The sequence below is a fragment of the Streptomyces sp. NPDC005141 genome, assembly GCF_053599975.1.
This window is the reverse complement of record NZ_JBSFYW010000063.1, coordinates 1-53,023: the sequence shown is the minus strand read 5'-3', so window position 1 is coordinate 53,023 and position 53,023 is coordinate 1. Positions and strand designations below refer to the sequence as shown.

Genomic DNA, 53,023 nt, shown 5'->3' with positions numbered 1-53,023 from the left:
CCCTGACGGCGAATCCCAGCCCGCTGCCCTGCTCCGCAGGAGTCCGTTTCTCCCCCGCAAGCGGGAGGTACCCCCACCCCGGCCTGAAGGCCGGGGTATCCACGGAGGAGTTCCGATGAGAAGTTCGACTGCCCTTTCGGCGCTGACAGCGTCGCTGGCGGCCTTCGCAGGGACCGTGGCCGCCGCCCCGACTTCTGCTCAAGCAGCCTCCGCGACGGCGACCTTCACAGTCGATTCCACCCAAGACGCCGTGGATGCGGACGCGTCCGACGGTGTCTGCCGCACCGCCACAGGCACCTGCACGCTGCGCGCAGCGGTCATGGCCGCAAACGCCCGTCCCGGCAGCACCATCGAGCTACCCGCCGCCCACTACCGGCTGACCATTCCCCCCAACCCCGACCAACTCAACGGGCGCACCGCCGACCCGACCAAAGGCGACCTGAACATCCTCGAGCCGACCACCATCCGGGGGGCCGGCGCACGGGAGACCATCATCGACGCCGACCACATCGACCGGGTCTTCCGTATGGGCGCCGACACGCAACTGTCCGACCTCACCATCACCGGAGGAGACGCCAAGCAGCGAGAGGTGCCGATCACCGACCCGGGCGGAGGCGGCATCGCCAACAGCAAGAACATGACGCTGCGCCGGGTAACGGTAACGGGGAACCGCGCCGGCTACGGAGGCGGCATCTTCAACATCCCCAACTCCCACCTGTCGCTGATCGACAGCACCGTCAGCCGCAACACCTCGGGCGAGGCCGGAGGCATCCGGTTCGACGACACCGGCACCGTGGTCAACTCGACGATCACGGACAACCACGTGACCGACGACTGGGACCGGCCGGGCAGCCTGTCCGGATACGGCGGCGGCATCGACATACGCGGCACCGGCCTGGTTGACATCCGCAACTCCACGATCACCGGCAACACCGCCACCGACGGGGGTGGCGGGATCAACATCGCCCCCGCCTACTTGGACAGCCTCCCGTCCCCAGTCACCGACACCGTCAATCTGCCGCTGGGTCACCTCGCGCTGAAGAACACCATCATCGCCGCGAACACCGTCGGCCGGACCACCAGCGACTGCAAGCGCGCCTTCGCCACCATCGAGTCACGGGGCAACAACCTCGACAGCGGAAACAACTGCCACCTCACCGCCGAAGGCGATCTCCCCAGACGTGATCCCCACCTCGCACCCCTCGGCGAAAACGGCGGTCCGACAGACACCGTGGCCCTACTGCCCGGCAGCCCCGCCCTCGATGCCGCCCGTGACTGCCCCTCCGCCGACCAGCGCGGCGTCCCGCGGCCTCAAGGTCCGGCGTGCGACATCGGAGCCTTCGAACACCAGCCTTGACCTCCGCCCCACGCCTTGAGAACTCTCCGCTCCCGCAAAGCCCTTGGGGCGCGGATCTCTTGACAGAAGCAGCCAGGGTGTGACCGTGGGGCAGCCTCGACGGTGCCGTCGCCGGGACCGCCGACCTCTCCGCCGACGCGACATGAGCGGTCATCGTCACGCTCCTGGTTCTCCTGTTGCAGGGCCAGGACGAAACCAAGCCGGCACTCCAGGAGGACAAGAGCCCCCGCATGACCGCACCGACGTGCCAGCCGCACAAGGACTAATCAGAGGGCCGAAGGACTCGCTAGGGATCTCGTTTCTGTCGAGCAGCAGCACCTGCTGCTCGACAGAAACGCTGGAACACCGAAGGTGACGGTCAGCGTCAACAGTGGGATCGGATGATCGCGACAATGGCATCACGACAGCGTCCGCTCCCCGTCGCAGCGAGCCTGGCGACAACGTTGCAAGACGCGCCAGTTCACCTCCCGGACGAACACGCGACCCTCGCCGACAACGCCCCTGCAGAGACTGCTCCCGCGGCCGCCGACGCGCTGCGATCCGCCCCGAAGGGACGCCACCATCGAGCGCAGCCCGGCCGGGTCCTCGGGGGCGATGGCAGCAGAGCTCCCGTCACCACGGAACCGCAGATGCATCCCGCTCCAGGCCGGGACCACGGGGGATTTCCGACCAGCCCATACCGGTCAAGACCAGGATCCGACGACGACGGTAGGCAAGGCCCTGTCTGCAGGGTCCGGATCGCGCTGAGCGCGTATGACCGGCGCGCGAGAAACCACGTCCACCACAAGGAGGAACAACCCAGAAGGCCCGCCGGCCCATCGCGCCGGGAACGGCGGGCGTCCTCGAGGTCTTCGCCGAGATCAGCTGAGCACCCGCTCCACAGCTGGGACAGCGGACACCTGCGGTTGATCAGCATGTTCGTGTCTGCGCGAGCGCCATGGCGCTGCGTTCGTCCGGAGCGCTGCGGCTGAGCAGTAGACGCAGAACATCTGAGTTCACTGCACGGGTGAGTGCGGAGCCGATGTCAGTGCCGTACGACATCATGCCGGGCAAGCAGCCCAACAAGCCTTGATGGAGAACCATTCGTGACCGGCCAGGACCCCGCCGCTGTACTTCCCTGCGACTTCCTCCTCACAGCGATGACCGGCAGCGGCCCGGACGACCCCGTGGTGCAGCTGGCGGCGCAACAGGTTCGGACCGCTCAATCTCGCCATGAACGCTCGGCACTCGCCGAGGCCTTGTTGTCGGGGTCTCATGCACAGCAGGCGCCACAGTGGCTTCTGGAGGCGGCCGTGGCGGCGGAGCTGGAGGCCAAGAGGGAGTCGTACCACGTCGAGGGCGGCATGGCCCTTGTCGCGCTCGCGCTCGGGCATCCATCGTGTCCGGCTTCGCTGCAGGATGCGACGCTGAAGCGTTGCAGCGTCGAGCAGTTGGCTCTACTCGGAAGCCCGCGTGCCGGTGAGCGGATCGCCGGCGCGGTTGCCGAGGAGTTGCGGTTTCGCGGCGGTGCGACGCCGCCTATGACGCCCCAGTTGCTCGAGATGCCGACCCCCGCTCAGGTCGTACTGCGGCGAGGCCCGCTGCACGACCTGGTGTTCGAGGCCGCCCGCGACACGCTTCCTGCCGCACCCGGCATCGACGAGCTGGACGCGGACGGTGACACGAAGGACTGGCTGAGGCAGTACAAAGACGCATGCGCGGCGTGGGAGAGCATGTGGCGTCAGATACTCGCACGGCACCCGGAACGGCATCGAGAACTCGTCCAGTGGGCCGATGGCACCGACGCCAAGTGGACGGTCCGCAACGAGTTGCTCGGCAGCCTGCCCTGGACGGTCGAGCCGGGACTGCTGGCCGAGCTCGCCGCAGCAGATCTCGAGCGGTTCCCGCTCGAGATCCTGGTGGCCGAGGGCAGCCGTATGCGCCGCGCAGGATCGGACGAGCAGCAGGTCCTTGCTCACTTCGCCCAGGAGTTGTCCGCCCTGACGGATGAGGAGCAGATCAACTTCTCTACCTTCCTGGGCCTGCGGAGCACCACACTGCTCAACCGGCGGTGTCACGCCCCGGTGTCCTGGGTGCGACGCGCCGCGTCGGGAACCTGGCGTCACCTGCTCAACCCGACGCAGGCCAAGGACGGCTACCAACAGGCTCACTGGCGTGCTCCTGCCGCCGCTCTCGTCGGCCTCGCAACCATGTTCGCCGAGACCGCTGCACGCGCCCTTCCCTTCTGGGAGCCCGATGAGCACTACTCGGACATCAGCCCGAGCGAGGTGGCCTGGGTGCGCGAGATGGTGTTGCACCTCCCGACGGTCACCGAGGACGTGAAGGCCGGAATCCGCCCGATCGTCCATGACGCGCGCAAGCGGCTGAGCCCTCACCGTTCGGGCTTCCGACCGCGTCATGACCACCGGCGTGAACTCGAGGAGATCCTCGACACGATCGAGCGCATCCTCGCCGATCCTCCGCCGTCCGTCGGTGGGGATCGCCGCCGCACCGCGCTCGGCGCCCCGGACAAGGTGACCGTGCGCGAACTGGCAGGCGTCCCGGCACAAGCGCTGAGCGACTACCTGGACCGGCACACCGGCAACGACTCCCTCGTAGAAAAGGCTCTCCTCGCCTGCGCTGCGAGCGGACACAGGTCCGAGGACGACTTCGACGGGGTGCTGCGGCGTCACACTTGCCCGGACACCGTGCTGCTCCCTCTCACCGAGGGCCTGCGCGGGAACCTCGGCGGTGCACCGACGTGGCGCGAAGCCTGGACCCGTCTGATCCTGGCCAGGCCGGACACCCAGCCGGCCCTCGTACGCGCTCTGCCGGCCTGGCCGGCTCTGCGCGCCCGGGGGGATCGTCATGGGAGCGCGCATCCGTCGGTGGTCGCCGCGGTACGCGATGCCCTGGGCACCGACCAGGACGCGTGGAAGCGGTTCGCGACCTGCCCGGCAACCAACTCCGGGCCAACCGCCTGGCTACGCCTCGGTGACCTGCTGGACGCGGCCACCACGGGAGCGCCCTGGCCGAAGCCGCCAGGCAGCCGATAAGCCCTGGTCCTCTCGCAGCTCGTACCTCCGGCGAAACGCAGGGTCAGACCGCAGGCCACCTGGTCACGGCGGCGCAGCTGGAGGGCGAGGGCGACAACCGCGTCAAGCAGGGCGGCGCGGACCGCGGCGCCGTTCAGGGTGTGCCGGGAAAGGCGCGGTGGATGCTCGCGGTGGCGGGCAGGGTGCGCGGGACGACGGGGCGGGGGCGATGCCGCAAGCCCCGTCGTCACGCAGGATCTCGGCCTGGCGTGCCCGATGCCGTGCAGAGCACTGCCCGGCGGAGGGTGGGTGAGAGGTCAGCCGGCGATGTCGACGCCGAAGCCGCGGGCCAGGTCGGCCAGTTGGTGGTCGTATCCCTGGCCGACCGCGCGTACGCGCCATCCCGGGCCACGCCGGTAGACCTCGGCGAGCAGCAGCGTTCGTTCGGTGGTCGCGGCGTCCAGGGTGGCCTGGGCCACGGCTCGCGCGCCAGCTGCCTGGGCGACGGTGATCTCGATGGCTCCGGCGTGGGCGAACGTCGCGGATCCGTCGATGGCGGCGGCGATGACGATTTTGCGGACGGCGTCGGGAAGAGAGGCCAGGTCCGCTGTGACGGCTTGTTCGCTGGGGCCGTCGGTGGTCAGGCGCACGGTCGCGTCGGGTCGTTCGGGTGCCCCGTAGAAGACGAAGTCCTCGTCGCAGGAGACCTGTTCGTCTCCGTCGAGAACGTAGGCGACCACGTCGATCTCGCAGCTGATCTGATGGGACCAGCTTGCAGTGACCGTCCATGTTCCGGCGGCGCCGTGTGCGGTCGGCAGGTCGAGAACGCCACCGCGGGGAAGGATCTGGACACCGGCCGGGTCGGCCGTCTCCACCTCTTTGGTGTTGCCCGATGGCGACGTGAGCGTGGTGAGCCAGTCGGCGTCGTGGACCGGCAATCCGCGTGCGGTGATGTGGGGCATGCGGCGGTCCCCTGTCCCGTCGGCCAGGAGGATCACGTCCGTGACGCCGGCGGAGAGATTGACGGCGGCGGCTCCGCCCAGCTCCGCGATGCGGGTGCGCAGCGCCGACGCGTGGTCGTGGGGGCCGCCCAGCACCAGGATCCGGCGCCCGGACAGCGGTGCGGCAGTGGCTGGGCGGTCGGTGCGCCGCTGGACGGGTACGGCCGGTGCCGGCGGTGCCGGGTTCGCGTGAGCGGTACCGGGCTGCACGTCGGTGAGCAGGCCGAGAAAGGCCTCTTCGGTGATCACCGGCACGTCTGCACTGCGTGCGGCACGGTACTTGGCGCTGTCCGAGTCGGTCTCGTCGGTGACCAGCACGCTGGTGTGACGGCTGACCGAACCCATCACGTTCAGTCCTGCCGCGACGGAGCGCGCGACGAGCTCTTCGCGTGCGGTGCGGGTGTCACCGGTGAAGGCGACCTTCATGCCCTGCACGAGCGGGGCGCCGGGGGCGAGCCGGCCGGGGTTGCGGTGCGCGCAGGGCGTTTTCGGCACCCGGGGCGGGTACCCCGACCCCTGCTTGGGCGGGCACGCCACCAGGGGCAGGGAAAGGCCCAGCTCCCCCGCCGCGGCCAGGGAGCCTCTCAGGATCCCGGCGAGTACACGGGCGTCGTCCAGGGCGTCGTGCGCCCGCTGCTGCGGCACTTTGTAGTGGGCGGCCAGCGAGGCCAGCTTCAGGTCGTCGGTGGGCGGCGCGACCCGCCGGTTCAGCGCGAGCGTGCACATCCGCTGCGAGACCGGCAGCCAGGAACGGGCCCGGGCGAACTCGCGCGCGAGGAACTCGTAGTCGAACTGGGCGTTGTGCGCCACCATCACCCGGCCGGCCAGCAGTGTCCCGATGTGCTCGGCGACCTCCTCGAACGCCGGCGCGCCGCGCAGTCGCTCCGTCGTGAGGCCGTGGATGTGCACCGGGCCGGGATCACAGCCCGGATCCAGCAGTGTGGAGAACTCCTCCACCAGTTTCCCGGCCGTGTCCAGTGTCAGCACGGCCACCGAGAGCACCCGGTGCTCGTACGGCCTCAAGCCCGATGTTTCCACGTCCACGACTGCCCACCCGGTAGCTCCGGACACGGCGTTGAACACGTCATCGGAAACCGGCACCCCATTCATGCCGGTCAGCATCCCCTGTCCCGCCCCACCGCTCAAAATCCTGCGACCTCGGCCTCATCCGAGGAGCCTCAGTCGGTGGCGTTCGCGGGGCTCCCGACGCCCGGAGCACAGAACATGCCACGGAACACGGCGGCCGCGCGACGCGATCCGGGCTGAGCCCGAGGAGTGGATCGGGAGGATATTCACCGCTCGCGCTGTCTCCGGCGAGATCGGTTCTCCAGTTCGATGCCGATGCGGTTCAGGCGCTCACTGCAAGATCTGAGCGGTCCGAGCCGACGAGAGCCAGCTGGGGAACTCCTGCAGCAGCCGGTCGTAGAGGAGATCGTCGCGTACGGTGCGCGGATCACGGCCGGCGTGGAAGAAGCCTGCGTTGTCGACGATGCGATGTCTGGGTACGGTCAGGTCGTCGAGGCGGCGGAGGAAGGCGAACTCGTTGAAGCGCTTCTGTTGAAGATTCCTGGGCTGGCCCCGACGGCAGTGACGGTCGCAGCTGGAACATGGCAGGTCCCTTGGAGTAGCGAGCGTGCGCAGCGGCGTCCAGTTCAGTAGGCCACCACCTGCTTGCGCTACCGCTGCCTCCAGGCAACGAAGCTGTCCGAGCTGCGGCACGAACGGCTCCCAACGCTGTCTCGTGACCCTGCAACAGGCTTCGCCCTGTGGCTGCCGACCGAGCCGCCGAAGTTCGAGCGGTACAGGGCGCCGGCGGTGCCGACATGAGCAGCGGCCAGAATTCGGTCGATGCAGGCCGGGGCTCTCGCGCATTTGGGCCACGGCCCTTGGACAGCGGTCAGCTGAGCTGCTCGGCGAGTCCGACGATGATGCCTTCGGGACCGCGGATGTAACAGAGGCGGTGCAACGGTCCATGCTCTGTCAGGGGACATCGGATGTCCCCGGCATCTCGCGCCGTACCACCATGGCCCGGTGATGGGCAGCAATCCGGGCGGCGCTCAACTCGCGCTGATAGATCGCCACCTTGCCGATTGCGCCGAGGAAATAGGACCGCAGGCTCGCGCTACCGATACGCAAGGGCGATGCCGTCCGGACCGGGGTGATGGCGTAGTCGGACAGGCTGTCTTGGTCCCGGAGCACGCCGTTCTTGTAGATCTTCACGTAGCCGGTCGGGTAGGTGGCGCTAGGGCTGGTGGAGTTGATGACGAAGGCGTAGTGAATCCACTGGCCGGGTGTCACGGGGTCCTGGAAGTAGGAGCCCGCGCCTAGTCCCCCGGCGGGGTTGAACGCGTAGCCAGAGATCCGGTTCGAGCGGCCTTCGCTGTTGCCCTGCGAGTACATCCGGGCTACCCACTCACATCCGCCGATCGGGCCGTCAGTGAGCTTGCCAAGCCAGTGCACGTAGCCGGTGCCTTCAGACTTTGGGAAGATGGTGGAGTCAGCGCGCAACCACGCCTCGATGGTGAACTGCCCGGTGGTGGCAGCGCTCAGTGCCGCCGCGTCTGGCACTTCCGCGTAATGCGTACTGCCGTCGAACAGAGAGGCGGTGTCGCCGTTCGGCAGGGTCGAGGGGCCCGGTGTGTTGTGGTAGGTCACTGCGACGGGTCCGGCCAGGGCCGTCTCCGTGCCGGTACCGCCGAGGGGCAGGTAGACGGCTGGCGCGTCCATGAGGACGACGGTGTCGTACGCAGACAAGGCGGATCGGGCAATGGGCGGTGGGGTGGTCACGCTCTGCTCCCCTGGGCGCCGAGATCATGCTCAAGACACCGTCGTTTGTTAAATGATTCTGTCGCCACAGGCTATTTGGGCATACCAAGCGTCCTGTGCCGCAGTTGTACTCGACTGCACCGACGGAGTCCAACTTGGCCTCCCCGTCGTGCGACTGCCTCGCGCACCTATACGGGCACCGCTGAACTTCCCCGTTGCGCAGGAGGTGCTGATTGCCGTAGCTGGCTAGTCGGACTCCGTTCGGCCTGTCGGTCGTATTCAACGACAATGGTGAGTGTGTGGACGCATACGAAGTGAACCTTGTGCGGGCGAAGTCGGCGTTGTTCGTGGCCGATGTTGTCACCTCGGTGCAATCACAACGCCACACCGGCTCATGCGGTTCGGCCGATCCACATCCTCAGGATTTCCCGGACCAGCACACCCTGATCGACAGAGTCGGCATTGCACATGGGGTAGAGCTGCTGCGGGTTCTTAGCAACCAATCCGTGCTCGATCAATCCGGTCGGTCTTTGATGGTCAGCTACCCAAGGCAGTCCACCGGCTGAATGACTGCGGTCGATATGGCATCCGGTGGTATTGCCGATGGGTTGGATCTGGTCTCGTTGCCATTGCGTTGTACGTGGTCCGGCTGCCGGGATCCAGCTGGCATTGTTCGGCCCCACGTTGAGCAACACGTGTGCGAGATGCGGCTTCAGAAGTTCTCTGTGCAAGCCGTCCTGGTGATAGCGAAGAGCCACCTTGGCGCGAGCCGCGCTCTTTAGTTCGTCCGTACTCACTTCCTGGTTCAGGTCCTTCAATGCACGGCGCGCATCGGTGCATACGGTGACTGGACTGTCCTGGAAGGCTACGGTGTAGACGAGCATGAGTTCGCCGCTCTCCGGCTGACGTACAAAAGGGAGAACCTTTCCCTTGAACCAGCCAATCCGGCCACCATATTGACCAGTCGACCGGACCAGAATGGGATTTTCCGGTTTGACCCTGAAGTCACTCTCCCTGATTGGCTCCGGAGCCTTGTCGGCACCGGGCAGAGCGTCGACACTGCCGTCAGTGATCGCCTTGGACATCAGGGTCTTCATGTCCACGGTGTCACCGACTCCGAGTACAGTGCTGCGGACTTCCAATGGGGACCCTTTGGCCAGCGCCAGCCGAGCTTTCGCTTCGTAGTGAGGGTGGTAACTGAACAACCGGAACGGTGCGGTCTCAAACAATTCCAATGTTCGGGCATCGGCTGCAAGACCTTCCATCTCTGCAGCCCCAGGGAACTTTGAATCGTCCATGAATGGGAGCAATCGCGCTTCGACCTTCAACCAGGCGGTGGAATCGAAATCCAAGTTGAGCCCGGCAACTGGGGTCAGTTCAAATTCGGACCGGATCAGCTTCCCTCCACTGAAGACCAGGCGCGCTTGCGTGTTGCCCGCCAGGTTGACCGACGGTGCGATTACTAGATCCATTCGGGTTCGCAGGGCTGCATCAAGCGTTGCAAGCCAGCTGAACCCGAGGGCGGAGAAGGAGAGTTTGACGTACGGCTCATAGTGGAGGTGCAGTTCGCCGGTGACTGTGCCCTTGGTCAATGTGGCGTAAAGCACCACTTCACGATCGAAGCGATGGGCCAGGCTTTCCGCTGCCCTTCCAGCGCCAACACCGCCCAGGTCCGCGCCCCTCTTCGCGCCGTACACCACTCCTGCCAGCCCGGTGAGTGCGGCCGCGGGGCCGAGAATCGCCCCGGCACCGAACCCGACGGCGCCGCCGAGCAGTCCGCCCGCCAGCCCGCCGGCAACCCCGCCGAGGCCGGCGCCCACCATGCCGACGGTCCGATGCGAGGGCCGTTCCTTCTCGATCTGGGTACCGGAGATTTCTCCGGCGATTTCGGAGAGCGTGAGCGAGGCAGCGACCGTCGCCGCAGTGTCGGAACCCACTGTGGCCTGCACCGTCAGCCATTTGCCAGCCGGGATGCGTGGAGTACTCCACGCATCCTTGCCGATCTCTAGTTTGTCGATTTCCGCGGGGTCAAGCTCCCATCGCCGCGGCGTGCCGGAGAAGGTGATGGACAAAGGCCCCATAAGGGGCAGCTCGACCGATGCGGCCTCTTCAGGGGTGGGTGCGACTGCGGGCGCTGCCGCCTCGGCCGGCCCGGTCGCCTCTGGCGCCCCAGCCGGTGCGCCAGCATCCGCTGGTTCAACTCCGCCTCCCGGTGAAGCGCTCACGGCGGCAGTCCGCACTGCGAGTTGCCCCAGGGACGTGTTCCGGGTTGAAGAGTCGGGGGCGCTCTCAGCACCGGTCGCCGTGTGTGTCCGGGTGGCTGACGCCGGACGGATCGGCCGTGCCGGTGCGGCAGATTCGGTCCGGTGCTCTCTGGCGGCCGGTGCACCCATCCGGCTCAGCCTTCCCGCCGTGCGCAGTGGAGGATCAACATCGCCTGACGCTCCCCCGAGCCCACCGGGGCTTCCTCGGCGCGGCGGAGGGACAGTGGCTGGGGGTCGGCCTGGAGGGTGATTCCGGCCAGGAACTGATCCACCACTGATCTCAGCAGCTCCGCGGCCTCCGGATCCTGCGCCGCCCATTCCCCATCGAGCCACAGCACGGGGGTGGGCTCGAAGACATGGCCGGCCCGGACGGCCCGGTCGGTCCCGGCCTGCGCCTCGTCGAACGACTGCGGTTCGGCGTGGCCGCCTTCGACCCGGATCGTGCCCAGCACGGTGCCCATGGAGTCGACTCGATCAACATCCAGCGCACGGATGGCTTCGGTGAAGTCCCTGTTCGGTTGTCCGTGCTCGTCCGTCAGGCCAACCACCTGGAGGAGCGCCGTGCGCCGTTGCGCCGGGTAGGCAAGGAGGAACACGCCACCGTCGGAGTCCGGTTCGAGCAGCCCGGCCGGCACGGTGACGACCTGGGCGACGTCGGCCTCGGGATCCATGACCGCCGCGGGTGGCAGCGCGTCTGCGATCGCCACCGCTCGCTCCTTGCCGTTCTGCATGGGCCCGGCTGCGCCGAACCCGACGTGGTGGATCGCCATCGGAGCCCCCGTGTTCGCGTAGCTTCGGCGTAGCTCGTCCGGGCTGGTGTGGGCGCGCGCTGTGCCGGGGTCGAACAGCACGGTCCGCACCCGCTTCCAGGGGAGTTCGTCGGCCTCGCCCTGGTGCAGCCGCTCGGCCCATTCGCGGGCCATCTGGTCGTTGTCCGCGCCGGCCACCCAGGCGACTACGCCACTGGGGGCCGGCGGCGCCGCCATGGGTGGCGGCTCGACGCTGCGGCGGCGGAATGCCACCCAGTCCCGGGTCGCAGTCAGGACCGGCCCGGCGGTGGCGCTCCCAGCAGCGCCGAAAAGGTCGGCGCGGGCCCGTTCGTAGAACTCGGTGTGTGTGGTGTAGGCGCCGCGGAGCAGGCCCAATGACGCCTCACCCAACTGCCGCAGCGGGCTGCCCTGGTCGAAGACGCTCCAATCCTGGATGAACCGGGCCGTAAGGACGTCATCGGGTAGGGCCAGCACCAAGGATCCGTCGTCCTTGAGCTCCAGTTTGGTCGGCCGTCCACGGCCCAAATGGATCGTGAACAGCCGGCCGTCAGGCTGCTCGCTGAGCATCACAGTGGCGTTGAGCGATCGCAGCGGTCGCGCGGAGCCCTGTCCCTGCACCTGGTCAACGCCGAGCTGGCCCGTGAACCGGAGCCTCCGGACGGATCCGGTTTCGGCCGCGGTCCCGGACAACTCCATCCGCCCGAACAGCTCGAACAGGGCAGCCGCCGGGCCGTTTCCGTCTTCGTCGCGGTACGGCGCAAAGAGGTCGAACTGCGCGGTAACGAGCGCGGTCTCTCCAGACTTCAACCACCACAGGTCGCGGTCGCAGGAGAGGGCGGCCCGGACGGCAATCGGTCTGCCCTCCTCAGCGTCGAACTCGTCTTCGCTGAAGAACACCGTGGGCAATCCGGAACTCTCGGCGGCGAACTGACCGGCCTCGGCGGACAGACGCCGGAGGTGGTCCGGCCTGAGCACATTCTCGGCCGGATCGGGGACACTGACGTTCGCATGCCCGAGCACAGCCTTGGCCAGCGTGTCGACGAATTCGACGCCCCACTCGTTGGTGTCGACCGTGCAGAAGCCTGCCGTCGCCAGAGCGAACCCTTCAGCGTGCCGGGCGGGGAACCGTGCGATACCGCTGAACGTCGCCGACTGCTCGCCGCGGGTGAGTCGCATCTGCAACGGGCCTCCGCGGCCGGTCACCTGCGGTGAGGTAGTGATCCGCCCGTCCGGCACCAGGACGTCCACCCCCGGCTTCGCCGATGGGTCGTCGAGGCCTGCGAGCAACGAGATTCGGTCTCGGTGCTGGACCTCCTCCACCTCGTGCGGCACCTGGTCAGCCGGGACGGGTACAAAACGCAGATCGACCCCGGGGCCCAGCAGCGATGCGACCTGCCGGCAGAGATCGCCGGCCGGATCAACCGGCAGATACCCCGCGGGTGGCAATTCGACCACGCCCGCGTCGGCAAGGATCCGGACGGCGGGTGAGCTCGGCAGCCCGGCATACGTCAGGCTTGCGAGCTGGCACTGGAATTGAGCGATCTGAGCGGTGAAGACGCCGCGAGGGCGCATCGACAGCCGGCTGTCGCCGTAGTTGCGCGCGGGGGTGTCCAGCAATTCCCTCCGCGCGGTCCAGGCATCGGCGAACACCGTCGTCCGGCCGGACCGTGCCAGGACCGCGAGAGGCACCTCGTTGCCGACGGGACCGGTGCCGCCCCGGCACCAGGTTTCCGAGGCGAGCAGGGCTGCGGACATCGGCGAGCTGGCTGCGGCCCGCTCGTCGGCGAAGTACGCCGCGGCCACGCGTGACCGCAGGTGTTTGTGCTCCAGCAGCAGAGCGGCCGAGGATGGAAGCGGGCTGTTCAGCGTGAGTGGGCGGAGCCGCAGCACGACTCCGTCGATGCGGTACGGGCGGGCGGTGCTCGGCACGCATGCTTGCTCGCACGGCGCCCCGTACACCTCGGCGGTGCCGCACAGTCCTTCGGCCCAGGCGAGGGTCAGGAGGTGGAGCGTGGTGCCCTCGACCACGTCGGCCGTCGGTGCGGAAGCGATCGTCTCGCATGGGGCGAATTCGCCTGTCCCGTTTACGGCATTGCCCGGCGCGGAGCCTGGGGCCACACCTCGGGTGGCGTCGAGCAGCCCGTCGATCGTTGCGGTCACGGCGTCAGGGAGCAGCAGAATTCGGCCGCTGGGGTCGACCGCCAGTCCTGGGAAGACGGTCAGGTTCTCGCCGGAGTGTGTGACATCGAGCCCGTGGGCGACCCCGGGGCCGCCGGTGCGGCCGAGTGCGAACAGCAGTGCTCGCTGGGCGTCCTGCTCCAGGGTCAGCTCCGAGCCGCACAGCCGTCGGCCGTCGAAGAAGTTCAGCCGTGTCAGCGGGGTCGGTACGGGGATCACCGCATAGCCGTCCACCTGGTGGGTGAGCACGACCGGGCCCTGAGGGCCGGGCAACAGGTCCGTCATGGGGTCAGGCACCTCCGTGGGGGATCGCGCCGGCGGAAGCCAGCTCGAGCAGAGTCGCGGTGTCCACGTGGGACGTTCGGGTGGCCAGGTCGACCGTTCCGCTGGCGGTCGTGGTGCCATCCGGGGAGGTGACCAGAGTGAGGTCGATCAAGTCGCCCAGGACGACGTCGGCGTGCTCCGCACCGGGAAGGAGGGAAGACCCGTCATGGTCGGCGAGACCGCCCGGACGGCGGTCGACGGTGTCGAGTGCGGCGCAGCGCCTCACGGCGTTCGACCACGCGCGCGACCGGTCGGCGTCGGAGGCGGCTGCGACCTGGGTCCGCAGGGGGTCCACCTCCTGTCCGATGGCCGTGTCGGTCTCCGCGTCGTCGGTGCCGGGCAGGCCGAAGAGTCTGCGAAGGCGCAGGTAACGGCCGGTCCTTGCGGACGGTCCGGGGACGAGGAGGAGCTGTGGCGTCTCCCGCAGACGGGAGAACGCAGTCTCCGACCCAGCCCCGTCACATGGAGAGGCGAGCGCGGGTACGGGCCGTGCCAGGCAGGCTCGGAACCGGGCTACCACATGGGCGGTGATGGGGTGGTTGGGCTCCAGCTCCGCCTGGTGCTGGGCGAACCACGCGGCGAGGTCGAGACAGCTGAGGTCCGGCAGGTAGAGCTCGCGGCCGAGGTCGTCGATGGCCAGGCCGGGGGCGACCCTGACCTCGCGGCTGGGGCCGTCGACGCTGATGCCGAATCCCCAGACCACGCCCCCACCGTGCATCCAGGCGTTGTGCAGCCGCACCTTCGCCCAGGCGTGACCGACGACGGTTTCCAGGTCGGCGACGCCCAGCAGCATCCCGAAGTGGGCAGCCAGGGAGGTGAAGGGGTCGAGGGCTGGGAGCGTCGCGCTGTGTTCGTCGTTCATCGGCGTCACGCCTCCCCTCGTACGAGTGCGGCCCGGCGGGCTGTGGCGACCACACGTCCCGCGTCGGTGTCCCCCGTGCGGGATCGGACTTCGTCGACCAGCCGGTCCGATGCGGCGGCGGCGTTCGCAGCGGCCTTCAGTGCGGTGTCGAGTGCGGCGCGTGTCGTGGAAACGGCCGTGATCCGCGTGTCGACGAGGTTGTCCTCGCTCAGTTCGCCGAGCGTGGCGTCGGCGGAGAGGAAGGCGAGGACCTGTTCCTTCAGCACCTCCGGGATGGCCGCCTCCCAGGTGTCGAGTGCGTTTTGAGCCGCGTCCAGCGCATCCTGTTTGCCCTTCAGCTTCGTCAGGGCCATCGCGACTGCTGCCCGCTGCGTGTTCAGGTCTTCGGACATCTTCGGGTCGATGCCCGGTTCCTCCGAAACCTTGGCCAGCACCGCCTCGTCGAGCTCGGCCTTGGCCTTTCGCAGCACGGTGGCAGCGGTGAACACCTCCTGTTGCTTCGCCGCCGCTGCCTTGGCTTCCTCGCGCAGTTCGTTCATCCGGGCCTGCTCGGCCTCGGTCGGTCCCGTGCCGTCCTGGACCGTGGTGAGCAGGTTCAGCGCCTCCTCGACCCGGACGGGTGCCCCCTCCGCGACGGCCCGCAGCGCAGCGACGGCGGCGCTGTAGGCGCTGCGTGTGCTCAGGAGAGTGCCGGAGGGGGTTTGGCGGTCTCCTCGCTCGGCGAGCAACTCCCACCGGGCTGCGCGTGCCCGGGCCAGCCGTTCGCATAGCTCGGCTTTACGCTGGTCGGCCTCTGTCCAGCGGCTCTTGAACAGGTCGACGAGTTCCGTACCGAGCAGGGTGTCGAGTCGGTGCCGCGCAGCGGTGTACGGCGCCGAGGACAGAGTTTGGCTCGCCGTGCGGAGCGCGTCGGTCACCGGCTGCGCCCGAGCAGCCGTCGTCCAGGCATCGACGGAGTCCGCGTCCTCGTGTGCCTTCGTCGCCGTGTCGGTAGCGGTGCTCAACGCCACGCGGGCGGTGTCCAGCGCTGTGGCGAGGGCAGCGCGCTTGCGTTCCTGGGCACCGAGGTCGTCCTCGGCTCGCGCCGCCCCGGCGACCATCCGCTGACGTTTGATCAGCGTGGACTCCAGCTTCTCGACCAGGTCCAAGGCGTCAGCCGGCAGCAGCGCGAGGGCGAGCTGTCGGCGGATCCCGGCCTCTTCGGCCGCCACCTCGGCGAGGTTGCCCGTCGCATCCCTAGCGGCTTGCTTGCGCCGGGCGAGCTCCGCGTCGCAGGCGACCATCGCGGCCGTCACAGCCTTGACGGCTGCGATGGCCCGGTCCCGTTCCTCGTCGGCGAACTGGGTGAGGGGGGTCGTTACGGACACGGCGGCTCCTTGACTGCGTGGACGGGGCGTCGGACGGTGTCCGGGGCGGCGAAGCCTGATGGATCACCCGGGTACGCCTGGCCGGCCTTGGCGTACTCGCGACGGATGGCCAGGGCGAGGTGCTCCGGGGTGATGGCGGTGTCCTCTTCTGCGGCGAGATACGCGGCGGCCACGGCGGCATTGCGGATCAGGGCCCCGGACAGCGGATAGAGCGCGGCAAGCTGATCGAGGTCGACGTGGGCGCCGAGCGGTGCCCCGGGGGGTAGGTGACGGCGCCACAGCGCCTGGCGTTCGACCACCGTCGGCAGGTCGAACGGGACGATGAACTCCAGTCGGCGGGCGAACGCCTGGTCGATGTTCTGGCGCAGGTTGGTGGCGAGCACCGCCAGGCCGTCGAATGAGGCCAGCCGGGCGAGCAGATAGGCGGTCTCCAGGTTGGCATAGCGGTCGCGGGCGTCGCCGACCTCCGTACGGCGTCCGAACAAGGCGTCGGCCTCGTCGAAGAGGAGCACCGCATCGCCCCGCTCCGCCGCGTCGAACGCCTCGCCGAGGTTCTTCTCCGTCTCGCCGATCCACTTGGACACGATGCGCGACAGGTCGACGATGAGCAGATCGCGGCCCACTGCTCGGGCGAGCACTTCGGCCGCCAGGGTCTTTCCGGTGCCGGGCGGACCGCAGAAGAGCAGCCGCACGCCGCGCCGCCCCTGCCGTCCAGAAAGGAACCCCCAGCGGTCCAGCACCACGTGCTGGCGATGGACTCGGGCGACGGCCTCGCGTAGCTGGGTAAGACCGCCCGGAGGAAGCACGAGGTCGTCCCAGCCGGCAGCGGGCCTCAGACGCACCACCCCTTGCGGTGTACGGTCCGCCTCTCTGACTGCGAGCGCGGAGCACAGATCGGCGGGACGCATGGCTTCGCCGCGGATGAGTGCGCCAGCGGCCGCGTTCCGGGCCAGCTCCTGCGCGGCCGCCGAGCCGACAGCAGTCGGCACCATGTCGGCGGCATCAGGCAGGTCGGGGGCGAGGCGGCGCCACAGTTCACGGCGGGCGGCAGGTGCGGGCGGAGGCACGTCCAACGGCAGCAACGGCCGTTGGGTGGAGCCGAAGGCGGTTCCGGGCGGTGTCGCGAGCACGGCGGGAGCCGGGACGTCGTCGAGTACGCCCGCGCCCTCCGGCAGATCCTGGGCGATGAGCACGGGGGTGACCCCGTGGGCGAGCGCCGTCAGGCAGACGGCGCGAGCGGCGCGGCTGTCGAGTACGGGAACGTCGAGGACGGCCGGCACTCGGCCGGTGGCGGTGAGCAGTGCTGCGACGCGCAGTGCGGCGTCGGCCGGGTCGTCGGCGCGCAGGGCCACGGTGACCGGGACGCCGCCTCCGACCGCACAGAGCATGGCGGCTACAGGAGGCTCCCCGGCGCGCAACCCGGACGGGACGACGCCGATCAGGGCCGGGTCGGTCCGGCGGGTTCCGGCGGGCCATAGTGGAGCGGCGTGCAGGGCGTCGCCCAAGCCGTCGGCGAGGCTGAGCGTGCGCTCCCAGAACGGGCCGTCGTCGTGGACGCGCACAGCACCGGAGCGGACCAGCGCGCCGGACTGGAGCAGTCGCCGCAGCCACAGCCGGGCGGCGACCGGATCGTCCGGGGCACCTGGAAGTGCGCCAGTCTCGGCGAGCACGGCCGCGAGCCCTGTGGTCGCGGCCGGTACCCGGCCCGGGTGCAGTTCGCGCAGCACGCTGGACAGGCCCTCGTGCTCCTCGGGGAGCCCGGTGAGGACGAGTACGTCGATCTCGGCGCGGGTCAGTGCGAGTCCGTGTGCCAGTCTGGCGATCGGATGTTCCTCCGTCTTCTCCCCGGGCTCGGTGTCCTGCGTCGGCTGTTGCATGGGCTCCAGGACGAGGGCCTTCGCCCGGGCGACGAGGGCGGTGAGGAAGCCGTACGCGTTGTGCTCCGGCCCGAGCACCTCGGCGATCCGGCCGGCGAGCTCCAGAGCGCCCTGGTGAAGGCGGGCCGATACGGCGGCGCGGTGTCCGGGTGCTGCGGTGGACCGGGTGTCAGGCATAACGGAACCTCACGATGCAGCCGAGTGCAGGGAGCCAGCCGGGGTCAAGGTCGAGACCGGCCGCCCGAAGGTCGACGGAGACATCGTCGAGGTCCAGCCGAAGCTCGAGCCAGCCGGGGGAAGCGGTGATCTCGCCGTGCCGGTGCAGCAGGTGGGCGAGGAGCGGGGTCTGCGGGAGACGGGCCGGGGGCCGGCCGGCCAGCCGATGGCGCAGTGCGTGCACCGTCCGGTCAGCGAGGACGGCTGATGCGCGCCGGGCGGCGACCGCGTCGGCGTCGCTGAGAGGGCCAGGGGGCGGAGCCGAGGGAGGGAGGCCGCAGAAGGCGAGAAGTGCCGGGTCGGCCGGGTCGGGTTCGGGCAAGCGGGGGGCGGAACGACGCAGCAGCTCCGCACCGAGCAGGTGCAGGGCCCAGCGGCTCCCCGTACCTCTCCACTCGGGCAGGAGCGCACAGCCGGGCTCTGTCGGGCACATGAGCGGAGCAGCCAGGTGGAGACAGAAGAGCAGCCCGGCGTTGCCGGTCACCGCGGGAGCGGCCACGACGGAGCGGGGCGGCGCCGCGAGTCCGGGAGGGGAATCCGGTGGCGGGTCGACGACGGGCGGGGACTCGGCGGTATTGCTGACCGCTTGAGGCGCGGGCCGACGGCACTGGTGGTGCTCTGGCGTCTCTGGCCCTCGAAGGGCGAGGTCAAGCATGGCGGCGCCGTCGGCGCCCACCCGTCCGGGGTCGGTGTCGATGAGAGCCAGCGCGGTGAGTGCAACACGGACGCGGGTATCGGGGATGGCGAGGGCTGCGGCGCCGAGCGGCGAGGTGGACCGGATTGAGGCGGCGTACTCCGCGATCGTCGACGCCTCGCCGGTGCTCTCGGACCGCGCCGACGGTGCCAACGCCCTCTCCCCCCGGGCCGATCCAGCCCGGGCCACCGGGGTGTCCCACGCCTTTGCCGCCGTGAGCACGTCCTGCGGGTCTCCGCCGAGAGCCTGCCAGGCAGCCGCCGCGAGGCGCTCCAGGCGCGTGGGTCCGAGGAGCGCCACCAATCGCGGCAGTTCGCCGTGACGGTTCACTGCGGCGATGACGGGAGCAACTGCCGTGGCTTCCGCACTCAGCGCGGCTGCCACACTGTCCGCGGTCGCACCGGTGGTCGCGTCGGCGGCTCCAGCGGCAGTCGGCCACAGCCCCAGTTGGTGCCATGCCCAGCCCAGCGAGGAGTCTCCCGCACAGGCCCGCAGGGTGAGATCCAGTAGAGCCGCGGACCGGCTCGGATAGCGGGCCACCGAGGGGCCGCCCGAGGCCAGTTGCCCCGCGACGGCGGAGGCGACTGCCTGCGCCCACGCGCTGGCGGCTTCCCCTGTACGGCCCGCGCTGACGCGTACAGGTGGCACGCGCACCGAGGCGATCGCCACCTGCTCGTCCGCCGTCACCATCCCGGCCAGCGCCTCGTCGAGAGCGTCCCGGAGCAGTTCGTCGAGCAGCGCGGCTGCGTCTTCGCGCAGCTCGGGTGCGGCAAGTTGCCAGCGTACGGCGAAGCGGTCGATCAGCGGGCCGGTCATGGCTCGACCCTCGCGTCCGCGCCGAGCCGGCTGCTGCCGATCGCCAGCCCACCCGTGGGCTGGCCGAGCACGGTGGTGCGGTCGAGTACGCCACCGACGGCCATCTGCTGGAACCTGCTGCTCCTGCCGAGCACCGAGGTCAGCTCCAGATGCCAGCCGATGCCGACTCGCGCGCCGCTACCGGCTGAGCACACCTCCACCCGGGTGTGCGCGGGCCGGTGCACCTCCAGCAGATGTCGTACGGTTTCGCGCTGTTCGTCGGACAGTGTGCCCGGGACGACGACCGAGAACCGGTGCGCATAGTCGGCGAATGTTCCGCTCGCCGCGATGAATTGTGGCCCTGCCGCGTCGCCCAGGCCGCGGAACCGGAACCGCTCGACCAGCACGGGCTTGAGGCCGAGGTAGATCTCCAGCATCCGAGTCAGTCCAGCGACGGTCCCCCGGGCGCGGAACAGGTCGACTGCTTCGGCGATCATCATCCGGCGGGCCTGCTCTGGCCACCGCCCGTCCAGGGTGAGCCCGACCAGGGAGGCGACCCACGGCAGGAACTCAGGGGGCGCTCCAGCGGGGTCGAGCAGGAGATGGCGGTCGGCGGCAGCGGCGTCGAGGTCGGTGAGCGGGCCGCTGGCGAGAGCGAGGAACCGGTCGAGGAACGCTGCGGCGCGCGGCTCGGCGGAGTAGATGTCCGGGAGCAGTTCGAGTAGCCGGTGACCAGTGCGCTCGACGCGCAGAGCACGGATCCGTGGGGTGGCCCGGGGCGTGCCGGTGAGCAGGAGCCGAAGCCACAGATAGCGGCCGGGCGGGGCGTTCACTGGTGTCTCATAGGTGACGAACGGGTCGGCCGTGTCCTGCCGTGCCCACGGCACCTCCTGGTGGCCGCGTCGGTACAGCCCGGAGAAGTTCTCGCTGCGGGTTGCCGGATCGGTGTCCGGATCGAGCAGCCGCTCCGCTGCGTCGGCCGGTGCCAGCGGCGGGCCGGGCGGAAGGGGGCGGGTGGGCGGCTCCGCCTTTTGGGGCAGAGTGTGCGGGAGTGGTGGTGCGCCGTCCTCGCCGGGGAGTTCATCGGAGGTGAGGAAGCCGACCGACAGTGAGGTTCCGGGCGGCAGACACGCATCCACGAACAGTCGGCCCCAGCGCTGCTGGTACTTCCCGCTGTCCAGCGCGAAGGTGTCCACCCAGCCCTTTTCGCGGTAACGGACTTGAGCTGCGAACGCGGTGCGCATGCCCGCCTTTCCCCAGTAGCCGATCCGCCCGTCGGGGGTACGGGTCAGGCCTCGTGCGTCGTAGCCGGGTGCCCGTAGCGGTAGTTCCTCGGTGGTCCTGTCGTCGCAGAATGTGAGTCGGCGCAGATCTGCCCCCATGGGGCCAGCGATGACCAGGGCTGCCGTTCCGTCCAGCTCCACGTCGGTGGCAGCGGGGAATGGGCCGAGTGGACGCTCGGCGCGGGCGTCAGCGACTGGGAGGGGCCAGCCGTCCCCCTCCGGCCTGCGCCAGAGCAGCCACACCTCGTCTCCCGGCCCCACCGCGACCCTCGCCGGTACCGCATCGGCGGGCAGCGCGGCGCGCGGAGCGGCAGGCACCGCGAACGGTCTGGGCGGTCGTCGCGTACCGACCCGCCACAGCGGTGCGTCCGGTTCGGCGCAGGCGACGAGGACGCCGTCGCCGTACGCGGCCAGGTCGACCGGTGTGCCGGGAATCCGGAGCCTGTGCACCAGTCGCCGGTCGGCCAGATCCAGGAGAAGCAGTGAGCCGTCAAAGGCGTCGAGCACCGCGAGCAGGTCGTCCGACGTGAAGGCGAGGGCCGCCGCCCGCACCTGACGTGCGGGCGCGCCCGCCGCGCTGAACTCGCCATACGACAACGGGGATGCGAGCTCCAGCAGGTCCTCGGCGGCGCCTTCGCGCACACCGCACTGCTGGGAGGCGGCACGGCCGCCCGGCTGCCACGGCAGTCGGACGATACGGCCCTCCTCCGGCACCGCGTGGTAGACGGCGCGGTCCGGCCCGATGGTGAGTCCTGCCAGTTCTTCGCCGCCGCCGCCCGGGAGCCCCGAGGCCAGGGGGTTCTCCCAGTCCAGCAGCACTACGCCGTCCTCGCCCGACAGCGCGGTGCCGTGGTGCGCACACCGCATCCACTGGGCGACGACCGCGATCGCCGCTGAGCAGCCAGTGTCCATCAGCACACCTCGCCCAAAACCGGGACCGGCACCAGTACGCCGGGGGCGGGGGGCGGCGACGGCTGCTCGCCGACGGGGGGCGGTGGACCGTCGGCGACGACGGCGACCGTGACGAGTTCGACGACCTCCCACTGCCGCAGTTCGACCGTGCCCGGGGTCCATGCGCCGTGGGCGGACTGCTGCGCGACTTCCAGGCCGGTCAGATACTCCACCCCCTCGACCTGCAGCGCCGCCGCCTCGAGTTCCGGGCCGTGTACGCGGCGGCCGAGCGGCCAGCCCTGGCCTTCTGGCCCGTACGGCGGCAGGGGTGCCAGATACTGACGCAGCACCAGCTCGACCCAGTGGCGCACCGCGTCCGCGCTGTACCCGGGCTTGACCGAGACCCCGACCGATACGGAGACTTTCCGGTACTCCGGCGGCACCACGTAGAGCTCTGTGGTGATCAGACGACGGGCGTCGAGGTGGGCACAGACACGCCGCAGCAACCCGCGGTCGGGGGTGGGGGCGTCCGGATGAGCCGGGTCCTCCCGGGGCCAGATCACGACGGTGACCACGCCCGCGGCGTCCAGGGACTTCGACGGGGGATGGAAGAGCGGGAGACACTCGGCGCGTCCCACCTGTCCACCGGGGGTGAGTGCCGCCAGTTCCGTGAAGTCCGAGGAGGTCACGGCCCGGTCATGACGGCGGAACTCGCCGGGGATCCGGCTCATGGCCTCATCGAGGGTCTCGGCCCCGGTCCCGCCCTCGGTGGGCAGCCAGTTGGTGACGGTGACCGGCTCCCCGCCCAATGGCTGGTTGACGGCCTTGGCGGCGACATTGCCCTGCACGCCGCCTCCGTAGCGGTAGCGCAGCACTCGGATCCGCTCGCCGAGCTGGGGTGCGCGCCCGCGGACCGTGTCTCCGAAGCCGCACTCGCCGGCGGCGGCATCGAGCGTCCAGTGCCGGTCGTCGGGTCCGCTGGCGGCGAACGACTCAACTCGTGTCCATGGTCGCCAGACACCGTTCTCCTCGACATCGACGACCACCTGCGGTGTCTCTGGCTGCACAGGCCGGTGCGCGAAGGCATAGCGCTGGCCAGGCATGCCGGTCCCGGAACCGAGGTACTCCGGCTGGGCGGTGACCGCCTGGACCACCTCGGCCGCGTTTGCGCCCACCCAGCGCAGAGCGGGGATCTCGGGGGCGCCAGCGAGAGGGAAGGCGCGCAGCCAGAAGAGGACGGGTTCCTCGCCGTCGAGCGCCGGCGGGAATGTGCCGACTCCTTCGGCGTCCGGTGCCGGCGGAATCGGCACCCCGATGCCCGACAGGTCCCCGGGCAGGTGGAGCCGTACCACCCCGTCGCGCCGCAGACCGCCGGTGGAGTCTGCGAGCAGCTCCAGGGACGTGTAGCGCGGCTCGCCGCCCGGGGAGTACTCGGTGGTGGAGATCTGCCATTCCACCTGAGGCGGGGTGCCCCCGGGCCGGGAGCCGAGGCATGGTTCGACGGCGAACATGCCCGGCAGTTGTGGGGTGAGTGCCACTCCGAGGTTGAGGTCGGCGCCGACGAGCGGTGAACCGGCAGACTTCAGTGCCTCCGCGTCTTCGGCGTTCTCGACGCCCTCGGCGATCACGGCCAGCCACAGGGTGCCGTCGACCGCCTTCGGCATGTCCAGTGGCAGCGCTCCCGGTGTGGTCGGATCCTTCGCCAGCAGCGCCGTGCGGTAGAAGACGGGTTCCTCGTTCTCGCTGAGGCCGTGGGCGTCGAGCGCGGCCTCAGCGGCGTGGACCAGATCGGGATCGGTGGGCGCGGGCGCGGCGAGCTTCGCCGCCGCTCGCAGGTGTACGGGGAGGGCGGTGACGTCCTGCTCGGTTTCGAACCGCACGGCTCCGGCACCCAGCAGCGTCGGTGCGGGGAGCCGCACAGCGTCGGGGGTTCCGTCGGACCGTTTCCGCACCGGGGCGCAGGCGACCAGGCCGCGGGCGGGCAGCGCGGGAAGTAGCGGCACTTGGAGCAGTCTCAGCAGCCACGACCTCGTGGCGTCCGGGATCTGGTTGAACCGGTAGAGCAGTTTCTCGCCGAGAAACGCCACCAGTTCCAGCAGCGTGATGCCTGGGTCGCCGGCATTGCGATCGGTCCACTCGGGCGTGTAGACGGCGATTCGCTCCAGCAGCTCGGTGCGGAGATCGTCGTACGAACGGTCGTCGAGGGCGGGCGGCGGGAACGGCATGTCACGTCCCCCTCGTGGGAGCCGTGCCAACTGGCACGGCGATCCGCATGTCGGCCGGACTGCCGTCACGTACATGCGTGTACGAGACCGTGATGACGGCGAACTCCGGGGACTGTCCGGGAAGGACGTCGACCGAGCGCAGGGCGATACGCGGCTCCCACACCGACAGTGCTTCCTCCACCGCGCGGGCGATCGCGGCCCGGGTGCCCGGCGTGTTCGGGTGCGTCAGGAAGCGACGCAGGCCGCAGCCGAAGTCCGGGCGCATCAGCCGTTCACCGGGCTCGGTGGCGAGGATGATCCGGATCGATTGGTGGACCAACGCGGCACCGCTCGCCAGGTTCAGCGCGCCGCGCTGTGGCAGGGGCTCGACCGGGAACGCCCAGCCGCGGCCAAGCCTGTCCCCACGGGGGTCGCTCACGGCGTGAACACCTCCTCGCGCTCGACCCGGGGTTCATAGCGCAGGTCGTCGTCGGGTACGGAAAATGTGCGGGCACCGCCGAGCACGGACCGAGCGATACGGAACCGGTCGGCCACCGGCTGGTCCGCCAGTTGTTGGCGGAATGCGCTCGCCTTCGGCTTGCTGAGCCCGGCCTGGGCGGTCGAATCCGCGATGGCCTTCGCGAGCGCGTCGAATGCGGGATCCACCTTGGCCATGAGTGACGCGTCCACGGAGGCGTCCGCCTCGTAATCGGGTGGTTTCACCGCCAGCTCCGCCTGCAAGCCGTCGTCGACGTCCAGGCTCGGCGGGATGCAGATCTTCAGGGCGAGCAGGAACCACAGCCCCAGCGCGAAGACGACGACCGGCAGGAACAGTCGCAGTACGAAGGTCGCGATGATGGTGATCAGAGGGATGGAGAAGGAGCAGATCTGGTACCCACCGCTCGATGCGGGGTCGAACTGCATGTCCGGCGGGCTGGCCACCCGGATGCCGCCGACGCCGGCGCCGAGCTTGGCGGATGCCTGCAACTCCGTCTTGCTCGGCATCCGGATCGTCACGGGGCGGTGTGCGGTGCCGCGCGGGTCCAGCGGGCCGGCCAGCCGGAACGGTTCGCTCGGCTCGCTCCAGGTGAGCAGCCCGTGGCAGTCGCGCTCCCCCGGTCTGCGCGGACAGGCGGGGTCGTGACGGCGTACGTAACAACGGATTTCGTAGACCGACACGTCGTCGAACCGCGGCGCGCGGTTCTGCGGCGGTTCGAGGGCCCCAGCGGGCCGGGCCTCGGAGGTGAGCAGTTCGAGATCGGCCACACTGGTCGGAACGACGCCGAAGTACAGTGTCCGCCCGGCGGCGTCATGGCGCGTGTCCGCGGGGTCGGGGACCAGCGGATGGAGGGGGAACGCCACCTCGGTCACTTCCTCCGGCAGCTCTCCCACCCGCTCCCACCGGCCCAGGCCGGGCAGCGGCCGCATCTTGGCGCACGGCCGCTCCGGCAACGGCATGACGTGTCCGTCGGGGTCGACGCAGAGTGGACGCCATCCCTCCAGCTCGCGCTTTACGCCAACCGCCTCAGCCCACTCGTGCAGTGCGGCTCGGCGGGCGGCGACCTTCTGCTCGGCAGCCGCGGATTGCTCGGCCAGGGCCTCGCTGTGTGCCTCATAGCCAGCTCCAGCAGAGCGAGTGGCCTGTGCCCGTCGTCTGTCTACCGTGTTGAGCCGGACCCGCGCGAGCGTGAGATCGCGAAGCCTCTTCCGTGCCTCGGCCACCGCCCCGGACGGCACCGCGGCCCGGCGGCGCCGGATCACAAAACCCGCTTCGCACACGTCGTTCCGTTGCGGGGAGGGCAGTCCGGGCCGGTCGCAGTGCAACTCCACGGCGACGAGGTAATGCCGGTGGTGGGTGGCTAGATAGAGCTTCCGCAGCGGTGTGCCGGTGAGGAGGGTGACTCCCGCCAGGCCGGAGACCGCCGGTCCGCGGTCGGCGGTGTCGTCGAAGACGAGCCGGCGCTGCGGATCGGAGAGGAATTCGCCGACCAGAGCGGCCGTGGCGTACTTCTGGAGCGCGGGGCTGGTCTGTGCGGGCGGCAGATTCTGGCGGTACCAATGCCACCAAGGCGCGGTGAGCAGCCAGTCGTGCGGGGCATGAAGGTGGGCGGTCATCGGCGGCTCACCACACGTTCCCTGCGCCTGGGGTGTACGAAGGCGAGATGACCGCGCTCGTCTCAAGCGTCGAGCAGGTGACGATCCCGTCGAAGGAGGCGGTCGGGGCGTGCACGTTCACCGCCGGTGCGGTGATGTCGACCGGAGCGTTCGAGATGATGCGCACCTGGCCGGTGGCAGTGAGTGTGATGCCGAAGCCGTCGGCGTGGGTCAGCCGTACCTCCCGGGTGCCACCATCCAGCACAAGGGTGTGGTCGGACTCCGTCTTCACGGTGACCTTGGGCGCTCCCGGGGTGTCGTCGAACTCCAGCACGCTGCCGGCGCGCGATTTGAGAACCCGCTTGTTGTTGGGGCGGGTTGCTTCGATCGGGGCCGTCTCTTTGCCGTTCCAGCAGGACCCGACGATGTACGCCCGGCTCGCGTCACTGGCTTCGAACCCGATCACCACTTGCGTACCGACCGCCGGATAGGCGACGAAGCCCTGATCGTCGTCGGCGTACGGGGTGAGCAGCGTCGCCCAGACCCGCAGCTCCTCGCCTGCCGCGCCCAGCGAGGGAAGCAGCACTTCCACCCGGCCAAGCCGATCAGGGTCGACGATGTGGGTGACCAGCCCCGGGTACAGCCCGTGCAACCCGTCGCTCACCGGCTTCCTTCCGTGTTGACAGTCGGCCTCTCGGCCTCGAAGTGGCTGCGCAGCCCGCCGGCGCCGCGTTGATATGTGTGCCGCACCAGCGTCGCGTAATAGCCGTCACCATCGAACGGCCTCCCGACACCGGTGAGCGTGAGCCTGCTGCCGACCGACATCTCCGGCGTACCCCGGCTGGTGCCGACCGCCGTGACGAAGCGGCGTGCTCGGGCCCGCATTCGCGCCCGCGCCCAGGACTGGGCTTCGGCCTCGGCGAGCGGAACCATCTGGGTGCGCTGCTCCGGCCGTGGGCCGATGGTCTTCGCCAGGACGTCCGGGCCCGTCTGTCCTCCGGAGAGCTCGGCGTTGACGACCGCCACGTCGGCCTCCGCGTCGATCCGCTCCCGGCTGCGCGCGTCGTAGCCCGAGATCCGCACCGCGCTGCGCTGGTGGGCCAGGTCGGCGCGTACCGCGATCGTCAGTAGGTCCGTGCCCTGGGCCAGTCTCAGCTGCGGACCCCGGCGCTGGTCGCGGGTCGCGAAGTGCAGGGTTGTGCCGGTCGCCCACAGTTCGGCGCCGATGAGCTCGGCGCGGGCGCGCAGAAACGTCAGGTCGGACTCGTTGGCCTGGTGCACCAGTGGGTAGGTCGGCCCGTCCGCGGCGGTGTCGGCGGACAGTCCGTGGTCGGCGGCGATCCGTCGCGCCATGTCGGCGTCGCTGACTTGCCGGTAGGTGCGCGAGCGGCGGGTCATGCGAAGGGCCATCAGGGCGTCTTCGGCGAAGACCGTGACATGCGAGGCGTCGCCCTCGTCGAAGGCGACTTCCAGCGCCGAGACGACTCCGGCGAAGACCACGCGTTCGTTCTGTGGCGGCCCCAAAGATACGGACAGCTCGCTGCCGAACGACAGTGTCAGGCCGTCCAGATACTCCACGACATCGTCGTTGCGCCGCTGCCGGGGTGCGACGGCGAGGATCTGCGCGGTGAGTGTCCGCAGGCCGGCGGTGGTCTCCTCGACACTCAGCGCCAGGCAGTCGCGAGCCAGGTCCGGAACGCGCCGCCCGCCGACCGTGAAGACCGGGTCGGCCGCGAGGAACCGGTCAGCCACGGCGGGCCCGTCCAGGGTCGGGGGCGAGGCGGACCTCATACATGGCGTTCCTCCGCCGCGGTACGGGAGGTGTCCCGGGCCTCGGCCTCAGCCCGTTGCCGGTGCCGGCTCCGCTCGGCCCAGCTCGGCTGGTGGGCGGCGGGCTGCTCACTTGGCTGATGCGCCGGCGGGAGGTTGCCAGTCAGTTCCACCTCGTTACTGATCTCACCGATTCGCAGTGTCATGGCTTTCCTTCTTCGCAGCGGTGTGCGGGGGTCTCGGCGGGGAAGCGGGCAGGGCGAGCCAGCGGGGAACGGTCGGGTCGTCGGTGACCGGCGGGTCGCCCTTTCCGTGCGCGGGCCGCCGCACCAGACGCCGCAGCGGCACTCCGGTGCCGTAGGTCAGGCCGCGCCAGTCGGGCAACTGCGGTCCGGTGGAAGGGGACAGGGGTGTTGCCAGGTGGTCGGGGCCCGGATAGGGCGTCCCGGGTAGGGAACGTTGCCCGTACGCTCCGGCGCCCTCGGGCGTGCTCGGGGCTGCGAATCCCGCGCGCTGCGCGTTCGCAGCGGCCTCGCAGCGGCGGCTGGCTTCGCTCTCGATGGCCTTCTGTACGCCTCCGGCCGCGGTCACCGTCCGTGGATCCGGACTGCTGCCGTCGAGCACGGAGGCCCCGGCCGAGGCGCCGATGGTCACCCCGGCGGAGAGACCGAGGCCGGCCGTGACGGACGCGGAGAAGTCGATGGAGGCACCCGCGGTGAGGCTGAGCGGGTCCTGGCCGCCCAAGTCCAGCTTCGCCCAGCTCATGGGGTCGAGCCCCATCCGGGACGCGAAGGCTGGGGCGCTCTCACCCGCCAGCGAGGTCCCTGTCCGGTCCGCCCCCGCACGGGGCGCACCGGACGGCAGCAGGCCCTGGTCGTCCTTCGCCGCCGCAGCAGTGTTGGATGCGGGGCCCACGATGCCGGCTTCATATTCCGGCAGCTGCTCGTTGATGGTCACCGCGAGCTTGGCGCGCAGCGGTACCCCGCTGCTGGAGAACAGGTCGTATTCCTGGTTGAGCGTGGTCATCAAGCCGACCAGCTCGAAGGTGCCGTAGGAGAATCGCACCCGAGGCGGGACAGACTTGACGCCCTTGGCCGGGAGGAGGAACCTTTCCAGCTTTTTGGCCCGGGCGCGGACGTCGATCGGCTGTTCGGTGGTGCCCTCGTCGCTGGTGTCGAAGATCAGGTCGAAGGAAACGGTGGAGGAGGAGGTGCCGTCGTACTGGACGACGGGCCGTTTCCCGAACGCCTTCTTCATGTCGGCGTTGTTGGCCATCTGCAGGCGCAGCGAAGCCGGATTGAACTGGACGGTGATCGTCTCCGGTTGGGGGCCGCCGGGAGGGGCGCCTACCTCCTGCAGGGTGGCCTTGGCCAGTGGAGTGGTCATGGTGTCACCATCCGCAGGCCTTCGTGGGCGAGGGTGAGCTCCTCGATGGCCACCTCGCCGGTGCGGGCGTTGAGCTGCGGTCCGACCACCTTCGCCGGCAGCGCCCGACGGAACGCCCAGCCCGCGGCGACCTGTTGCTCGGGGCCAAGAAGCTGTACCAGCCCGTCGTAGCGGCGGATCGGGCGCACTCCACCGGTCACGTCGGCGATCCACGTCCATAGCTCGGGTACGACCTTGCCCGTGCCGCCGATCACCATTCCGCGTTTCAGCACCAGCCGGGCGACCTTCATCCGGCCCGCCCGCTGAATCACTCCGTCGTTCCGGCCGCCTTCGGCGTACTCGCTGACGTCCATCTCCACCTCGAGCCCGGTGCATTCCTGGAATCCGCCGGTGCCCAACCCCGAGGGCGTGGATGGGTCGGGTAGTCCGCCACCGGGCGGGGTGAACGTGACCCGAAACCGGTACGCGGTGGCCAGAACTCCCGGCGCGGTCACCCGATGCCCTCCGTCTTCACCGTGCCGTCATCCATGCGGAGCACCCTGACGGCCAGGAACTCCAGTGGAGCGCTGGGGGCCACGCCGACTTCGCACAGCAGGTTGGTTTCTCCAGCTGCGCCGCCGGTCGCCGCCCCGGAGTCGGGAACGCGAACGAAGAAGGCCTCGGCCGGGCTCCCCCCGGCGAACGCGCCAGAGGAGAACAGGTCGAGCAGCAAATGCTCGACGGCCATCCCGACACGGTCGCGCAGCAGGGCGCCGTCCGGTTCGAACACCGCCCAGGTCATGTGCTGTTCGAGGGCCCGCTCCAGGTAGCTCACCGTGCGCCGGGCGGTCAGTTGGCTCCAGGCCCGGTCACGGGCGAGCGTGCGGGCTGCGGTCATGCGGACCCCGGCCTCGTCCAGGACGCACACATTGATGTCGGCCCGGTGCAGAGTTCCCAGCGCCTCCGCGTTGGCCGCGCCGGTCGCGGTCATGCCGCCCAGCCTGTCCGCGACATCGACCACTCCCGCGAGCAGCGTCTGGGCCGGGCCGAAGGGCAGCCCCCTGGCGCGCTCGCTCGCGGCGATCACCCCGGCCGCGTACGGTGCCGGGGGCACGGTGGTAAGGCGGTCCGCCTGCGGGTCGGGCACCCGCAACCAGCCGTGGTAAGCCGCGGCGTACGAGGTGTCGAAGGCTGACCGCCAGACCAGCACATCCCGCTGCCGAAGTCCTGGTGGTACGTCCAGGAGAGCCACCATCTTCTCCCGCTCGGCGAAGGCCACGACCCGCTGCTGAAGCGCGACGATCGTCTCCCGGTCGCGGCGCTGCCCAGGATCGAGCCGCAGACCGGGCAGGTCCGCTCGTGGCTGGCTCGTCGGGCCGGAGGCCGGCTGCCCCACGCATGGTGCGAAGGCCGCGCCGGCGAGGCTGGCCGGCGTGCTCACGTTTTCCTCCGGGGGAGCCTCGGCCGGGGCGTACAGATCGGGAACGACCAGGCTCGCGCAGTCCGTCAGGTCGCGCAGCGCGTCCAGGCCGGCCGGCGGCGCCTCCGAGTCCGCAGACTCGGCGCCGAAGAAATCCTCGGGGGTAAGAAAGGCGTACCGGTCGGTGCCGCAGATCGTAAGGGAGGCGGTGGCCGGTGCCAGCCAGGCATCGGCTGGCAGGGCCGAGGCCCACGATGCCAGCGGTTCGACCAGCCGGGATGTCTCGCAGAGTACGGTGCCCAGCCACCGGGGGTGCTCCGCGGTCAGGCCAAGGCCGGTGAACCTTTCACTGCGGGCCCTCAGCGGATCGCCGTCCACCACCTCCAGAACTCCGGTGACCTCTTCGGCACGGTTCAGGGGCCCGGTGACGGGTGCGTCCAGGAAGGCCAACCGCTCCCAGCCTGCGCCGCGCCGGGCATGGCGACGGGCGGTGCCGGTGACCCGGCAGAGCATGTCCCCGCCTCCGCACGGACGCAGCCGCAGCAGACTCCCGGCCGACACCGTCGATCCGGGAGCGAGCACCAGCGCCCGCTCGTCAATCTCTGGCACCGGCAGCTCGGCCGCGGCGAACGTCATCGTGGCCGTGAGCAGATTTCCCCAGCGGCCCTCGCTGCGGGCCTGAAGCCGGAGTTCGGCGCCCCCCGCATCCATGACTTCCAGGCCGAAGGCCAGCACCGCGCGGGCCGGCGGATCGACTGCCAGCGGATCGGCTGCCGGTACGGGTTGGCGGGGCACGACCCGTACAACGTAGGCGCGGCTGCCGCCCTGAGCGAAGAAGGCAGCTACCGCGTGTGGGAGCCGCCCAGGGCCGGCGTGCCCGCCGAACAGCTCTTCGTACTCCTCCCAGCTCTGCACCGGCACCGCCACCGAGCGTGCCCGACCCGCGGACAGGCGGGATGTGTCGAAGGCCGGGTCGTCCGCAGGCTCCCAGGCGGGGCCGCGCGGTGCCACTCCGACGAAGGCGCAGACGTCCATACGGATGCGTGAGGGGGGCTCGTCGGCCGCGTTCGGGGCGAAGTACACGCCGGGCGCGCCGAGCGGCGGGAGCGGGGCGGCGGAGAGCGGGGGGGAGGTCATGTCACAGGCCCACGTACTCGATGCCCTCGTGGACCAGGTGCAGCTCCTCCATCGCGACCTCACCGCCGCCCTTGGCCGCGAGCGTCGGTCCGACCCACTTCTTCGGCTGAGCGTTACGCAGTTGCAGCGCGAGTACCTTGGTGCGAGCCTCGTCGAGCACGGTGATGGTCACCCTGCGCGGTGCGTAGACGCCATCGCGTACCTCCTTGAACCAGGCGAACACTTCCGTCGAGCCGATCAGACCGCGCTTGAGCGTCACCTCGTCGGTCTTGTTGGTGTTGGGAATCTTCCGGGCTACGTTGTCCAGGTCGTCCCCGTCTCGGTAGTCGGAGAAGTTGATCTCATTGCCCAGTCCGGATACGTCGGAGAATCCGGCTGTGATCGGGTCCCCGCCGGTCGGCGGTGGGTCGAACTCGACCTGGAAGTTGAACGATCCGTAGGGGTTGCTGCGCGTGGCCACCGCGGGCTCCTCTCAGCTCGGCGCCGGTCAGGACCGGGCGTCCGCTGTCCACTGTCCGATGCGGAAGATGACGAATTCGGCCGGCCGGACCGGGGCGACGCCGATCTGACAGATCAACCGACCGTTGTCGAGGTCGTTGTTGGTCATCGTGGTGCGGTCGCAGCGAACGAAGTACGCCTGTGCCCGGGTCGCGCCGAGCAGCGCGCCGTTGCGCCACTGGAGGTCCATGAAGTCTTCGACGGTACGGACGACTTTTTGCCAGAGGTCGGGACCATTGGGCTCGAACACCGCCCACTGGGTGGCCTTGTCGATCGAGTGCTCGAGAAAAATGAAGAAGCGCCGTACGTTGACGTACTTCCACTCCGGATCGCTACTCAGGGTGCGCGCTCCCCAGACCCGGTTGCCGCGCCCGGGAAAGAATCGCAACGCGTTGATCCCTTCCGGGTTGAGCACCTGCTGACGGCCGGTGTTGATGTTGGCCTCGAATCGAGTCAGGCCGTACACCACCTCGTTCGCGGGCGCCTTGTGGACGCCGCGTGTGAGGTCGGAGCGGGCGTAGACGCCGGCGACGAAGCCGCAGGGCGGGAGCAGGAGCTTGCTCGGCGGAGCGCCCTGTTCTGGGCTCTCGTTCGGGTCGAGGGTTTCGATCCAGGGGTGGTACAGCGCGGCGTAAGAGGAGTCGAACTGGCCGCGGAATTGACGGATGTCGTTGATGGACGCGTTGGGAGGGCCGTCAACGACAGCGATCCGGTAGGCGCCGGGTTTCGCGGCATGCGCGATCAGATATTGGACCGCCATTCCGCCGTCATCCCCCAGGTCGGCGGCATCGGGCAGTGCGACGATCGCGATGTCGTCGATCTCGCCCAGTGCCTCCAGGCCGGTGGCCTTGATGGCTGCATCATCCAGGTTGGCCTCCTCGCCCTTCAGCTGGACGGCACTCGGCAGCTGGCCGTCCTCGCCTCCGGTCAGCGTGAAACTGCCCCGGACCATCTTGTCGGTCTCATTGATGCCATTGGTGAGTGCGACAGCCAGCGGGATCGCTTGGGCGTCGTCCGCGTCGAGCCAGACGACGGCGGTCTCGTCCTCGGGGTCATGCTGATCGAGAATCTTGCCGATCCACCGCCGGTGGTCGGGGTGACAGCCGAGGCCGGTCACCAAGTCGGTCCGGTCCGGGTCGACCAGTACGGTGACCTCGAGTTCGATCAGGACCAACTGATCCGTGGCGGACAGCGGATCCGGGTCGCCGTTGGCTCGGCGGAAGGTCTGACGGCCGATGGTGTCGACTTCGACGGTCCGCAGCCTGTCGGCTTCCAGCAAAATCTTCCGGTCCGGCAGATCGGTGCCCGCCGGCACGACTTCGACGAGGGCTCCGTTGCGGGCTCGGTTGGCGCGCAGAGCTGCAGGATCCCCGGCCAGGGCAGGCATCGCGACATTGCGGCTGCGCACGGGGCGCACCTCAACCCTGACGCTGCCCATCGTCCCAGGCCAGCGGGCCTGCCACGAGACTGTCGCCGTGGTGCCATCGGAGTTGTGGACGACAACATCGCTCTTGGCCACACCGGGCTTACCGGTTGGAGGGACATAGACCCGGGAGACGTAGAGCCGCTGGCCACCGTTGAGGAAGAAGGCTCGGGCGGCGTGTGCCAGGTAGGGCGTCCGTTCGGCATTCAGCAGCTCCAGCTTGCCGTAGAGCCGTTCGAACTCGCCGAAGCTGGTGACCAGGCGGGGCTCCGTCGACGACGGGCCTCCTGGGTAGGACACCGGTCCGTATCGGGTCATCCCGGCGAAGCCGGTCGTGCTCGTCGGCACCCCTTCAATGGACTTCGAACGGAAGCTGACCTCTTCGACGAAGACGCCGGGTGCGAGGTACTCGGGCATGGCTCCTCATGGGGGGTTCAGGGGAGAGTGAACGGGCTCTGGGGGCTCACCAGGCGGCCGAGCTGCAAGGGCACGGTCACCGTGAAGTGCACCGAATGAGCAGCGGGCACGGTGGCACCGCCCGAGACGTCGTCCGCTATGCCGACCCGAGGCAGCGTCTCAAGCAGCAGGTCGGCCAAGGGGTCCTCCCTGGTGCCGACCGGGCCGCCCAGCGGTGGCGCGGGCCGGGCGGCCAGATCCAGCAGGACCTCGAACGTGAATGCGCTGGGATTCGCATACGTGGGCGGGACTCCCAGGACGAGCAGGAACTCGCCGCGGTCATCCCCGTGCGCACGGCCGAGCACCCCATCCTGCTCCAGCGGCTGCGCAGCTGGGTGCCGTGCGGTGACCCGCACCCAGGGCACCGGTACACCCGCCGAGTCGACCACACGTCCGCGGATCCCGGTGGCGTTGGCCTGTGGGCCGTAGGCAGTGCCGGGGAACACGTCGATCCGCCGGGCGCGCGACGCGGGCCGCACCCCTGGTGCCTCCTCGGCGAGTACGTCGGCGAGCGGAGCGAACGGCACCTCCAGCCGACGCGGCACATAGCGGCGCGCGGTGTCATACACGCGCATCCGCACTGGCGGTGCGGTGCGGTCGCCGAACATCAGCCGGAACCGGCCGGGGCGCCGCCCTCGGTGCAGTCGCGGCAAGCCGATGCCAGGGTTGTAAAGCATCGCGGCCGCTGCCTCCAGGCTTGTAGGCGCTGGCACCTCGTAAGGCCGCGGCACCTCCTCGAGCGCGACCTCGACGTCCGCGGGCTCAGCACGCAGCGCGTCGACGATCTGGACGCCGAGGGCAAGCCGGTGCGTCAGCACGACCGGTACCGCGGCGAGGAAGGGGCTGGCACGGCAGGCATCGGGCCGGTCACTGGCACACTCCGGCGACCACTGTGAGCGTCTCCGGGGACGGAGATGCCGCCTGTCCCGCGACAACCACCACCCGGGCCAGGTAAGGGATGGAAAGCCGGAAGTCCACGGACAGAGCTTCGAAGGTGCGCATGAGGTCGTCAGTGGACAGGTCTTCCAGCACCAGCTGCACCCCTTCGTCCGGCTCCCACCCCCCGGAGTGGTCAAGCAGCGGGCCCGAGAGGACGGGGATGGTCTCCAGCACCTGCAGGGCCCTGCCCAGGATGAGCTGTTCGTGTTCGGCGTTGTCCGCCCACGCCGTGAAGAGGTAATGCAGGTCCAGCGGCAGATAGGAACAACCGTCCTCCGAACCGCGCGCCGACCAGCTGGCTCGCATGCTCTTGTCGAAGTCGACGCGGTAGAGCAACAAGGAGAGTGCAGGAAACTGGATCGTCGAGCTCTGCGCCACATCCAGGTCGTCGGTGCGGATGAGGACAGCCTTCGTCAATGCCCGGTCGATCGGCTGCTTGCTCGCAAAAGCCAAATTGAGCAGGCGCTCAAGACTCTTACTCACCGCGCTGACACCGCTGAAACCCGCCATGTGCCCATGCTGAACCGGCGGCGTCCCGTGAATGTCCACACTGTTGTGCCCGCATGCGTAGCAATCACCGTAGCGCAGCCGTTTACACACCCGTCACGGACGGTGACGGTGCACTGCCCGTCCACGAAGAGTGTGCTGGTCAAACCACACAAAGCACATGTCGCTCCGGCTGAACACCCCGCCTGCACAGCACGACTCAGCCACGCGAGTGAAATTAGCGAACAGGAGCCCGCCGACCGTCACCGACCGTCACCGAGCGCGAGATCAATAGAGCGATACTGCGCAGCGTCCGCAAATGATCTCCCGCGCCGCTATGGCGCGTCCCAACCTTGTGGGGATGCATGCCTGAGAGCCACCACCGCAGCGGAGACGTTTCAAACACGTCAGGCGTTCACCTTCGCCTGGTGTCGAACTTTGAACTCACCCATCACGGCAGACCGATTCGTCTGCCAGTCGGAGCTCAACGATTGCTGGCGTTTCTCGCCCTGTGCGAGAGGCCGCAACACCGCAGCGTGGTTGCTGCCCGGCTGTGGGCCGATCTGTCCGACGCCAGATCATGTGCTGCGCTGCGCACGGCACTCTGGCAGACACGGCGCGGTGCGTCGTGTCTGATCGCTGGCGAGGACTCACATCTGCATCTGTGTCCTTCGGTGAACGTGGATGTTCACGAGTCCGTCAACTGGACACGCCTGCTGGATCTCGGCGATCACCCTGTGGAGCGCTTCCCCGATTCCCTGAGCCACGACCTACTGCTGGATTGGCCAGATGAGTGGGTGGTGATCGAACGGGAGAGGTTTCGGCAGATCCGTCTGCACGCACTCGAGGCGCTGTGCCGAAGACTGAGCGAGGCCCGAGATCATCGGTCCGCGATCGAGGCGGGGTTGAGCGCCGTGGCCGCCGACCCTCTACGCGAGACCGCTCAGCGCGTTTTGATCGAGGCTCACATCGCAGAGGGAAACGTCTCCGAGGCCGTGCGGCAGTACCGGGCCTACTCACGACTGCTGAGTGTTGAGCTCGGTGTCGAGCCCACTGCTGTACTGACGTCGCTAGTGCCGGTGGCCGCCGCGCGGGGACACCACCATGACCGGGCTGAATCGGGTCAGGGGGCGCAGGTTCAAGCCCCGCGCCCCGACGAACGTTTTCGCAAGTCGAAGAGCCATTTGCTCAGTAGGTTTTGAAGGCTGGCCGCGACGTGCGTACGGCTCGGTGGTCTGATGTGTGGGGCCGACGGAACGGCTCGGCTGTACTACTGCCGGGACTACGGTGATCCGCTGTCGGAGGCGAGTTTCCCAAGGACAGCCAGTTCTGGGGGCAGCCGGCGGTCGGGCGACGATCCCAGCGACCAAGACTGCACTGCAAACCGGTCATGGACGGTGTCGCCGTCCCACAGCCGCCGCCGAGGCAGGCCTGGACGCGATCGCCCTGGCCATGGAGGCTCTGGCAGGTACGTCCACCGCGCAACTGCTCCCCATCCCTGGGTTGTTCGATGACGCCCACGTGATCTACGTGCCAACGCCTCAGGGACGGACCCGCCCTCGTCTTCCCCTACCGTGGCCCTCATGACCGTGAAGATCACCGAGTTGACCGACGGGCACGTCAGCAGTCTGCACGCCCTCCTCATGGCCGAGGAGATGGGATATCACGCGCAGAGCTTGCTCGATCAGCCGCGTCGCTACGAGAAGCTCTACGTTGCCGTGCTCGATGAGCAGGTCGTGGGCTTCCTGGAGGGCACGCTCATCGACATGGAGGTATTCGCCTCCGGGGAATTGCCTCCGCCTCGGGCACGCATCATGAACCTGCTGGTCTCCTCCCAGCATCGGCGCAACAAGATCGGCAGCGCGCTGGTGCAACGGTTCGTTGTCGACGCCCAGGCCGCGTTGCGGGGCAGCCTGGTGCTGTTTCCCGAGCGGCACGAGGCCGAGGGCCGCACGGCCTTCTTCACCGCCTGCGGCCTGCACCCCGTCGAGACCACCGAACTCCTTGGTGCACCACTGGAAACCATCCGCATCGCTCTCGCCTGAGCCACCGCGCTGCCAGGCACGGCAGATCAGACGTTCCCGGCGGACGGCCAGGCGCTTGGACTGGTGGAGCAGGGCGAAGGTCTGCTCGACGACGGAGCGGAGTTTGCCCAGGCCTTTGCTGTCAGGGCGCCCCGAGGTGTGTCTCCGGACCCTGTTGCCAGGCTCAGGCGACCAACGCTCGAACCGAACTCCACGACGCGCTCGCCTCGTTGGCCTTCAGCCCCATCTGCCGGAGGTGCCTCAAAAGCTCTTGGCGAGCTGCCGGCGAAATGCCCGGCAGGCGGCGTTCCTGACCTGCTGATGCAAGGCCCGGAGTGCCCGCGGCTCCTCCTTGCCGGACGGCTGTCGGCGAGCCCCCGCTCTAGCCGACGTCGGCCGCCGTACGTCGGTCCGGGCGCAGTTCAAAGGACCCTCGGTGTCTTTCCGTGCAGGCTGGCCGCGGCTTCCATGCCTCTGCGAACCCCGGCCCGCCAGATGGCTCCTGTGGTCGTGACCCTGGCGGCCAGACGGTCGTAGATCTCGAGGGCGTGCTCCCAGTCGGTAGGGCCCCATCGCCGTTTCGGCAGCGCCGTCCGATGGCGGTCCTGCCAGTCCTGCAGTTCCCAGATCGCTGCTGCTGACGTATGCCAGCACGCTGCCCGTACCTGGCCTTCCAGGCAAGCCGGCAGTCGGAAGGTGAGCTTCTCGGGGTAGCCGCCTTCTTTCGAGCCCGGCCAGCGTCCTGTGGCGCGGGCTCTCGGTGGGTAGTCCGGCCACTGCCGGTCCCACCCCCGTTCCGCCAGTTCCTGCCGGACGCCGTAGGCCACCAAAGCATCAAGTGTGTCGAGCAGTTCGCCTTCGCGCCGCATGACGGCAAGCCGCTGCCGCCAGGAGGTTCGCACGCTGGCGGCGAGTCGGCGGTTGAGCCGCTCGGTGCTCCACGCGGAATCTGCAGCGACAACGGTCCGCCGCGCCTGTTCCTGATTCAACAGTTCCCGCAGGTTGACTCGTGTTCCGTATGCCAGTCGAGCAGTTACTGGAACTGTCCCTTCTTCTTTCACGGCGCTCATCATGCACGACGTAGCTTGCAAGCTTTTCGGCGTCAAAGAAGCTGATTTGCCGATGAGTTTTCGAGTTGCAGACGTAACTGCGCCTACGCACTCTGGATTTCAGTCGGGAAATCCGACCAGGCACTCCGGGGGCGCAACGCGAAAGGGAGAACAAATGACGTCGAATCCGCAGGTGACCCAAAGCTCGTTCGAGGTGCACAATTCCCATGCGGCCGCGGCAGAGTGGCGCCGTCTCGCCGGGTACGAGGCCGGCCTGGACGCCCTCATAAGCGCTCTGCCGGCCCGGCTCCGCCTGGCCCAGAACGCGCCGCTGCCCGAGGGGGATGCCGTCGGCTTCACCTCCACGACCACGCTGGACTCCCCGCTCCCCATGCCTGAGGGCATCACCACGCGGGAGCAGGTGACTTCCGTGAAGAGCAGCTTCTTCACCAGGACCTTCACGGGTACGGGTGGAGAGCAACTGGCTGCTTGCGCGACCGTCCTCGAGGCTCCCGGAACAACCTTCAAGACGGTGGACGCATTCGTCCTCGAAGCCCGCAACGGCGACCTCCTCGACGCGGTGGAACTCGTTCCCACCTCGGCAAACGTGCTTGAGGAGCGCGACGGCTGGTGGGACGCACTGACCGGCTGCCTCGGCCGCGACTGCGGCGGAGTGTGTCTCAGCGCCGCGCTCTCCTGCCCAAAGGTGAACTGGGCCGCCTTCCTCATCTGTCTCGCCGGCAGGTGTGGAGTGTGCGTGGTGAAATGCGCCGCCTGCGCCACATGTGACTGCAGTTGGTGGTGCAAGTGGGCAGCCGGGTGCTGCGACAACTGACCGGAAGGAAGTCGCAGGTGAACACAGTGCAGTGGGTAGTGGTACCCGTCGAACCACCCTCGGGAAGAAACGAATCCCCTACGGTGAAATACGAGATCGGAAACTCGGTCGTCGTATACGGAACCGGATCCGCGTATGTGGGAACTGCCGAAGAAGACGTCGTCACGGAACTGCTCGGTCACCCGGACGTGCGACTGCTGAGTGCAGACGACCTGCAGAGAATCGATCCTCTTCCTGGGCTCCCGTTGACATGGGAAAGCCTGGAACGGCAAATTCCAGGCCATAATAGCCAAAACCACCTCCACCGACAGGTGGTCGGACTGGGTGACCTGATTTCAGCTATCACCCGGCGTGCCCGAATCCCGGAATGCGGGAGCTGCGCGCGAAGGCGCAAGGGACTGAACCGGATCACTGTGTGGGGTTGGTGGCGAAACCGTCCGGTACCAGCCTGACCGACAGGCGGGCTCTCGACGGTTCCAGGCACGGCGAGAGTTCCCGGCCGCGACGACCGTCGCCGGCGGCCCGATGCCTGACCCACAGATACCGCAGCCCAAAACCGGCGGCCGCGTCACTCCCCCGGGAATGGCGCGGCGCTGGCAGGTCCGGATCGCCAGGAGCTTGTCGTGGCCCGGGCGCGGGGCTGTACCCGCTGTACGGGGGGCTTGAGCAGGCCGTCCCAGCCCGGCAGGTCGGTCGGCAGCCTTCCTCAATCAGGCGACAGCAGGAGCCCAAAGCGACCGTCTCGCCCTCACCGGTGAGGGCCTTGGCAGGGCAGGGCAGAATACTCGCTCCCTGGCTTTCACCCCGCCGCGTGGAGAACAGCGTTGACAGCCGCGGTCAGTCGCGCAAGCGGCGGAGATTTCGGTGGCGCCGTTTCGGCAGCAAGTGTGCGGCGCACCTCCGCGTACAGACATCGGTCGGCCAGATGCGCGTGCTCCCGTTCCCACCCTTCGGCGGAGCGGTGAGTGGGATCGAGACGCAGCATCGAGGCCAGGAATCGAAACCTGAGAGGTTGATCGTCATGGTCGCGGCAGGTGTCCAGGCCGCGCACATATGCGGCCATGGCGTACCGAGGCATCTGCAGTGCTTCCAGCAGGACACCGAGCTGTCTCAGCTGACGCATGAGCGTGGGAGCATCGGCAGGGCGCGGCCGCGTCTGGGAGAGGATGGCAAGGAGACCTGTTGCCATGCCCATCGCCTGCTGCCTTCGGCTCAGCATGACCAACCCGGTCAACTGGTGGACTCGAAAGGCTGACTCGCCGTAGAACGACGACGGCCGTTCATCGGCAGCCCGCGCCACGGCTTGCTCCACTTGGCCGCTGCGCAGGAGTGCCAACACTTCGCCCTCCGAGATGAACACGTGTGTCCGTTCGGGGCAAACCTCACGTAGATGGGCACCGATTCCCAGCACACTCGCCGGATCGCTCGCCATCAGATGAGCCTTCATCGACTCGATGACGTAGACGTTCCACAGGACGCCGGGAAGCAGTGGTTCGGCCTCCACCATGGCCGGCCATGCCTCAGCGGGTAGGGAGCACGGGCCCAGATCGGCCTTCCTTCGCACGCGGTAGTCCTCTGCGAGACGGAAGTGAGGCACGGCGCCGCGCGCGTCGCCGCGCAGAGCTCGGAGTCTGCCGATATTGACCCAGGGCTGTACGGCGAGGTTGAGGAGCGCAGGATCTTCATTGGTCTTCGAGTGGTGAGCCACCCAGTTGAGTTGCGACTCACACATGCGGGACGCCGCTTCCAGGCCGCCCGCGGATGCCACCACGAAGCTGGCCTGGTTCATGCAGACGGATGTGTCGTGCAGCGCCTTGTCACCCGTCGGAGAGAGTGTCGACCGCGCAGTTTCCAGTTCGCGCGCCAAATCGGTGGCCCAATCGTCCAGGGCCGGCCGTAGCAGACGTTCCTGATCGACCAGGTAATCTCTGGACACCAAGCGGGCCGCTGTGGCCGGGGAGGAATCCATTGCGCTCTACCCGGCAGGGTGGTGGGAAGGGAGCCCGATTTGGAGCAGAGGAGGCTCTCCCAGGGTAAAGCCGTCGGCTGGGCATCCAAGTGAATCCCAGTCGCCGTTCTCCCATCCCCTCAGCCACGGCCGTAGGCGTTCATTGTCGATCAGGAGCGAGCCATCCGGCGCCAGACGGCCGAGGTTGTTGGCAGGATCGTTCAATGAGACCGTGCATTTACCGACCGTTCCGTTTGCGCGAATCACAAAAGCGTTGGGTTTGGCTGCGTAGCAGACATATGGACTGGTCTGCTCGCCCTCGTCCGCTCCGGTGATCATGCGCAGTCGAGACAGGTTTCGAACCCGGTCGTCGGCGTCCAGCACGTCAATGGCGGCATCGTTGGCGCCGCCTAGGTGTTCGACGGGCTTGAGTTGCACGGAGAAACGGTCGTCCGTGAGGAACGTGTCACGAATCCGAACGAGGAACTCCGGCATGGCGGCAAGGTTTTCGGGTGTGAGGTGGATCCGCAGGACGACATTGACAGGTGCTTCGCCGTCACGGATGGCCAGGAGGTTCCCCCATAGACGATCGAATGTCCCCCGGCCGTCCCCGCGGACTCGCGACCGATCATGCAAGTGCTGCGGACCGTCCAGTGAGATCTGAAAGGACCGAATGCCCAGTAACAGCAGTCGGTCCACCATCCGGGCGTCAAGCAGGTAGCCATTGGTTGTCATGTCCCCGATGTACCGGGTTGCAGTTCCTCGGGTCGCGGCCACGGCATGGCCGGAGATCTCCTCGATGACGCTCACAGCAAGCAGTGGTTCACCGCCGAACCAGGAGACCTGCAGGACCTTGAGGTCATTGAGGCGTCTGTCGAGCAGTCGCTTGACGCCCTGGACCACATCAGGGCCCATGCGTCCGACAGAGAAGTCCTCGTAGCAGTAGGTGCACCGAAAGTTGCACTGCTCCGTGGGGAGAATGATCAGCCTGAGGCTGTCGTCACGAAAGGACCTCACGCATTCATCATCGAATGCGGACCGCATGTCCTTTTCTGGATCGCCCCCACTCGCAGCAGTCACTTCTTCTTTCCGCATCCGGTATTGGTGGTGCAGAAAAGGTTGAAATCGGCCAGCTCATCCGGATCTTCGGCAGCCATATCCTTGATCGCTTCAGCGATCCTGGCGTTGTTGAGTGTGACCCGGCCTTCGGCGTCGACTTCGATGTCAGAGGGCTTGAGGCTGCTCAGGATCTTCGCGGCACGCTCGGACATGTTTCACTCCTCGATAGAGCTGATGAACTTTGCAGCCAGCATATGCACAACTCGAATGGAACGGCCGCATTGCCACGTGCATGCCGGCCCCTGCGGCAGCGCGGCGTAGGGCGTCGCCGTCTGTCCTGGATCGACTCCACTCCCAGCGATCACTTCGCCTTTCCGCATTTGGTATTGGTGGTGCAGCCGATGTTGAAATCGGCCAGCTCATCCGGATCTTCGGCAGCCATATCCTTGATCGCTTCAGCGATCCTGGCGTTGTTGAGTGTGACCCGGCCTTCGGCGTCGACTTCGATGTCAGAGGGCTTGAGGCTGCTCAGTATCTTCGCGGCACGCTCGTCCATGTTTCACTCCTCGATAGATGCTGATGGACTTTGCAGCCAGCATATGCAGAACTCGGACGGAGCGGCCGCACGGAATAGCCCATTCAGGTGCCCCCCCTTTGCGGCGCGCTGTCGACGCGTTCGCCCTGGCAGTCGAGACCTTGGCTTCTTTCGCCGTTACGGCGAATCGGCGAGCGTACGGCTTGCCACAAGTTCCCCCGAGGCGAATCCGTCCATTCGAACCGACCCCCCGCTCGCGGGGTGCGGCACTGTGATGTCGGTCTGGCCGTCGACGGGGTCGATCGACATGCGGGGGCGACCGTCGACGAAGACGTCCAGCCGGTCCACATGACTCACCGCCACCTTGAGGTGGAGGGTGCCGTTGCCCCGTGAGGCGTCGAGGACGGTGATGCTGTGCGTCAGCCGGGCGCTGAGCAGTTCACCGGCCCGGGCCAGGAGGTCTGCGTTGTGTTCGAGGAGATCCCTGCGGGTCATGCGATGTAGCACGTCGGGGAGGACACCCAGATCCTCCAACGGAGTACCGGACTGGTTCCCGACCCTCAGCGTTCGGCGCATTGCCACGCGCATGCCGGCCCCCTGCGGCAGCGCGGCGTAGGGCGTCGCCGCCTCTTCCGCCAGGAGTGAGCTGAGTACGCTGTGGGTCCAGACATTGGCTCCGCCGGCACCGGTGTTCTCGTCGGCTCCGAGAACCGTGCCGATCCGGTGGTCCTGGAATCCTGCGGCGAAGATGTCGGTCGCGGAGTAGCAACGCGCGTTGGTGATGAGGACCACCGGCCCGAAGTACTGCTGGCCGATGGCGTTGGCGCTGTCCTCGGGGGTGAGCGGGATGGCCCTGGAGAAGGTCGCCCCGGTCTCGACTGCCTGTTCCATCGAGGGCACCCAGGCGGCGAGTTTGGGGTGGCGCCGACACAGACGCAGGTTGAGTGCGGTGTTGAGGAACTCGACTGGCTCCGGCACGATCCGGCGAGGGGTCAGCGCCTGGAGCGCGAGTTCCGAGGCGCGGACGTGCCCGCCGCCGTTGTCACGGACGTCGAGGATGAGCCCGTTTTGGGGCACCAGGCCAAGAAGCTGGACGAATTCCTGAAGGAAGCCCTCGGGATCGTCCACGTTGAAGGTGAAGATGCGGATGTGCCCGAAGATCCCGGACGGAGTTTGGATCGTGCGCACTCTGAAGACTGTTGGCATGCTGGTCGCGATCTCGGTCGCTTCCGCCTTGGAGCGCTCCCCTTCCATGGCAGCCCTTTCCTGCCGAACAACATGAGGGACGAACAGCATGATCTTGGCCCGGCCGGTCTCGTCCGTGTCGAGGTCCAGTCCCTGGCTGAGTGCGGTGGCACTGACCGTTTCAGCGTCGACGAAGGGCGGCAGATTTTCCGCGACTCGCCAGCTCTCACGCAACTCCCGGTCGATCCCGTCGACGTCCCTGTAGTTGACAACCACCCATTCCTCGAACGGCGGAAGGTGCATCACCAGCGGACGTACGGTGAGTGACTGCACACCCCGGCTGCGGCGCGCGGCCGGGTTGCCACCGGCGAAGCGCGCGGCATTGAGGTCGACGGCCCGACTGATTGGAATTCCGCTCCAATGGGTGACCTCTACGCCAGGCTTGAAGCCGGGCACGGAGAAATCCTGGACGATGTGCGTCACAAGGAAATGGGAGCCCTGCTCGTCGCCGCACTCCTCGACCAAGAAGGGAAGAAATGCGATCTTTCCGGCGAAGGGCTCAGGAAGCAGGTAGTTGGTGTGCAGGTCTCTGACGGAATGGAAGATCTCCGACAGTTCAGCGTGAAAGACCCACTCCGGGGTCATACTCTCAGAGGTCTGCCGCTCCAGCCGTCGACGCATCACGCGCAGACGCTGAACTGGGTTCACGGCATACATCGCCATCTTTAATGGCAGGTGCACATAGTTCTGCTCGAAGAGGACGAGGGCCTGGTCCACGAGAAGCATGCGTTCGTCCAGGCTGAGGCCGCCCGCTTCCCTCAGAAACATCTCAAGGTTCGTCGCACCTGAGAGATGCTCTCGGACCGCTTCATCGGCGTTCGCGATGAAGGCGGGGACGGTATCCGAATAGGAAAGCTCCATGCTGCCTCCTTGTGATGCCCGTGATGGCCGTCGGGGCACTACGACCTTCTCCCGGTGTTCGGCCACAAGCTCCCGCGGACACGTCATCGCAGCGGCGGTTCGCTCAAACGCCGGTACGCCGTTCAGAGAACACAGGCAAAGGGCCCGCCGTCGGAACAGCTGCCCGCGAGGGTCGATGCATCGGCCCTTGCGTCCTTGAGTCGGGGCGCTAACGTGAGGATCGCTGGATGGCTACGAAGCCACATCGGGATGCATCGACCATCGAAAGCAACCATTCCTGGCTCATCTGATGCTGTCGGCCACTTCCTGGCCTTCGCCGTATCGCCTGCACTCTGATCTGCCCGCGACTGCGATGTTCATACGACGAACTCTGACACGGTTTCGCCGAAGAAGTTGGTCACGTCAGGCGGTCTCCGGCGCGACTCAGGGCAACGCCACGCGGCTTGGCGACCGGGATCTTGTCGGTCACCGCCCCGCGCTCCACATCGATCACCGACACCGTGTTGTAGGGGAAATGTGCGGCGTAAAGCGCGGAGCCGTCCGCACTCAGCGCCACTCCGTACGGCCCGAGGTCAACGGCTATCTTTCCGACCACGGCGGGGCCGCTCAGGTCGACGACAGCTATGGACTTGTCGAAATAGCAGCTCGCGTAGAGACGTGATTCGTCGCTGTTGACTGCCACACCGACGGGGAACTCCACGCCTGTAATCGTCGCGTGCTCCGACTTGGCGAACGCGTCCGTGACCAGAATGGTGTCCTCCAACCCCAGAGCAAGATAGACATGCCCTTTCGATCCCACGTAGACGCCATAGGGTGCGCGTCCGAATCCGCTGACAACGCCGGACCGGGACGTTCTCGAGTAATCGATCAGTTGCGCCATCCAAGCGATGGAAGTCCTCTTAGAAACGGCGCGGCTCCGACTCAGAACGGGCGGACGCCACATAGTCAAGACTGAAGGATCCAAAACTGTTTCGCCACTGGAGTCAAGGAGCCTGTACCGGAAATCGCATGCCCCTGTTTTGACGATCACTCAAGCGACTTTGATGTCAGCCGACTTGACCACTGACCTGCAGGGAACCCTTATCGGGCCGGGATTGAACTGTACGTAAGCGCTGTTCATCGCGACCCGTTGTTGTCCACTCAGGGATTCCTGTCCGACGGGCCGGCCTTCACATGAAGATGATCGGCCGCCCGCCGTCGGCGGTCCTGCCGACAGCCGGCGCTCGCAGCCGGGTGCTTCGGCCAACCAGCCGTCGGGAGAGTCGTCGGTGAGCCGGGCGAGGGTGGTGTCGTAATAACCGGCTGCTGCCTGCCGGTTGGTCCAGGCGTGAAATGTAGTCCGCCCAGGTAGATGGCCAGGCTGGCGTCCCGGTGCCGCTCCGCCCCCTCATCGAAGTGGCCTGTGCCGCCCCAGAGGACGACAGCAGCGTGCCAGCGGGCCTCCAACACCCGTAACGCTGTCACGGGAGTTCGGCGAACTGGCCAGGCACGCGGCGGTAAGCGTTGCCACTGACAACTCGTCCGATCGAGAGCTTGGCCTGTCGAGGAGGCCGCCTCACCGAAACCGACGCCTTCGGCCACACAGAAAGGCGGGTCCGCCACCACGGGGGAAGTGACGGACTCACCTGCGTCCACGTGCCCTATCCGTCCCCCGGCGCGAGGAAGCTCAGGGGGCATCCGGCTCCGCCGATGTCGTGGGCGAGCCCGGCCCGACCTTTACACGGCGACCATCCGCCGGACGCACGATCCCCGGGTGCCGGTCAGCTCGGCTGCGCACCGGCCGGGAGCGCGAGGCCGGCAGGCGCGCTGGGCCATACGTGCTCGGGCGAGGGAGAAGCGGAAACCTGCAAGGGCAGCATCACCCGCTCAAGGTCCCTGCCGATCCGCTCGGCCTCACCGCGCACCTGCGCCGGCACATCACCGCGCTCCGCGACGAGCTGTCTGTAGATCGGGGCTTCCTGGAACACGAACGACGCGTCCTTCCTGTCGGCGCCTCGCGTCGGACACGGAGGCAGCCGCCGAGTGTACGGGGCCGTGCGGCACGCCTCCAGTTCAGCACCGGCCGTCGGCTGTCCCGGAGCGCGGTGGAAAGGGTCGGCAGGCATGGCGGTCGCGCTCGTGGTCGGCGGCCGTTACGGGCTGAGTTCCGGGTCGGTGGATGGCGCTCTGCCCTCTCCGCTCGCGGCACGGCTGGGTGCTCACTTCCTGCGGCAACAGCATGCCGACGCGAGCATCAGCCACCGTGACCGTCACGGCCCCACCGGCTCCGGCGCAGTCGACGGCACCCTCTTCACCGGCCACGGACACTGCGACTGAACCGAGCGAGCGACAGCACCCTCGAGTTGACCGGCACGGCGACGTACGGGAACGGCGCCCATGTGTCGCTTTCCGCGTTCTCGCGCGCTGTGTCCAGCGGCACGGCGTCACCACACAGCACGCCGTCCGTGCGTTTCAGCATCACTGTGGCCAACGGCGGTAGCCAGATCATGGACGCGAGCCTGCTGTCCGTGCAGTGCCAGTACGGATCGGCGGGCAGGGAAGGCCACGAGATCTTCGACAGTGCAGCAGGTCTCGACGGGACACCCTCGACGCACGTTCGCGCCGGTCGCTCCATCACTGCCGAATTCGGCTGCGAACTGCCGAGGAACGAGAGCTACATCCAGATCGAGGTCAGGCCGTCCTTCGAGTCAGGGACCGCGATCTTCGCTGGTGACATCAAGCAGTCGATGCGTCCCGCTGGACTGTCCTTCCCTGCCGCCCGCCTGGGCACCCTGTCGTGACCAAGGCCGGTCATCCCGGTGAGTGCGGCCTTCACCGGCTCGACGTACGTCGTCGCCCCGGCGGCCGTCGCGCTCGCGCAACCCGCCGGGTGGGGTACGGCAGCCCCCGCGGCCCCCTCTCGTCCGGCTATCGGCTCGGGAGTGATCGGGGCAGCCCGAACCATGGGAGCACGCTGTTGTCGAATCGGGTCATGGCGCAGATCCGGTCACCGGTGAGCATGAGGACGTACAGGCCGACCCCGTGGCTGATGCCGTTGGGGGTGCGCAGGTAGGCCCCGAACGCCGGCTGGCCGTTGGCACGCGACGGGACGAGGTCGAACCTGCGGCCGGCGTCGAACAGGCCGGCGCAGAAGCGGGCCACGACGTCCCGGCCCTGGTATTCGAAAGGCATCGGCGGCATCGACATGAAGACGTCGTCGGTCAGGAGAGCCACCAGCGCATCGAGGTCGGCGGACTCCCACGCATGGACGAACCTCGCCACGATCGCGTCCTCGGCGGGTGAGCCGGCGGCGGGAGGCGGCTGGTGACCGGCGGCCGGCGGCCGGTGGCGCTGCAGGCCGGCGCGTGCTCGTTTGAGGGCGCTGTTGACCGATGCGACGGTCGAGTCCAGCATGCCGGCCACTTCGCTCGCCTTGAACCCCAGGACATCGCGCAGGACGAGGACGGCGAGCTGGCGGGGCGGCAGGACCTGCAGGGCGGTCACGAAGGCCAGAGAGAGGGATTCCGTCTGCTCGTAGCGGGCCTCCGGGCCGAGCGGCACCTCCACCGCGCCCTCCAGGAGGGCACCGGGAAACGGCTGCAGCCATACGATCTCGCCGAGCCGGGTCGGCTCGGGCGGTTCGACCCCTGGCACATCCCACTCCTTGGCCGGGCGCCGGCCGGCCGCGCGGCGCGCGTCGAGACACCGATGGGTCGCGATCCGGTAGAGCCAGGTGCGCAGCGAGGCACGTCCCTGGAACCCGCCGAGGCTTTGCCAGGCGGACAGCAGCGTGTTCTGGAGGGCGTCCTCGGCGTCCTCCAGGGATCCGAGCATGCGATAGCAGTGCACCTGCAGCTCTCGAAGGTACGGCTCGGTCAGCTCCCGGAACGCATCGCCGTCCCCGGCCCGCGCCCTTTCGACCAGATCGGCTGCCGCCATCCTCACCGTCACCTTCTTCCCGCGCCGTGTCGCACTTCCATCCTGTACAGGCGCCGGCAGGGAGGAGAACTGGGCGATCTGCCGGCGCCCAGTTTCCCGGCGCCGCGGCGCCTGTACCTGCGTAGCCGACGAACAACGCCGGCGCGAAGGAGGATCGTCATGGGAAAGATCGTGATGAGCGGGCCGCAGAACGTCTCGCTCGATGGAGTGGTCCAGGACCCGGACGGTGCGGAGGGCTTCGAGCTGGGCGGCTGGTTCACCCGGTTCGGGGGCGAGGATCTCGCTGAGTGGAACAAGGTCGCGCTCGAGGAGGCGCTGCGCGCCGAGGCGTGGCTGCTGGGGCGCAGAAGCTATGAGTTCTTCGGGGTCCGGTGGCGGCCCCGGAGCGGCGAGCTTGCGGACCGGTTGAACAGCATGCCCAAGTACGTCGTCTCCTCCACCCTCGAAGAACCCGACTGGAACAACTCGACAGTCCTGACGGGCGACGCGGTGAGCGAGGTCTCGAAGCTGAAGCAGGAGCTGGAGGGAGAGATCGTCATCCCTGCCAGCTATCGGCTCGGCCGTACGCTGATCGAGCACGACCTCGTCGACGAGGTGCGGCTGGCCGTCTTCCCCGTCGTGCTCGGGTCCGGCGAACGGTTCTTCGGCGAGGCGGGCGGCAAGAAGCCCATGCGCCTGGTCGAAGCCAGGACCATCGGGGACGGTCTGGCCTTCCTCACCTATACGTTCGTCCACAACGCCTAGCGGCCAGGCGGCCGAGAGATCACCAAGAGCCTCGTGGCCGCCGTCATCGCCCAAGCCGCCAAGGAGCCGAGGAGCCAACGGCCAGGCTTAAGGTCTGCCGGGAAGGCACTCCTGCCTCCCGGGAGCCCGGTCAGCCAACGGTGAAGTCAACCACCTTGGTGTCCAAGGTGGTTGAGCCGTCCTCGGCCGTGGCGAGAACGGCGCCGTGCCAGGCGCCGCGCGGAGACGAAACGGCGTCGGCAGTGGTCATCGCAGCCGTGTACACGCCTCACACGGTGCGGGCGCGGCTCCAGTGCAAAGGAGCCCGGCGGCATGGCGTGCAGGGGATCCCACGCCGCCGGCGGTCGACTCGCGCGCCGGCTGTACTGCCCGGCGGGGGCCGGCGCCCCGCCGTCTGGGCGCCGCACCGACCGCCGGAGTGTGCACAGCACACAGGGGTCGCCTCGTTTTCGAACCGGACCCTGGTACTCCGGGCGGTGGTGCGGCGGTTTTCGGCGGCGCGCTATTTGTGTGCCGAGGCCTGCTCCTGGAGGAGGGCGGTGATCTGGTTGACGTCGTTGAAGATGCTGAGGAAGCTGTCGAGGTTCGCGGTGGCGGCGCCGTTGACGCCGACGAAGAAGGTCAGCAGGCGGCCGTCGTCGGTCTGCAGGTAGCCGGCTTCGTTCTGGGCGGTGGCCGCGATCTGCTGGTTCAGCTGGTCGTCACCGAGAATGGTGCCGGGCTTGGCGAAGACCTTGCCCTTGGCCGGGCAGTTCGTGGTGCAGGAGATCCCGTTCGAGCCGTCGACGCCGAGGATCGGGAGCAGCTTCCGGAAGGCCTTGGCGTCGGGGGTGTGCAGCCAGTAGGTGAGGAGCTCGACGAGGCCGCTCGGGGTGACCCGCTCGGGCGGTGTGCCGCCGCGCCCGTCGGAGAGCTGGAACTGGGTGGGGTCGACGTGCGCGACGTGGGTGAGGAAATCGTGCTCGATCGGGAACGCGTCGAAGCAGTTCTTGCTGCCTCGTGCGACGGCCATGTTGCACAGGGCCAGGTTGGCGCCGAGGTTGTGGCTGACCTTGAGGATCAGCTTGGCGTACTGGCTGTAGGGCGGGGAGACGTACGCGGCGACGCGGTCGTCGTTGCGGTAGGAAGCCGGCAGCTGGCTCTGGGGGTTGGCGCCGGTGGGCGGCGCGGTGACGGTGACGCCGGCGCGGGCGAGGGCCTCGATCAGCGCGGTGCGGCCGAAGGCGTTCGGGTCCTGGATGTTGGAGACCCGCAGCAGTGGCTGCGAACCGGCCGCGATGGTGCCGGAGAGGTGGATCTGGGTGCCGTCGGGCGAGGTGGCCACGTTGACGGAGGTGGTCCCACCGCTGGAGACCGTCCGGACGGTGGAGGTGACGTGGTACGGCGCGACCTGCGGACGCCACGACAGCTTCGCCGGCTGCCCGGGCCTGGTCGGGGTCGTCAGGAGGTCGATCAGGTTGTCGTTGAGGATGAGCGGGGTGGGCTGCGGGTTCAGCGCCGGGAGGTTGAAGATGCGGGGATCGATGATGACGTTGCCGTCGACCCTGGTGATGCCGGAGTCGCGGATCTGCCGGGCGATCTGGTTGATGCCGGCGAGCGGGTTCTCAGGGGTGAGGGTCGAGCCGGGGAGTTCGGCCTCGGTGTGGTCGATGTCGGTGTAGTCCACCGAGCCGTCGGGCTTGGTGCGCCCGCCCATGGTCAGGTCGCCCTGGGCGACCAGCGCCAGGTTCCCGTGCAACGTCGACCCGGAGCGGGTGCCGGTCGCCATCACGGGAGTGGTGAAGCGGTGGTTGGGGCCGAGGGTGTGCCAGGCAGTCGAGATGGTGACCAGCTTGACCGTCGAACCGGGGACGAAGAACTGGTTCGCGAACCGGGAGTGGATCACCCGGCCGCTCTCCGGGTCCGTCTCCAGCACGGCCCACTGCGCGTGCTTGTATTCGGGCTTGTGCATGATCGCCTCGATGGCGGGCCCGAGGTCGTCGTCGTGCGCAGCCGCCGGGGGGCCGGCGGCTGCCGCCCCCGCCCACGAGTGTCGCACCAGCAGCGGACCAGGTCCGCAGCCGGCCACAGATCATCGGTCTCATGCATTCCGCCGTTTCTGGAGTCGAAGGAGCCGAGTCGAAGAAACCCGCATCGCACGGGGCCGACTCGCACGGGCCCTACTCGCCGGGGCGCTCCTGGCGGCATCGTAAGAACACGAACCGCGCACGTTCCGCTGCTCGGCGCCGTGCCGACAGCGCGTGGGACAACTTCATCCGGTCGGTCGATCGCCGAGGCCGGGGGCGCCGGGAGTCCGTACGAAGTGAGCCACGTGTGCGACAGACCCAAGGGTGTTGCGCAAGGCTGCGGGTGGGCCTGGCCCTGTGTGATTGCCGCCGGGCTCGCCTTCGAACGGCTGACCTGCCGCGGCTCCCACGGGTCCGGGCCGCGGGTCCTCTGATCTGCCCGCCTCTTGTCGTTGATCGACGGTAGGACTCGGTGCCGGTCTCGACGATGGTGCCGTTAAAGAACAAGACGGCTCTTCCACGGGCACTGGCTCACGCGGGTCGCCTACAGACCCTCCGGCCGCTTTGAACAGGGGGGAAGATCAGCATGGGACTGCTCAGCGAACCGCTGCTGTTGCGGCGGCGCCGGCCACGGTCGGGAAACGCTTCGGCGAGGCGCGCCTCCAGGATCTGGAGGGCTCCCACGTGGAGATCCTCTTCATCTTCGACCAGTTCCCGGAATACGACGACTACCGCGAACCCCGCCCGTAGCGCGGCCGCTCCGACCTCCCGCCCGTCGGTGTCCTCGCCGGCCGCGGCCCCCGCAGACCCAACCGCATCGGGGTGACGTGCTGTGCCATCGAATCCGTCCACGGCCGCGAACTGACGGTGCTGGGCCTCGACGCGGCCTCCGGCACCCCGGTCATCGACCTGCAGCCGACAATCTTGTGGACCATGGCCGTTGGCGGCCGGCTGATCCTCCACGCGCGGCAGTGCCGTAGCTGTCCGGGGTATGAGTCGAGCGAGTAACCCCCGCTCCTGATTGGTGAGTTGATGGCGGCGTATCACCCCACCATGATCCACAACTCGATGATCCTTGAAAAATGGACCCTGGCACCCGCACCTTGAACGCGGCGGGGATGGCAGGTCCTCAACCGGCCGACGGGTGCGCGGAACGGGCCGGTGGTGTCATTCACCGGCCCGCAGTCTTTGACAGAGGCGTGCACTTCGGACGTCCGTTGTGCGGTTCAGCGGGATCTAGCGAGGAACTCCGGGCCTTCAGGCCCGGGAGGAATCGTTTTTCAAGGTAGGGGTGACCTGCACCGGAGGACGGGTCTGCACTGTTGGACTCAGTCGGGACGTTTCTGGT

General features: G+C 68.4%; 40 protein-coding genes and 1 pseudogene. 9 read left to right on the top strand and 32 right to left on the bottom strand.

The window, feature by feature from the left end; genetic code table 11:
• The first annotated feature begins 115 nt into the window (after window positions 1-115).
• Together ACWD68_RS34285 and ACWD68_RS34280 are read left to right on the top strand one after the other, a co-directional pair.
• Complete coding sequence (locus ACWD68_RS34285; RefSeq protein ID WP_451810359.1) at window positions 116-1,357, top strand: choice-of-anchor Q domain-containing protein; 1,242 nt, start codon at window positions 116-118, stop codon at window positions 1,355-1,357.
• A gap of 1,085 nt (window positions 1,358-2,442) precedes the next feature.
• On the top strand, window positions 2,443-4,392 hold the full coding sequence (locus tag ACWD68_RS34280) for a hypothetical protein (RefSeq protein WP_451810358.1): 1,950 nt from the start codon (window positions 2,443-2,445) through the stop codon (window positions 4,390-4,392).
• 296 nt (window positions 4,393-4,688) lie between these two features.
• Here the strand turns inward: ACWD68_RS34280 and ACWD68_RS34275 are convergent, their stop codons facing one another.
• The 22 genes and pseudogenes from ACWD68_RS34275 to ACWD68_RS34170 all read right to left on the bottom strand — a co-directional run bounded on the left by ACWD68_RS34275 (window position 4,689) and on the right by ACWD68_RS34170 (window position 35,475).
• Window positions 4,689-6,482, bottom strand: a complete 1,794-nt coding sequence (locus ACWD68_RS34275) for a DEDDh family exonuclease (protein ID WP_451810357.1) — start codon at window positions 6,480-6,482, stop codon at window positions 4,689-4,691.
• A 246-nt stretch (window positions 6,483-6,728) separates the two neighbouring features.
• A pseudogene (locus tag ACWD68_RS34270) lies at window positions 6,729-6,917 on the bottom strand (VWA domain-containing protein); the annotation flags it as partial.
• A 435-nt stretch (window positions 6,918-7,352) separates the two neighbouring features.
• On the bottom strand, window positions 7,353-8,159 hold the full coding sequence (locus ACWD68_RS34265; protein WP_451810356.1) for a LamG domain-containing protein: 807 nt from the start codon (window positions 8,157-8,159) through the stop codon (window positions 7,353-7,355).
• A 371-nt stretch (window positions 8,160-8,530) separates the two neighbouring features.
• Complete coding sequence (locus tag ACWD68_RS34260; RefSeq protein WP_451810355.1) at window positions 8,531-10,210, bottom strand: hypothetical protein; 1,680 nt, start codon at window positions 10,208-10,210, stop codon at window positions 8,531-8,533.
• Between the two features lie 326 nt (window positions 10,211-10,536).
• Window positions 10,537-13,332, bottom strand: a complete 2,796-nt coding sequence (locus tag ACWD68_RS34255; protein WP_451810354.1) for a hypothetical protein — start codon at window positions 13,330-13,332, stop codon at window positions 10,537-10,539.
• Window positions 13,333-13,639: 307 nt separating this feature from the next.
• Window positions 13,640-14,536, bottom strand: coding sequence for a hypothetical protein (locus tag ACWD68_RS34250; protein ID WP_451810353.1), 897 nt, complete (start codon window positions 14,534-14,536; stop codon window positions 13,640-13,642).
• 5 nt (window positions 14,537-14,541) lie between these two features.
• A complete protein-coding gene (locus ACWD68_RS34245; protein ID WP_451810352.1) occupies window positions 14,542-15,903 on the bottom strand; it encodes a hypothetical protein in 1,362 nt (453 codons plus the stop codon).
• A complete protein-coding gene (locus tag ACWD68_RS34240) occupies window positions 15,894-17,957 on the bottom strand; it encodes an ATP-binding protein (protein WP_451810351.1) in 2,064 nt (687 codons plus the stop codon). Before ACWD68_RS34240 ends, ACWD68_RS34245 begins: the two co-directional genes overlap by 10 nt.
• Entirely contained in the window at window positions 17,950-19,506 is a 1,557-nt protein-coding gene (locus tag ACWD68_RS34235; RefSeq protein WP_451810350.1) for a hypothetical protein, read from the bottom strand. The genes ACWD68_RS34240 and ACWD68_RS34235 overlap by 8 nt, the downstream gene beginning before the upstream one ends.
• Window positions 19,503-21,680 (bottom strand): phage tail protein, encoded by a 2,178-nt coding sequence (locus tag ACWD68_RS34230; protein ID WP_451810349.1) that lies wholly within the window; start codon window positions 21,678-21,680, stop codon window positions 19,503-19,505. Before ACWD68_RS34230 ends, ACWD68_RS34235 begins: the two co-directional genes overlap by 4 nt.
• The gene (locus ACWD68_RS34225) at window positions 21,680-23,884 is read right to left on the bottom strand and encodes a putative baseplate assembly protein (RefSeq protein WP_451810348.1); all 2,205 of its coding nucleotides are present in this window, start codon (window positions 23,882-23,884) and stop codon (window positions 21,680-21,682) included. The genes ACWD68_RS34230 and ACWD68_RS34225 overlap by 1 nt, the downstream gene beginning before the upstream one ends.
• Window position 23,885: 1 nt before the next feature.
• Window positions 23,886-24,302, bottom strand: a complete 417-nt coding sequence (locus ACWD68_RS34220; protein WP_451810347.1) for a GPW/gp25 family protein — start codon at window positions 24,300-24,302, stop codon at window positions 23,886-23,888.
• Complete coding sequence (locus ACWD68_RS34215; RefSeq protein ID WP_451810346.1) at window positions 24,299-25,978, bottom strand: hypothetical protein; 1,680 nt, start codon at window positions 25,976-25,978, stop codon at window positions 24,299-24,301. Before ACWD68_RS34215 ends, ACWD68_RS34220 begins: the two co-directional genes overlap by 4 nt.
• Before the next feature lie 7 nt (window positions 25,979-25,985).
• The gene (locus ACWD68_RS34210) at window positions 25,986-26,621 is read right to left on the bottom strand and encodes a phage baseplate assembly protein V (RefSeq protein WP_451810345.1); all 636 of its coding nucleotides are present in this window, start codon (window positions 26,619-26,621) and stop codon (window positions 25,986-25,988) included.
• On the bottom strand, window positions 26,618-27,748 hold the full coding sequence (locus ACWD68_RS34205; protein WP_451810344.1) for a phage late control D family protein: 1,131 nt from the start codon (window positions 27,746-27,748) through the stop codon (window positions 26,618-26,620). The genes ACWD68_RS34210 and ACWD68_RS34205 overlap by 4 nt, the downstream gene beginning before the upstream one ends.
• Window positions 27,749-27,913: 165 nt before the next feature.
• The gene (locus ACWD68_RS34200) at window positions 27,914-29,113 is read right to left on the bottom strand and encodes a CIS tube protein (RefSeq protein ID WP_451810343.1); all 1,200 of its coding nucleotides are present in this window, start codon (window positions 29,111-29,113) and stop codon (window positions 27,914-27,916) included.
• Entirely contained in the window at window positions 29,110-29,607 is a 498-nt protein-coding gene (locus ACWD68_RS34195) for a phage tail protein (protein WP_451810342.1), read from the bottom strand. The genes ACWD68_RS34200 and ACWD68_RS34195 overlap by 4 nt, the downstream gene beginning before the upstream one ends.
• On the bottom strand, window positions 29,604-31,649 hold the full coding sequence (locus ACWD68_RS34190) for a hypothetical protein (RefSeq protein ID WP_451810341.1): 2,046 nt from the start codon (window positions 31,647-31,649) through the stop codon (window positions 29,604-29,606). The genes ACWD68_RS34195 and ACWD68_RS34190 overlap by 4 nt, the downstream gene beginning before the upstream one ends.
• Before the next feature lies 1 nt (window position 31,650).
• Complete coding sequence (locus ACWD68_RS34185; protein ID WP_451810340.1) at window positions 31,651-32,109, bottom strand: phage tail protein; 459 nt, start codon at window positions 32,107-32,109, stop codon at window positions 31,651-31,653.
• Between the two features lie 27 nt (window positions 32,110-32,136).
• Window positions 32,137-33,987 carry a phage tail sheath family protein gene (locus ACWD68_RS34180; protein ID WP_451810339.1) on the bottom strand — a complete coding sequence of 617 codons (1,851 nt, stop codon included), beginning with the start codon at window positions 33,985-33,987 and terminating at the stop codon, window positions 32,137-32,139.
• Window positions 33,988-34,004: 17 nt separating this feature from the next.
• A complete protein-coding gene (locus ACWD68_RS34175; RefSeq protein WP_451810338.1) occupies window positions 34,005-34,844 on the bottom strand; it encodes a hypothetical protein in 840 nt (279 codons plus the stop codon).
• A 49-nt stretch (window positions 34,845-34,893) separates the two neighbouring features.
• On the bottom strand, window positions 34,894-35,475 hold the full coding sequence (locus tag ACWD68_RS34170; RefSeq protein WP_451810337.1) for a DUF4255 domain-containing protein: 582 nt from the start codon (window positions 35,473-35,475) through the stop codon (window positions 34,894-34,896).
• A 404-nt stretch (window positions 35,476-35,879) separates the two neighbouring features.
• Here ACWD68_RS34170 and ACWD68_RS34165 point away from each other — a divergent pair, with 404 nt between their 5' ends.
• Window positions 35,880-36,653 (top strand): AfsR/SARP family transcriptional regulator, encoded by a 774-nt coding sequence (locus ACWD68_RS34165; RefSeq protein WP_451810336.1) that lies wholly within the window; start codon window positions 35,880-35,882, stop codon window positions 36,651-36,653.
• Between the two features lie 381 nt (window positions 36,654-37,034).
• Window positions 37,035-37,496: a GNAT family N-acetyltransferase gene (locus tag ACWD68_RS34160; protein WP_451810335.1), complete on the top strand. Its 462-nt coding sequence runs from the start codon at window positions 37,035-37,037 to the stop codon at window positions 37,494-37,496.
• Between the two features lie 401 nt (window positions 37,497-37,897).
• Here the strand turns inward: ACWD68_RS34160 and ACWD68_RS34155 are convergent, their stop codons facing one another.
• Window positions 37,898-38,536, bottom strand: coding sequence for a hypothetical protein (locus ACWD68_RS34155; RefSeq protein ID WP_451810334.1), 639 nt, complete (start codon window positions 38,534-38,536; stop codon window positions 37,898-37,900).
• A 163-nt stretch (window positions 38,537-38,699) separates the two neighbouring features.
• On the opposite strand from ACWD68_RS34155, the gene ACWD68_RS34150 reads away from it, so the two are divergent.
• Window positions 38,700-39,359 carry a hypothetical protein gene (locus ACWD68_RS34150; protein ID WP_451810333.1) on the top strand — a complete coding sequence of 220 codons (660 nt, stop codon included), beginning with the start codon at window positions 38,700-38,702 and terminating at the stop codon, window positions 39,357-39,359.
• A gap of 799 nt (window positions 39,360-40,158) precedes the next feature.
• Here the strand turns inward: ACWD68_RS34150 and ACWD68_RS34145 are convergent.
• The 7 genes from ACWD68_RS34145 to ACWD68_RS34115 form a co-directional block, all read right to left on the bottom strand.
• Window positions 40,159-41,328, bottom strand: coding sequence for a hypothetical protein (locus tag ACWD68_RS34145; RefSeq protein WP_451810332.1), 1,170 nt, complete (start codon window positions 41,326-41,328; stop codon window positions 40,159-40,161).
• A 6-nt stretch (window positions 41,329-41,334) separates the two neighbouring features.
• Entirely contained in the window at window positions 41,335-42,402 is a 1,068-nt protein-coding gene (locus tag ACWD68_RS34140) for a radical SAM protein (RefSeq protein WP_451810331.1), read from the bottom strand.
• Window positions 42,384-42,578, bottom strand: a complete 195-nt coding sequence (locus tag ACWD68_RS34135) for a hypothetical protein (protein ID WP_451810330.1) — start codon at window positions 42,576-42,578, stop codon at window positions 42,384-42,386. The genes ACWD68_RS34140 and ACWD68_RS34135 overlap by 19 nt, the downstream gene beginning before the upstream one ends.
• A gap of 149 nt (window positions 42,579-42,727) precedes the next feature.
• Window positions 42,728-42,922, bottom strand: coding sequence for a hypothetical protein (locus tag ACWD68_RS34130; protein ID WP_451810329.1), 195 nt, complete (start codon window positions 42,920-42,922; stop codon window positions 42,728-42,730).
• Window positions 42,923-43,078: 156 nt separating this feature from the next.
• Window positions 43,079-45,007: a S41 family peptidase gene (locus ACWD68_RS34125; RefSeq protein ID WP_451810328.1), complete on the bottom strand. Its 1,929-nt coding sequence runs from the start codon at window positions 45,005-45,007 to the stop codon at window positions 43,079-43,081.
• Window positions 45,008-45,404: 397 nt separating this feature from the next.
• Complete coding sequence (locus ACWD68_RS34120) at window positions 45,405-45,887, bottom strand: YncE family protein (RefSeq protein ID WP_451810327.1); 483 nt, start codon at window positions 45,885-45,887, stop codon at window positions 45,405-45,407.
• A gap of 880 nt (window positions 45,888-46,767) precedes the next feature.
• Window positions 46,768-46,974: a hypothetical protein gene (locus tag ACWD68_RS34115; RefSeq protein ID WP_451810326.1), complete on the bottom strand. Its 207-nt coding sequence runs from the start codon at window positions 46,972-46,974 to the stop codon at window positions 46,768-46,770.
• 136 nt (window positions 46,975-47,110) lie between these two features.
• On the opposite strand from ACWD68_RS34115, the gene ACWD68_RS34110 reads away from it, so the two are divergent.
• Window positions 47,111-47,323: a hypothetical protein gene (locus ACWD68_RS34110; protein ID WP_451810325.1), complete on the top strand. Its 213-nt coding sequence runs from the start codon at window positions 47,111-47,113 to the stop codon at window positions 47,321-47,323.
• 128 nt (window positions 47,324-47,451) lie between these two features.
• Entirely contained in the window at window positions 47,452-47,787 is a 336-nt protein-coding gene (locus ACWD68_RS34105) for a hypothetical protein (RefSeq protein ID WP_451810324.1), read from the top strand.
• 127 nt (window positions 47,788-47,914) lie between these two features.
• Here the strand turns inward: ACWD68_RS34105 and ACWD68_RS34100 are convergent, their stop codons facing one another.
• Complete coding sequence (locus ACWD68_RS34100) at window positions 47,915-48,925, bottom strand: sigma-70 family RNA polymerase sigma factor (RefSeq protein ID WP_451810323.1); 1,011 nt, start codon at window positions 48,923-48,925, stop codon at window positions 47,915-47,917.
• Between the two features lie 159 nt (window positions 48,926-49,084).
• Here ACWD68_RS34100 and ACWD68_RS34095 point away from each other — a divergent pair, with 159 nt between their 5' ends.
• A complete protein-coding gene (locus ACWD68_RS34095; RefSeq protein WP_451810322.1) occupies window positions 49,085-49,669 on the top strand; it encodes a dihydrofolate reductase family protein in 585 nt (194 codons plus the stop codon).
• A gap of 502 nt (window positions 49,670-50,171) precedes the next feature.
• Here ACWD68_RS34095 and dacB read toward each other — a convergent pair.
• Window positions 50,172-51,707: a D-alanyl-D-alanine carboxypeptidase/D-alanyl-D-alanine endopeptidase gene (gene dacB, locus ACWD68_RS34090; RefSeq protein WP_451810321.1), complete on the bottom strand. Its 1,536-nt coding sequence runs from the start codon at window positions 51,705-51,707 to the stop codon at window positions 50,172-50,174.
• Between the two features lie 790 nt (window positions 51,708-52,497).
• Here dacB and ACWD68_RS34085 point away from each other — a divergent pair.
• On the top strand, window positions 52,498-52,683 hold the full coding sequence (locus ACWD68_RS34085) for a hypothetical protein (RefSeq protein WP_451810320.1): 186 nt from the start codon (window positions 52,498-52,500) through the stop codon (window positions 52,681-52,683).
• Window positions 52,684-53,023 lie beyond the last annotated feature (340 nt).

Bases quoted from the DNA above. Each gene is read 5' to 3' on its own strand.
- ACWD68_RS34285 (WP_451810359.1), top strand. From the start codon at position 116: ATGAGAAGTTCGACTGCCCTTTCGGCGCTGACAGCGTCGCTGGCGGCC.
- ACWD68_RS34275 (WP_451810357.1), bottom strand. From the start codon at position 6,482: ATGAATGGGGTGCCGGTTTCCGATGACGTGTTCAACGCCGTGTCCGGA.
- ACWD68_RS34250 (WP_451810353.1), bottom strand. From the start codon at position 14,536: ATGAACGACGAACACAGCGCGACGCTCCCAGCCCTCGACCCCTTCACC.
- ACWD68_RS34240 (WP_451810351.1), bottom strand. From the start codon at position 17,957: ATGCCTGACACCCGGTCCACCGCAGCACCCGGACACCGCGCCGCCGTA.
- ACWD68_RS34235 (WP_451810350.1), bottom strand. From the start codon at position 19,506: ATGACCGGCCCGCTGATCGACCGCTTCGCCGTACGCTGGCAACTTGCC.
- ACWD68_RS34230 (WP_451810349.1), bottom strand. From the start codon at position 21,680: ATGGACACTGGCTGCTCAGCGGCGATCGCGGTCGTCGCCCAGTGGATG.
- ACWD68_RS34225 (WP_451810348.1), bottom strand. From the start codon at position 23,884: ATGCCGTTCCCGCCGCCCGCCCTCGACGACCGTTCGTACGACGATCTC.
- ACWD68_RS34215 (WP_451810346.1), bottom strand. From the start codon at position 25,978: ATGACCGCCCACCTTCATGCCCCGCACGACTGGCTGCTCACCGCGCCT.
- ACWD68_RS34205 (WP_451810344.1), bottom strand. From the start codon at position 27,748: ATGAGGTCCGCCTCGCCCCCGACCCTGGACGGGCCCGCCGTGGCTGAC.
- ACWD68_RS34200 (WP_451810343.1), bottom strand. From the start codon at position 29,113: ATGACCACTCCACTGGCCAAGGCCACCCTGCAGGAGGTAGGCGCCCCT.
- ACWD68_RS34190 (WP_451810341.1), bottom strand. From the start codon at position 31,649: ATGACCTCCCCCCCGCTCTCCGCCGCCCCGCTCCCGCCGCTCGGCGCG.
- ACWD68_RS34180 (WP_451810339.1), bottom strand. From the start codon at position 33,987: ATGCCCGAGTACCTCGCACCCGGCGTCTTCGTCGAAGAGGTCAGCTTC.
- ACWD68_RS34170 (WP_451810337.1), bottom strand. From the start codon at position 35,475: ATGGCGGGTTTCAGCGGTGTCAGCGCGGTGAGTAAGAGTCTTGAGCGC.
- ACWD68_RS34160 (WP_451810335.1), top strand. From the start codon at position 37,035: ATGACCGTGAAGATCACCGAGTTGACCGACGGGCACGTCAGCAGTCTG.
- ACWD68_RS34150 (WP_451810333.1), top strand. From the start codon at position 38,700: ATGACGTCGAATCCGCAGGTGACCCAAAGCTCGTTCGAGGTGCACAAT.
- ACWD68_RS34145 (WP_451810332.1), bottom strand. From the start codon at position 41,328: ATGGATTCCTCCCCGGCCACAGCGGCCCGCTTGGTGTCCAGAGATTAC.
- ACWD68_RS34140 (WP_451810331.1), bottom strand. From the start codon at position 42,402: ATGCGGAAAGAAGAAGTGACTGCTGCGAGTGGGGGCGATCCAGAAAAG.
- ACWD68_RS34135 (WP_451810330.1), bottom strand. From the start codon at position 42,578: ATGTCCGAGCGTGCCGCGAAGATCCTGAGCAGCCTCAAGCCCTCTGAC.
- ACWD68_RS34130 (WP_451810329.1), bottom strand. From the start codon at position 42,922: ATGGACGAGCGTGCCGCGAAGATACTGAGCAGCCTCAAGCCCTCTGAC.
- ACWD68_RS34125 (WP_451810328.1), bottom strand. From the start codon at position 45,007: ATGGAGCTTTCCTATTCGGATACCGTCCCCGCCTTCATCGCGAACGCC.
- ACWD68_RS34120 (WP_451810327.1), bottom strand. From the start codon at position 45,887: ATGGCGCAACTGATCGATTACTCGAGAACGTCCCGGTCCGGCGTTGTC.
- ACWD68_RS34110 (WP_451810325.1), top strand. From the start codon at position 47,111: ATGGCGGTCGCGCTCGTGGTCGGCGGCCGTTACGGGCTGAGTTCCGGG.
- ACWD68_RS34100 (WP_451810323.1), bottom strand. From the start codon at position 48,925: ATGGCGGCAGCCGATCTGGTCGAAAGGGCGCGGGCCGGGGACGGCGAT.
- ACWD68_RS34095 (WP_451810322.1), top strand. From the start codon at position 49,085: ATGGGAAAGATCGTGATGAGCGGGCCGCAGAACGTCTCGCTCGATGGA.